Annotated in this window: 48 protein-coding genes and 1 pseudogene (2 of these 49 cut by a window edge); 28 read left to right on the top strand and 21 right to left on the bottom strand. The window is 67.5% G+C overall.

The window, feature by feature from the left end:
• Positions 1–1,140 carry the 3' portion of a M20/M25/M40 family metallo-hydrolase gene (locus tag NRG74_RS05300; protein WP_184287635.1) on the top strand. The gene continues 186 nt to the left of window position 1, outside the view, so only the last 1,140 of its 1,326 coding nucleotides appear in the window; its start codon lies beyond the left edge, outside the window; the stop codon is at positions 1,138–1,140.
• Between the two features lie 54 nt (positions 1,141–1,194).
• Here NRG74_RS05300 and NRG74_RS05305 read toward each other — a convergent pair whose 3' ends face one another.
• A complete protein-coding gene (locus NRG74_RS05305; protein WP_257705920.1) occupies positions 1,195–2,319 on the bottom strand; it encodes an MFS transporter in 1,125 nt (374 codons plus the stop codon).
• 264 nt (positions 2,320–2,583) lie between these two features.
• Between NRG74_RS05305 and NRG74_RS05310 the strand changes: the two genes are divergently transcribed.
• Positions 2,584–3,012 (top strand): DUF2231 domain-containing protein, encoded by a 429-nt coding sequence (locus NRG74_RS05310; protein ID WP_257705921.1) that lies wholly within the window; start codon positions 2,584–2,586, stop codon positions 3,010–3,012.
• Complete coding sequence (locus tag NRG74_RS05315; protein ID WP_257705922.1) at positions 3,009–4,304, top strand: PQQ-dependent sugar dehydrogenase; 1,296 nt, start codon at positions 3,009–3,011, stop codon at positions 4,302–4,304. The genes NRG74_RS05310 and NRG74_RS05315 overlap by 4 nt, the downstream gene beginning before the upstream one ends.
• 45 nt (positions 4,305–4,349) lie before the next feature.
• On the opposite strand, the gene NRG74_RS05320 is transcribed toward NRG74_RS05315, so the two are convergent.
• The 5 genes from NRG74_RS05320 to NRG74_RS05340 form a co-directional block, all read right to left on the bottom strand.
• Complete coding sequence (locus NRG74_RS05320) at positions 4,350–4,658, bottom strand: cytochrome o ubiquinol oxidase subunit IV (RefSeq protein ID WP_160922610.1); 309 nt, start codon at positions 4,656–4,658, stop codon at positions 4,350–4,352.
• Complete coding sequence (locus NRG74_RS05325; RefSeq protein ID WP_187979461.1) at positions 4,655–5,284, bottom strand: cytochrome c oxidase subunit 3; 630 nt, start codon at positions 5,282–5,284, stop codon at positions 4,655–4,657. Before NRG74_RS05325 ends, NRG74_RS05320 begins: the two co-directional genes overlap by 4 nt.
• The gene (locus NRG74_RS05330) at positions 5,281–7,344 is read right to left on the bottom strand and encodes a cbb3-type cytochrome c oxidase subunit I (protein WP_257705923.1); all 2,064 of its coding nucleotides are present in this window, start codon (positions 7,342–7,344) and stop codon (positions 5,281–5,283) included. Before NRG74_RS05330 ends, NRG74_RS05325 begins: the two co-directional genes overlap by 4 nt.
• Positions 7,337–8,278 carry a ubiquinol oxidase subunit II gene (locus NRG74_RS05335; RefSeq protein ID WP_257705924.1) on the bottom strand — a complete coding sequence of 314 codons (942 nt, stop codon included), beginning with the start codon at positions 8,276–8,278 and terminating at the stop codon, positions 7,337–7,339. Before NRG74_RS05335 ends, NRG74_RS05330 begins: the two co-directional genes overlap by 8 nt.
• A gap of 120 nt (positions 8,279–8,398) precedes the next feature.
• Positions 8,399–9,298: a LysR family transcriptional regulator gene (locus NRG74_RS05340; protein ID WP_257705925.1), complete on the bottom strand. Its 900-nt coding sequence runs from the start codon at positions 9,296–9,298 to the stop codon at positions 8,399–8,401.
• 146 nt (positions 9,299–9,444) lie between these two features.
• Between NRG74_RS05340 and NRG74_RS05345 the strand changes: the two genes are divergently transcribed.
• The 4 genes from NRG74_RS05345 (at position 9,445) to NRG74_RS05360 (ending at position 14,649) form a co-directional block, all read left to right on the top strand.
• Positions 9,445–10,524 (top strand): 4-oxalomesaconate tautomerase, encoded by a 1,080-nt coding sequence (locus NRG74_RS05345; protein ID WP_257705926.1) that lies wholly within the window; start codon positions 9,445–9,447, stop codon positions 10,522–10,524.
• A gap of 57 nt (positions 10,525–10,581) precedes the next feature.
• Positions 10,582–11,895: a C4-dicarboxylate transporter DctA gene (gene dctA / locus NRG74_RS05350; RefSeq protein WP_257705927.1), complete on the top strand. Its 1,314-nt coding sequence runs from the start codon at positions 10,582–10,584 to the stop codon at positions 11,893–11,895.
• A gap of 114 nt (positions 11,896–12,009) precedes the next feature.
• Positions 12,010–13,323 (top strand): CitMHS family transporter, encoded by a 1,314-nt coding sequence (locus NRG74_RS05355; protein WP_017641218.1) that lies wholly within the window; start codon positions 12,010–12,012, stop codon positions 13,321–13,323.
• 72 nt (positions 13,324–13,395) lie between these two features.
• Positions 13,396–14,649, top strand: coding sequence for an OprD family porin (locus tag NRG74_RS05360; protein WP_257705928.1), 1,254 nt, complete (start codon positions 13,396–13,398; stop codon positions 14,647–14,649).
• Positions 14,650–14,691: 42 nt separating this feature from the next.
• Here the strand turns inward: NRG74_RS05360 and NRG74_RS05365 are convergent, their stop codons facing one another.
• The gene (locus NRG74_RS05365; RefSeq protein WP_064309507.1) at positions 14,692–15,477 is read right to left on the bottom strand and encodes a substrate-binding domain-containing protein; all 786 of its coding nucleotides are present in this window, start codon (positions 15,475–15,477) and stop codon (positions 14,692–14,694) included.
• A 151-nt stretch (positions 15,478–15,628) separates the two neighbouring features.
• Here NRG74_RS05365 and NRG74_RS05370 point away from each other — a divergent pair, with 151 nt between their 5' ends.
• From NRG74_RS05370 to NRG74_RS05380, 3 genes are all read left to right on the top strand, one after another.
• The gene (locus tag NRG74_RS05370) at positions 15,629–16,306 is read left to right on the top strand and encodes a response regulator transcription factor (RefSeq protein WP_257705929.1); all 678 of its coding nucleotides are present in this window, start codon (positions 15,629–15,631) and stop codon (positions 16,304–16,306) included.
• The gene (locus NRG74_RS05375; RefSeq protein ID WP_257705930.1) at positions 16,284–17,666 is read left to right on the top strand and encodes a sensor histidine kinase; all 1,383 of its coding nucleotides are present in this window, start codon (positions 16,284–16,286) and stop codon (positions 17,664–17,666) included. The genes NRG74_RS05370 and NRG74_RS05375 overlap by 23 nt, the downstream gene beginning before the upstream one ends.
• Before the next feature lie 112 nt (positions 17,667–17,778).
• The gene (locus tag NRG74_RS05380) at positions 17,779–18,948 is read left to right on the top strand and encodes a D-alanyl-D-alanine carboxypeptidase family protein (RefSeq protein WP_257706559.1); all 1,170 of its coding nucleotides are present in this window, start codon (positions 17,779–17,781) and stop codon (positions 18,946–18,948) included.
• A gap of 15 nt (positions 18,949–18,963) precedes the next feature.
• On the opposite strand, the gene NRG74_RS05385 is transcribed toward NRG74_RS05380, so the two are convergent.
• Positions 18,964–19,929, bottom strand: coding sequence for an alpha/beta hydrolase (locus tag NRG74_RS05385; protein ID WP_257705931.1), 966 nt, complete (start codon positions 19,927–19,929; stop codon positions 18,964–18,966).
• A 279-nt stretch (positions 19,930–20,208) separates the two neighbouring features.
• On the opposite strand from NRG74_RS05385, the gene NRG74_RS05390 reads away from it, so the two are divergent.
• Positions 20,209–21,201, top strand: coding sequence for a helix-turn-helix transcriptional regulator (locus NRG74_RS05390; protein WP_257705932.1), 993 nt, complete (start codon positions 20,209–20,211; stop codon positions 21,199–21,201).
• Positions 21,202–21,309: 108 nt separating this feature from the next.
• Complete coding sequence (locus tag NRG74_RS05395) at positions 21,310–22,224, top strand: transporter (RefSeq protein WP_184288642.1); 915 nt, start codon at positions 21,310–21,312, stop codon at positions 22,222–22,224.
• Here NRG74_RS05395 and NRG74_RS05400 read toward each other — a convergent pair.
• Entirely contained in the window at positions 22,221–25,115 is a 2,895-nt protein-coding gene (locus tag NRG74_RS05400) for a PAS domain-containing hybrid sensor histidine kinase/response regulator (protein WP_257705933.1), read from the bottom strand. The two genes, NRG74_RS05395 and NRG74_RS05400, sit on opposite strands and share 4 nt — an antisense overlap.
• Before the next feature lie 393 nt (positions 25,116–25,508).
• Here NRG74_RS05400 and NRG74_RS05405 point away from each other — a divergent pair, with 393 nt between their 5' ends.
• Positions 25,509–26,825: an APC family permease gene (locus tag NRG74_RS05405; RefSeq protein WP_257705934.1), complete on the top strand. Its 1,317-nt coding sequence runs from the start codon at positions 25,509–25,511 to the stop codon at positions 26,823–26,825.
• Here the strand turns inward: NRG74_RS05405 and NRG74_RS05410 are convergent.
• On the bottom strand, positions 26,822–29,908 hold the full coding sequence (locus NRG74_RS05410; RefSeq protein WP_257705935.1) for a hybrid sensor histidine kinase/response regulator: 3,087 nt from the start codon (positions 29,906–29,908) through the stop codon (positions 26,822–26,824). The genes NRG74_RS05405 and NRG74_RS05410 overlap by 4 nt on opposite strands.
• A 225-nt stretch (positions 29,909–30,133) precedes the next feature.
• Here NRG74_RS05410 and NRG74_RS24545 point away from each other — a divergent pair.
• The 3 genes and pseudogenes from NRG74_RS24545 to NRG74_RS05420 all read left to right on the top strand — a co-directional run.
• Positions 30,134–30,850, top strand: a pseudogene (locus NRG74_RS24545) (MCP four helix bundle domain-containing protein); the annotation flags it as partial.
• Between the two features lie 198 nt (positions 30,851–31,048).
• A complete protein-coding gene (locus NRG74_RS24550) occupies positions 31,049–31,753 on the top strand; it encodes a methyl-accepting chemotaxis protein (protein WP_437181180.1) in 705 nt (234 codons plus the stop codon).
• 155 nt (positions 31,754–31,908) lie between these two features.
• On the top strand, positions 31,909–32,217 hold the full coding sequence (locus NRG74_RS05420; protein WP_017641205.1) for a hypothetical protein: 309 nt from the start codon (positions 31,909–31,911) through the stop codon (positions 32,215–32,217).
• On the opposite strand, the gene NRG74_RS05425 is transcribed toward NRG74_RS05420, so the two are convergent.
• The gene (locus NRG74_RS05425; RefSeq protein ID WP_017641204.1) at positions 32,214–33,131 is read right to left on the bottom strand and encodes a GGDEF domain-containing protein; all 918 of its coding nucleotides are present in this window, start codon (positions 33,129–33,131) and stop codon (positions 32,214–32,216) included. The two genes, NRG74_RS05420 and NRG74_RS05425, sit on opposite strands and share 4 nt — an antisense overlap.
• A gap of 270 nt (positions 33,132–33,401) precedes the next feature.
• Between NRG74_RS05425 and NRG74_RS05430 the strand changes: the two genes are divergently transcribed.
• The 3 genes from NRG74_RS05430 to NRG74_RS05440 all read left to right on the top strand — a co-directional run bounded on the left by NRG74_RS05430 (position 33,402) and on the right by NRG74_RS05440 (position 36,549).
• Positions 33,402–34,874: an iron-containing redox enzyme family protein gene (locus tag NRG74_RS05430; protein ID WP_257705937.1), complete on the top strand. Its 1,473-nt coding sequence runs from the start codon at positions 33,402–33,404 to the stop codon at positions 34,872–34,874.
• A gap of 69 nt (positions 34,875–34,943) precedes the next feature.
• On the top strand, positions 34,944–35,906 hold the full coding sequence (locus NRG74_RS05435) for a class I SAM-dependent methyltransferase (protein ID WP_257706560.1): 963 nt from the start codon (positions 34,944–34,946) through the stop codon (positions 35,904–35,906).
• A 64-nt stretch (positions 35,907–35,970) separates the two neighbouring features.
• Positions 35,971–36,549, top strand: a complete 579-nt coding sequence (locus NRG74_RS05440) for a glutathione S-transferase N-terminal domain-containing protein (RefSeq protein ID WP_257705938.1) — start codon at positions 35,971–35,973, stop codon at positions 36,547–36,549.
• Positions 36,550–36,597: 48 nt separating this feature from the next.
• Here the strand turns inward: NRG74_RS05440 and NRG74_RS05445 are convergent, their stop codons facing one another.
• From NRG74_RS05445 to NRG74_RS05465, 5 genes are read right to left on the bottom strand one after another with little or no spacing between them, the layout of a single operon-like run.
• The gene (locus tag NRG74_RS05445; RefSeq protein ID WP_257705939.1) at positions 36,598–37,662 is read right to left on the bottom strand and encodes a 2,3-butanediol dehydrogenase; all 1,065 of its coding nucleotides are present in this window, start codon (positions 37,660–37,662) and stop codon (positions 36,598–36,600) included.
• 12 nt (positions 37,663–37,674) lie between these two features.
• Positions 37,675–38,796, bottom strand: coding sequence for an acetoin dehydrogenase dihydrolipoyllysine-residue acetyltransferase subunit (locus NRG74_RS05450; protein WP_257705940.1), 1,122 nt, complete (start codon positions 38,794–38,796; stop codon positions 37,675–37,677).
• Complete coding sequence (locus tag NRG74_RS05455; protein ID WP_257705941.1) at positions 38,793–39,812, bottom strand: alpha-ketoacid dehydrogenase subunit beta; 1,020 nt, start codon at positions 39,810–39,812, stop codon at positions 38,793–38,795. Before NRG74_RS05455 ends, NRG74_RS05450 begins: the two co-directional genes overlap by 4 nt.
• 25 nt (positions 39,813–39,837) lie before the next feature.
• Positions 39,838–40,815, bottom strand: a complete 978-nt coding sequence (locus NRG74_RS05460) for a thiamine pyrophosphate-dependent dehydrogenase E1 component subunit alpha (protein WP_017641197.1) — start codon at positions 40,813–40,815, stop codon at positions 39,838–39,840.
• 1 nt (position 40,816) lies between these two features.
• Positions 40,817–41,866 carry an ATP-NAD kinase family protein gene (locus tag NRG74_RS05465; protein WP_257705942.1) on the bottom strand — a complete coding sequence of 350 codons (1,050 nt, stop codon included), beginning with the start codon at positions 41,864–41,866 and terminating at the stop codon, positions 40,817–40,819.
• A gap of 365 nt (positions 41,867–42,231) precedes the next feature.
• Between NRG74_RS05465 and NRG74_RS05470 the strand changes: the two genes are divergently transcribed.
• Both NRG74_RS05470 and NRG74_RS05475 read left to right on the top strand, forming a co-directional pair.
• Positions 42,232–44,115 carry a sigma-54-dependent Fis family transcriptional regulator gene (locus NRG74_RS05470; RefSeq protein WP_257705943.1) on the top strand — a complete coding sequence of 628 codons (1,884 nt, stop codon included), beginning with the start codon at positions 42,232–42,234 and terminating at the stop codon, positions 44,113–44,115.
• A gap of 170 nt (positions 44,116–44,285) precedes the next feature.
• Complete coding sequence (locus NRG74_RS05475; protein WP_257705944.1) at positions 44,286–45,257, top strand: SDR family NAD(P)-dependent oxidoreductase; 972 nt, start codon at positions 44,286–44,288, stop codon at positions 45,255–45,257.
• Positions 45,258–45,271: 14 nt separating this feature from the next.
• On the opposite strand, the gene NRG74_RS05480 is transcribed toward NRG74_RS05475, so the two are convergent.
• Positions 45,272–45,730, bottom strand: coding sequence for a substrate-binding domain-containing protein (locus NRG74_RS05480; RefSeq protein ID WP_257705945.1), 459 nt, complete (start codon positions 45,728–45,730; stop codon positions 45,272–45,274).
• Positions 45,731–45,928: 198 nt separating this feature from the next.
• Between NRG74_RS05480 and NRG74_RS05485 the strand changes: the two genes are divergently transcribed.
• On the top strand, positions 45,929–46,210 hold the full coding sequence (locus NRG74_RS05485) for a hypothetical protein (RefSeq protein WP_064309489.1): 282 nt from the start codon (positions 45,929–45,931) through the stop codon (positions 46,208–46,210).
• A 7-nt stretch (positions 46,211–46,217) separates the two neighbouring features.
• Here the strand turns inward: NRG74_RS05485 and NRG74_RS05490 are convergent, their stop codons facing one another.
• From NRG74_RS05490 to NRG74_RS05500, 3 genes are read right to left on the bottom strand one after another with little or no spacing between them, the layout of a single operon-like run.
• Positions 46,218–46,532 carry an AtuA-related protein gene (locus NRG74_RS05490; RefSeq protein ID WP_257705946.1) on the bottom strand — a complete coding sequence of 105 codons (315 nt, stop codon included), beginning with the start codon at positions 46,530–46,532 and terminating at the stop codon, positions 46,218–46,220.
• The gene (locus NRG74_RS05495; RefSeq protein ID WP_257705947.1) at positions 46,529–47,881 is read right to left on the bottom strand and encodes an acyclic terpene utilization AtuA family protein; all 1,353 of its coding nucleotides are present in this window, start codon (positions 47,879–47,881) and stop codon (positions 46,529–46,531) included. Before NRG74_RS05495 ends, NRG74_RS05490 begins: the two co-directional genes overlap by 4 nt.
• Positions 47,882–49,192, bottom strand: a complete 1,311-nt coding sequence (locus NRG74_RS05500) for a CitMHS family transporter (RefSeq protein WP_257705948.1) — start codon at positions 49,190–49,192, stop codon at positions 47,882–47,884.
• A gap of 128 nt (positions 49,193–49,320) precedes the next feature.
• Between NRG74_RS05500 and NRG74_RS05505 the strand changes: the two genes are divergently transcribed.
• Positions 49,321–50,202: a LysR family transcriptional regulator gene (locus tag NRG74_RS05505; protein WP_257705949.1), complete on the top strand. Its 882-nt coding sequence runs from the start codon at positions 49,321–49,323 to the stop codon at positions 50,200–50,202.
• Here the strand turns inward: NRG74_RS05505 and NRG74_RS05510 are convergent.
• Positions 50,199–51,110, bottom strand: a complete 912-nt coding sequence (locus NRG74_RS05510; protein ID WP_257705950.1) for a LysR substrate-binding domain-containing protein — start codon at positions 51,108–51,110, stop codon at positions 50,199–50,201. The two genes, NRG74_RS05505 and NRG74_RS05510, sit on opposite strands and share 4 nt — an antisense overlap.
• Positions 51,111–51,303: 193 nt before the next feature.
• On the opposite strand from NRG74_RS05510, the gene NRG74_RS05515 reads away from it, so the two are divergent.
• From NRG74_RS05515 to NRG74_RS05535, 5 genes are all read left to right on the top strand, one after another.
• Positions 51,304–52,053 (top strand): SDR family NAD(P)-dependent oxidoreductase, encoded by a 750-nt coding sequence (locus tag NRG74_RS05515; protein ID WP_257706561.1) that lies wholly within the window; start codon positions 51,304–51,306, stop codon positions 52,051–52,053.
• Between the two features lie 78 nt (positions 52,054–52,131).
• The gene (locus NRG74_RS05520) at positions 52,132–53,430 is read left to right on the top strand and encodes an MFS transporter (protein ID WP_160922581.1); all 1,299 of its coding nucleotides are present in this window, start codon (positions 52,132–52,134) and stop codon (positions 53,428–53,430) included.
• A gap of 14 nt (positions 53,431–53,444) precedes the next feature.
• Entirely contained in the window at positions 53,445–54,293 is an 849-nt protein-coding gene (locus tag NRG74_RS05525) for a transketolase (RefSeq protein ID WP_257705951.1), read from the top strand.
• On the top strand, positions 54,293–55,288 hold the full coding sequence (locus NRG74_RS05530) for a transketolase family protein (RefSeq protein WP_257705952.1): 996 nt from the start codon (positions 54,293–54,295) through the stop codon (positions 55,286–55,288). Before NRG74_RS05525 ends, NRG74_RS05530 begins: the two co-directional genes overlap by 1 nt.
• A 134-nt stretch (positions 55,289–55,422) precedes the next feature.
• Positions 55,423–56,268 carry the 5' portion of a LysR family transcriptional regulator gene (locus NRG74_RS05535; RefSeq protein ID WP_257705953.1) on the top strand. Its footprint extends 63 nt past the window's final position, so only the first 846 of its 909 coding nucleotides appear in the window; it begins with the start codon at positions 55,423–55,425; its stop codon lies beyond the right edge, outside the window.

Below are 56,268 nucleotides of genomic sequence, written 5' to 3' on the forward strand. Positions count from 1 at the left end.
ACGGAACAGAAGCACATCGCCCAGATTCCCGCGCCGCCGTTCAAGGAAAAGGTGCGCGCCGAGTATTACCTCAAGCGCTTCCAGGAGCTGGGGCTCAAGGACGCCAGCATCGCACCGGAAGGCTATGTGATCGCCACCCGCAAGGGCAGCGGCCAGGGGCCGCAGCTGGTGGTCTCGGCGCACCTGGATACGGTGTTTCCCGAGGGCACTGACCTGACCCTCAAGGAACAGGACGGCAAGACCTATGGCCCCGGCATCGGCGATGACGCCCGGGGCCTGGCGGCGCTGTTGTCGGTGATCGACGCCCTGAACAAGAGCGGCATCGAGACGGTGGGCGACCTGGTTTTCGTCGGCACCGTGGGCGAGGAGGAGCTGGGCAACTTGCGTGGGGTGAAGGCCCTGTTCAAAGATCGCCAGGGCATCGACGGCTTCATCTCGGTGGATGGCATCGACGTGCGGCGGATCGTCAATCGCGGCACCGGCAGCCACCGCTACGAGATGACCTTCAAGGGACCGGGTGGCCACAGCTTCGCCGAGTTCGGGCGACCCAGCGCCATCCACGCCATGGGTCGCGCCATCGCCAAGATCGCCGAGGTGCGGCCGCCCAAGGAGCCCAAGACCACCTTTACCGTGGGCACGGTGCAGGGCGGCACGTCGGTCAACGCCATCGCCGGCGAAGCGCGCCTGACCCTGGACATGAGATCCAACGAAGAGGCCGCGCTGCTGGCCGAAGAGAAGGAGATACTGGCCCTGGTGCAGGACGCGGTGAAGGAGGAGAACAAGCGCTGGGACACCGATCAGATCTCGGTGGACATCAAGCTGATCGGTGATCGTCCGGCCGGTGGCACGGCGGAGGATTCGCCCATGGTGCAGACGGCGCAGCGCGCCATCGCCGCGGTCACCAACGGCGCCAAGGTCACCTTGAGCGGCGGCAGCACCGACTCCAACACCGCCATGTCCCTGGGCGTGCCAGCCATGACCATCAGCGGCGGCGGGGAGGGCGGCAGTGCCCACTCGCTGGCGGAGTGGTACAAGCCGGTGGATGCCTACCAGGGTCCGCAGAACGTGCTGCTGACCAGCCTGACCCTGGTGGGCGTCAAGGGTGTCAGCGAGCCAGTGCTGCAGGCGAAAGGCAAGTAGCGCAAGTCCGCCCTGGCACCCGTCCGCAAGGGCGGGATGCCAGGGCCGGCGGGCTCACTCGCGCGCCGGCTTCACGCCCAGGCACGCCAGGGAGCTGACCAAGATCGCCAGGCCGGACAGCGGGTACAGCAGGGTCGAAGGCACCAGGGGGATGAGCACACCCGCCAGCAGGGGCCCCACGCTGGCGCCCACGTCGCGCCACATGGCGTTGGAGGCCAGCGCCGGCAGTCTGGCCTGACCGGGATGGCGGGCGGCGACCAGGGTCACCACCAGGGGGATCTGCAGGGCGCGCAGGATCAGCACCCCGCCGGCGCCGAGGATCAGCCAGTGGAAGCCGAAGGCGATCAGGAACAGCGCGGTCAGCGTCGAGCAGACCACCAGCATGGGCGCCGCGCCATAGCGATCCGCCGCCCGACCGCCGAGGGGGCTGAGCAGCATGTCGGACACATAACGCAGCGCCATCAGCAAGCCAGCCACCAGTACCGCGTTGCCGCCCAGCACCGCCTGGGAAAAGGCCGACAAGCCAAAGATGAACAGGCCGTCCAGGGTCACGCCTTCGATGAAGGACCAGGTGACGATGCGATCCGGCCAGCGCAGGCGCCGCCCGGGCGCCGGCAATTCGTGACCGGCACGCGGCAGCCCCAGGGCCAACAGTAGCCCGATCAGGCAGAGACCGCTGCTCAGCAACAGCACGGCGCGCGGCCCGTACTGCAGGGTGAGCCAGGCACCCGCGGAGAGGGCGAGCATGGGACCGATGGCGATCAGCGCCCGGGAGGTGCCGGTGCGCCGGGCGGCGCCGGCCGGGTCGGCGGTGGCCAGAACCTGGGTGGACAGGTTGAAGGTGGCGAAACTCAGGCCCCAGGCCAGCCGTAGCCCCAGCAGCGCCCAGAAACCCGAGAGGTTGGCGTTGCCCAGGGCGCAGAGCGCGGCCACCGCGGCGGCCACCACCAGGCTGCTCCGATCGCCGCAGCGGGCATAGAGCTGCACCACATAGCGATAGCCGACGATGCGGATCACCCGGTTGGCGGCCAGCAGGATGCCGGCTTCGATCAGGGTGATGCCGAAGACCGGGGCGTACATGGGCAGGACGAGGTAGAGCAGCACGTCGCTGGGCAGGCAGAAGGCGAGGACGATGGCCGCGCGCCGGGAGGCCTGGTCGACGGACCGGGAAGAGCTCATGCGCAGAAAATTCCTATGGACGAGGTGACGTCCAGCCCTTCGGTCGGCAGCTGGACAGCGGATTGCAGGGACGGTGGTGCCGGACAGACGCGAGGCAGAGGCCGCGGCTGCAACGAGACTGTCATTATCTCTTCTTTTGCAAGAGGTGTCCGCCAAGCGAAACGGCTGAACTAACCCGCCATGCGCGCAATCCTTTTCAGTGCGTCTTGCGCCGCGCAGTGGCTGCCCGGCCCTGCCACGTCCCGTCATGAAAAGGAGTCGTCAGTGACCGTAGCTGCCCACCATTACCATCCTGTCCGGCCCGGCCCGCTGCACGCGCTGCTGCTGGCCGGCTCCGTCCCGCTGTTCATCGGCGGTCTGCTCAGCGATATCGCCTATTACCAGACGATGCAGATCCAGTGGGCCAACTTCGCCGCCTGGCTGATCGCCGGCGCCCTGTTGCTGTCCGGGCTGGCCCTGCTGTTCGCTCTGGGCAACCTCTTTGGCGCCCGTTTCCGGGGTCGCCGACCGGCAGCCTATTTCCTCCTGCTGCTGCTGGCCTGGGTGCTGGGGCTGATCAATGCCTTCGAACATGCCAAGGATGCCTGGGCGGTGATGCCCGCCGGGCTGATCCTCTCGGTGGTGGTCTCGGTGCTGAGCCTGGTGGCGGCCTGGATCGCCCTCTCCAATCTGCGTTCGGAGGTGGTTCGATGAACACGCCAAGAGCCTTGAGCGTCCTTGGTCTGGCCGTGCTGCTGGCCGCCTGCGGCAACGAAGGCGGTGCCGACACCCAGGCGCGCGGACCCGATCCCAAGCTGCCCGAACCCCAGCGCGGCCTCCTGCCGAGCATGAAGATCGCCGAGCCGGCCCCCTGGGGCGATCGCACGCCCACCGTGCCCCAGGGCTACACCATTACCGCCATCGCCACTGACCTGCGCATTCCGCGGCAGATGCTGGTGCTGCCCAATGGCGACATCCTGGTGGCCGAGGGCCGTGGCGGCAACGCGCCGAAGCTGAAGCCCAAGGACGTCATCGCCGGCTACATCAAGGCCCAGGGCAACACCCAGGTGAAGGGTGGCAATCGCTTGACCCTACTGCGCGATGCCGACGGCGATGGCAAATACGAACTCAAGACCGTGTTCGCCGAGAATCTCAACGCGCCCTATGGCCTGGCCTTCGCCAATGGGCGGATCTATGTGGCCAACCAGGACGCCCTGGTCAGCTTTCCCTACCAGGACGGCCAGACCCAGGCCAGCGGCGCGCCGGACAAGCTGGTGGATCTGCCGGCGGCGATCAATCACCACTGGACCAAGTCTCTCGCCGCGAGCGCCGATGGTCGCTACCTCTATGTGGGCATCGGCTCCAACAGCAACGTCGGCGAACGCGGCATGGATGTCGAGGTGGATCGCGCGGTGATCTGGCAGATCGATGCGCAGAGCGGCGCGCACAAGAACTATGCCACTGGGGTGCGCAATCCCACCGCCCTGGCCATCCAGCCCGACAGCGGCCAGCTGTGGGCGGTGGCCAACGAGCGCGACGAGATCGGCCCGGACCTGGTGCCGGACTATCTGACCTCCATCCGCGAGGGCGGCTTCTATGGCTGGCCCTACAGCTACTGGGGGCAGAACGTCGATACCCGCGCCCAGCCGCAGGATCCGGCCAAGGTCGCCGCCGCCATCAAGCCCGACTACAGCCTGGGCTCCCATGTCGCCGCCCTGGGGGTGACCTTTTCCACCGCGGCGGTGGGTGGGCAATTCACCGATGGGGTCTTCGTTGGCGAACACGGCAGCTGGAACCGCGACAAGCCGGTGGGCTACCGCGTGGTCTTCGTGCCCTTCCAGCAGGGCCGCCCGGCCGGCGAGCCCATCGACTTCGCCACCGGGTTCTTTGGCGACGATGGCAAGACCCGCGGCCGACCGGTCGGGGTGGCGGTGGACCAGCGTGGCGGCGTGATCATCGCCGACGACCTGGCCAATACGGTCTGGCGGGTGACGCGCACCCAGTAAGGTGGGTGACGATCCGGTTGCCGTCTTTCGGGGCGGTGACCGGTATTAACCCATGCGGTGGTGCAGATCACCCAGCACGATCAAACTACCCACCACCATCAGCACCAGGATCAGGCTGGTGAACAGCAGCAGATAGAGGTCGTGGCGGTGCGAACGACCCAGGCTGATATGCAGAAAGCAGCGCAGGTGCACCAGGATCTGCAGCAGGCCCAGGCCGAAGATGACGCCCAGGGTGGTCTCGCGTGGCCAGGTCGGGAAGAGCACCAGGCCGATGGGGATCAGGCTCAGCGTCACCGCCAGCACCAGGCCGATCACATAGCTCGCCAGTTCGCGGCGATAGTCGTCACGCTTCATGGCAACAGCCCCTGCAGGTAGACCACCGACAGGATGGCGACCCAGACGATATCGAGAAAATGCCAGAACAGCCCCAGGCGCATCAGCCGGGTCTTTACTGGCGTATCCAGACCGAACACCCTGAGCTGCACCAGCATCACCACCAGCCAAAGGCAGCCACTGGCGACGTGCACCCCGTGCATGCCCACCAGGGCGAAGAAGGCCGAGAGAAAGGCGCTGCGCTGGGGCAGGGCGCCCTTGTCCGCCATGCCGAGGAAGTCGTGCACCTCCAGGCCGAGGAACACCAGCCCCAGGGCCAGTGTCACCAGCAGCCAGGTCACCAGGGGCCGCAGCCGACCCTCGTGGTACTTCATCGCCAGCGACGCCAGGCCGTAGGTGAAGCTGCTGGCCAGCAGCACCAGGGTCTGGACGGTGACACTGCCGATCTCGAAGACGTCCCGGGCCACCGGTCCCCCGGCAGTGGCGTGCTGCAGCGTCGCATAGATCGCGAACAGCAGCGCGAACACCAGGGCGTCGCTCATCAGGAAGATCCAGAAGCCGAACAGCGAGTATTCGGCCTCGGCGTGGGTCGCGTGATCGGTGTGACCGACGTTGAGGCCGGCGTGGTTCATATCACGCGAACTCATGGCCCCATCTCCGCCAGGCCACGATTGCCCGGCCCGGTTTCCTCGTCGCGCGTGACGGGGCGGGTCGCGGCGACCTCATCCAGCCAGGCCTCATGTTCGCGCCGAACGTCCGCCGCCGAGATCAGTCGCTCGGTATCGCGCTGGAAACTGCGGGCGATGACCGCCCCCCAGGCCACCAGCAGCCCCAGTACGGCCATCCAACCGATGTGCCAGACCAGGCCGAAGGCGCAGGCGAAGCCCGCCGCGCCGACGATGACCGGGACGGCACTGTTCTTGGGAAGCACCAGATCGGCATAGGTCCGCGGCCGGTCGTAGGCCAGGCCCTGTTCCTTGAGCCAGGTGAAGGGATCCCGGTCGTTGATCGGCAGCGGCACGGCGAAGTTGTACTCCGGCGGCGGCGCGGCGACCGCCCATTCCAGGGTGCGGCCGTTCCAGGGATCACCCGCCGGCACCCGTGCACTGTCGCGGCGCCGAATGCTCACCACCAGCTGAATCACCAGGCTGCCCAGGGCGGCCAGCAGCACCACCGCGCCGAGTTCGGCGACCCACAGCAGCGGGGCGAAATCGGGGTTGTGGATGGCCTGGCTGCGCCGCGGCAGGCCGGAGACGCCCAGCACATACAGGGGCATGAAGGCGAGGATGAAGCCCAGGCCAAAATTCAGCGCGGCGATGCGCCCCCAGCGCTCGTCGAGGCGGAAGCCGAAGGCCTTGGGAAACCAGAAGTGGTAGCCGGCCAGCATGCCGAACAGCATTCCCGGGATCAGCATGTTGTGGAAGTGGGCGACCAGGTAGACGGTGTTGTGCACCTGGTAGTCCACCGGCGGTGTGGCCAGGGTGATGCCGGTGAGGCCGCCGATCACGAACAGCATGATGAACATCACCGCGTAGATCAACGGCGTGGTCAGGCGGATGCGACCGCGGAACATGGTCGCCATCCAGTCGTAGATCTTCACCCCGGTGGGGATGCCGATGAGCATGGTGGCGATGCCGAAGGCGGCGTTGATCCTAGGTGACTGGCCCATGGTGAAAAAGTGGTGCAGCCACACGGTAAAGGACAGCACGGCGATCACCAGGGTCGCCCAGACCAGCGAGTGATAGCCATAGAGCCGCTTGGTGGAAAAGGTGGCGAACACCTCAGAAAACACCCCGAAGGCCGGCAGGATGAGGATGTACACCTCCGGGTGGCCGAACAGCCAGAACAGGTTGATGTAGTTCATCAGGTTGCCGCCCTGGGTATTGGTGAAGAAGTGGAAGTCCAGGTAGCGGTCCAGAGCCAGGAGCAGGGTGGCCACGGTCAGCGGCGGCATGGCGAAGATCATCAGGATGCTGGTGCACAGCGCTGTCCAGCTGAACAGCGTCATATGGAACAGGCGCATGCCGGGCGCCCGTTCCTTGTAGAGGGTGACGGCGAAGTTGAGGCCGGTCAGGGTGCTGCCCAGGGAGCTCAGGGTCAGGGCCCAGATCCAGTAGTCGGGACCGACGCCGGGCTGGTACTCGGCACCGGTGTAGGGCGGATAGCCGCTCCAGCCACCGGTGGAAAAGCGTCCCAGCACCAGCGAGACCATCACCAGCGCCGCCCCGGCCACGGTCAGCCAGAGGCTGATGGCGTTGAGCAGGGGAAAGCGCACGTCGCGGGCGCCGATCTGCAGCGGCATGACGAAGTTGATCAGCCCGGTGAGGAAGGGCATGGCGACGAAGAACACCATGATGGTGCCATGGGTGCTGAACAGCTGGCCGAAGTGTTCCGGCGGCAGGTAACCGGGCGCGTCGATGGCCAGGGCCTGCTGGGTGCGCATCATCACCCCTTCCACCACGCCGCGGCTGAACATCACCAGGGCCAGCACCACATACATGATGCCGATGCGCTTGTGGTCCAGGCTGGTGAACCACTCCTGCCAGAGATAGCGCCATTTGCCGAGCCAGGTGATCACCCCGGCGGTAGCCAGGGCGCCGAGGATCACCACGCTGGCGCCGCAGGTGGCGACCAGGCTGTAGAAGGGCAGGGCGTCGTAGCCCAGGCGGCCGAATAGCAGATGCCAGAGGGCCGAGGAATCAGTCATGGGTGGCTCCCTGGAAGGTATCGCAGGCGGGTACCGGATCCTGGCGATAGCGTGCCAGCACCCAGGCGAAGAGGGCGGGTTGGGTCAGGCGCAGCTGGGCGGCCTGCTCCAGGGTGCCGGGACGGGCCAGCACCTGGTAATGGGCGCAATCCAGGGCCTCGCGAACCTGGCTCATGTGCTGAGTCCAGGCCTGGAAATCCGCTTCCGCCAGCACCCGGATCGGGAAGTGCTGATCCTGGAAGCCCTCGCCGCTGTACTGGGCATTGCGACCCTCGAACTGGCCGGGCAGGGGAATCTGCACATAGCGCTGAGTCTGCATGCCGGCCATGGCGTAGATCTGGCCCCCCAGGCGCGGCAGCAGCAGGGACTGCATCACCGTATCGCTGGTCAGCCTGAGCTGCACCGGACGACCTGCCGGCAGGACCAGTTCATTGACCGTGGCGATCCCCTGTTCGGGATAGAGGAACAGCCACTTCCAGTCCAGCCCGATCACCTGAACCTCCAGCGGCGTCACGCCGGGTGTCGGTGAGCGATAGGGGTCCAGGCTGTGGGTGCGGGTCCAGACTAGGAAGGCCAGCACCGCGACGATCAGCGCCGGGACGCCCCAGGCGAAGACGTCCAGCAGCCAGGAGAACTCCCAGCGCGGCCGGTAGGCGGCGCGGTCGTTGCCGTGGCGATAGCGCCAGACGATCAGCGGGGTGAGCAGGATCACCGGCAGCACCACCACCAGGGCCAGACCGACGATCCACAGCAGCAGGTCGCGTTCGCCACTGGCGGCGAGGCCGGCCGGGGCGAAAAAGCCGTGTTGCAGCGGCGAACAGCCCGTGAGCGAAGCGGCGAGCAGCAGCCCGGCCAGCGCTCCGACGGCGGAGCGGCGCTTCGAGGTGCTCCCCGGACGAGGAGTAGAAGGACGCGATATTCGCGCTAGGGACATGAGCGGACCCGACCGTAACCAGTTGTTGCAGCCAACAGACCGCCCGAGGGGGCGCGACGTTCACTGGATACTGGCGCTTGGCCGCTTCTGTTCAGGACATGGGCGCCTGCACGGCGCGGACTAGGGCTGTTCGGTCTTCCACTGGCCGAGCAGGATGGCGACGAATTTCTCCGCCGCAGGCGACAGCGAGGCCCCGCGGCGCGAGACCAGGCCCAGGGTACGGGTCACTTCCGGATCGGTGAGCGGCACGCTGACCAGGGTCGGGTGGTCGGCGGCCGGCATGGCCAGGCTGGGCATGGCGGAAACGCCGAGGCCGGCTTCCACCATGCCCAGGGAGGTGGACAGGTGCTGTACCTCATAGAACCACTTGGGGCGGATGCCGCGGGCGGAGAGGGCGTGGTCGAGCAGCACCCGGTTGCCGCTCAGGCGCCCTACGCCGATCAGCCGGTGCTCGACCAGTTCGGCCCAGCTGATCGATGGACGCCCGGCCAATTCATGGTCACGCCGGCAGGCCAGCACGAACTGCTCCTGTACCAGGGGCACGAACTCGATGTCCGGGTGCTGGCCGCTGAGCATGTTGATACCGAAGTCCGCTTCACCACGCAGCACGGCTTCCAGGCCGTCGTTGGCACTGAGGTCCAGCAGTCGGATGCGGATCTTGGGGTAGTGCTCGTTGTACTGGCGGATCACCGAGGGCAGAAAATAGAAGGCTGCGGTGGGGATGCAGGCCAGGGTGACCTGGCCGGTCTGGCGTTCGGCCAGTTCGCGGATGCTGAGGATGGAATCCTCGAAGTCGTCCAGCAGCCGCCGCGCCTTGGGCAGGAAATCGCGGCCGACGCTGGTGAGACCGACGCGACGGGTGGTGCGTTCGAGCAGGGGCGTGCCCAGACCGTCTTCCAGCTTCTTGATGCGTCGACTGAGCGCCGGCTGCGACAGGTGCAGGGCATCGGCAGCCTCATGGAAGCTGCTCAGTTCGGCGATTTTCACGAAAGATCGAATATCTTGCAGCTCATAGTCCATGAACAGCCTCTGATCGAGCATCTCAAGTATTGATTATCTAAGTGGAATAATAGCGACGATATTTGCATTGGATAGATTTATCCACGGCTGCCAATCTTGCCCCTAGAACATCAATAAACGCTATTGATCAACAAGAGAAAGCAGTCATGCAACGTATTCCCTGCGTTCTCATGCGCGGTGGCACCTCCAAGGGCCCCTTCTTCCTCGCCAGCGACCTGCCCAGCGATCCCGTCCAGCGCGACGAGATGCTGATCGACCTCATGGGTGCCGGTCATGAACTGGAAATCGACGGCATTGGTGGAGGTAGCCCCCAGACCAGCAAGGTCGCCATCATCAGCCCGTCCAGTCATCCCGATGCCGACGTGGACTATCTCTTCGTCCAGGTGATGGTCGCCGAGCGCCGCGTCGATACCGCGCCCAACTGCGGCAACATGCTGTGTGCCGTGGGTCCCTTCGCCGTGGAGCAGGGGCTGGTCGCCGCTGAAGACGGCAAGACCCTGGTGCGCATCCGCAACCTCAACACCAACAGCTTCGTCGATTCGCTGGTGCACACGCCGGGCGGCCTGGTGCGCTATGAAGGCGACACCGCCATCGACGGCGTGCCCGGCACCGCCGCGCCGGTGCAGCTGACCTTTCTCGACGCCGTGGGCAGCAAGACCGGCAAGCTGTTTCCCACCGGCCAGGCTACCGATGTCTTCGACGGCGTACCGGTGACCTGCATCGACATGGCCATGCCGATGATGATCGTCGACGCCCGCCACCTGGGCATGACCGGTAGCGAGCGCCCGGCCGAGCTGGACGCCAACACGGCGCTGCTGGCGCGGCTGGAAGCCCTGCGGCTGCAGGCCGGCCGGGCCATGGGCCTGGGCGATGTCAGCGGCAAGGTGATCCCCAAGCCGGTACTGGTCTCTCCGCCCCAGCACGGCGGCACCCTGCAGGTGCGCTACTTCATGCCGCACAGCTGCCACCGCGCCCTGGCCGTCACCGGTTCCATCGGCCTGGCCACCGCCTGCGTCACCGCGGAAACGGTGGTGATGGCGCTGCTCGGCGAGTCGGCGCGTGACCTGACCCACGTCCGCCTGGAGCATCCCAGCGGCGGGATCGACGTCGTGCTGTCGCGCGGCGGCGCTGACGGCACTACCATCCAGGCCTCGGTCGTCCGGACCGCGCGCCGCCTGTTCGCCGGTCACGTGTACGCGCCCACCGCGCGGAGGCTTGCCAGCTAAAGCGATATCCCCCAACCACCAGCGCATCCGCACAACTTCAATAAACGGTGATGCCCCATGAAACTTGCCAAATCGCTGTACTTCCAGATCCTCTGCGCCGTGGTCCTCGGGGTGCTGGTCGGTCACTTCTGGGCGCAACAGGCCGTCGCGCTCAAGCCCCTGGGTGACGCCTTCATCAAGCTGATCAAGATGATGATCGCCCCGGTGGTGTTCTGCACCATCGTCACCGGCATCGCCGGCATGACCGACAAGAGCACCCTGGGGCGGCTGATGGGCAAGACGCTGCTGCTGTTCCTGGTGCTCACCGTCATCAGCCTGTTCATCGGCCTCGGCGCGGTCTATCTGTTCGAGCCTGGCGTGGGCATGAACATCGATCCCGCGACCCTGAGCACCGCCAGCATCGCCCAGTACACGGCGTCGGCGGCCAAGCTCAGCGTGGTGGACTTCTTCATGCACATCATCCCGGACACCTTCATGGGGGCGTTCAACAAGGGTGAGGTGCTGCCGGTGCTGTTCATCGCCGTGCTTTGCGGCTTCGCGCTGTCCGCCATGGGCGAGCGCGGCCGGCCGGTGCTGGATGTGTTGGAGTCGGCGTCGCAGATGGTCTTCCGCATCTTCGGCTACCTGATGCGCTTCGCGCCGGTGGGTGCCTTTGGCGCCCTGGCCTTTACCGTCGGCCAGTACGGCATCACCTCGCTGGGTTCCCTGGCCAAGCTGATCGCCACCCTCTACATCGCCTGCGCCTTCTTCGTCTTCGTGGTGCTGGGCGCGCTGTGCCGCTCGCGCGGCTTCAGCCTGTGGAAGCTGCTGCGCTACTTCCGCGAGGAATTCCTGGTAGTGCTCGGCACCTCGTCCACCGAGCCGGTGCTGCCGCGCATGCTGCAGAAGCTCGAAGGCCTGGGCTGCAAGAAGGGCGTGGTCGGCCTGGTGCTGCCCACCGGCTACTCCTTCAACCTGGATGGCACCGCCATCTACCTGTCGCTGGCCGCGGTCTTCATCGCCCAGGCCTGCAACATCGACCTCACCATCGGCCAGACCCTGACCATGCTGGCGATCATGCTGCTGTCCTCCAAGGGTGCGGCAGGGGTGACCGGCAGCGGCTTCGTCGCCCTGGCCTCGACCCTCACCGTGATCCATGACATCCCCCTGGCCGGTCTGGCCCTGCTCATCGGCATCGATCGCTTCATGTCCGAGGCCCGCGCCCTGACCAGCCTGGCCAGCAACGCCGTGGCCACGGTGGTGATCGCGCTGGGCGAGGACGCCTGCGATCGCGAGCAGCTAATGCGTGCCCTGGCCAGCGGCAAGGGCGAACCCGTGGCGCTGCCCGAGGCCGCCGAGTGGACGGCACCGGACGTTCGTCCCCACGCCTGATCGTTTAAACCCCGCTACCGCTGCAGTCCCACCTCCGCGCCGTCAGCTGGCCGGAGGCGGGGATCGGCTGGCCCGCGTCTGGCCAGACCCACAACAAGAACAAGGGATATGCCTATGCTCGCGCTTCTCGGTCTGATCATGGTGGTGACCTTCACCTACCTGATCATGAGCAAACGTCTGTCGCCCATCGTGGCGCTCACCGTGGTGCCCATCGTCTTCGCCCTCATCGGTGGCTTCGCCCCCACCACCGGCAAGATGATGCTCGACGGCCTGAAGATGGTGGCGCCCTCGGCGGCGCTGCTGCTGTTCGCCATCCTCTTCTTCGGCCTGATGATCGATGCCGGACTGTTCGATCCGCTGATCCGCAAGATCCTCAAGCGGGTCAACGGCGACCCGGTCAAGATCGCCATCGGCACCGCGCTGCTCTCGCTGCTGGTGGCCCTGGACGGCGACGGTACCACCACCTACATGATCACCTGCGCGGCCATGCTGCCGCTGTACAAGCGCATCGGCATGAATCCCATGGTGCTGGCGACCGTCTCCATGCTCTCGCTGAGCATCATGAGCGGCATGAGTCCCTGGGGCGGCCCGGCCACCCGCGCCATCGCCGCGCTGGGGCTGGACGCCACCGCCTATTTCATCCCCATGCTGCCCACGGTGATCGGCGGGGCGGCCTGGGTGGTGTTCACCGCCTTCCTGCTCGGTCGCCGCGAGCGCGCGCGCATCGGCAACGTCGCCCTGGAAAGCGGCGGGGCGGCGGGCGGCAAGTGCTATATCGAGGAGATCCTCGGTGACTCGCCGAACAAGCGCCCCCGCCTGGCCTACGTCAATCTGGTGCTGGTGATCGCGGTGATGACCGCCCTGGTCATGGGCGTGATGCACGCGGCCATCCTCTTCATGATCGGCTTCGTGCTGGCGCTGATGATCAACTACCCGCAGCTGGAGTTGCAGAAGGAGCGCATCCTGGCGCACTCGGGCAACGCCATGACCGTGGTGCTCCTGGTGTTCGCCGCGGGCATCTTCGCCGGCATCTTTTCCGGCACCAAGATGGTCGATGCCCTGGCCCAGACCCTGGTCGACTGGATTCCGCCGGCCTGGGGCCACTGGTTCCCGCTGGTGGTGGCCATCACCAGCATGCCGCTGACCTTCGTGCTGTCCAACGATGCCTATTACTTCGGCGTGGTGCCCATCCTGGCCAATGCCGCCGCGGCCTATGGGATCGATCCGGTGGAGATCGCCCGCGCCTCGGTGCTGGGCCAGCCGGTGCACCTGATGAGTCCGCTGGTGGCCTCCACTCTGCTGCTGGTGGGCATGGTCGACCGCGACATCGGCGATTTCCAGAAGGCCACCGTCAAATGGGCGGTACTGACCTCCCTGGTCATCACCGCCATCGCACTGCTCACCGGCGCCATCTCCTTCTTCGTCTGATCCTCCCGGCGGGCGGGCATGGTCGTGCCCGCCCGCTGCAGTCCCATTCCAAAAACAACAAGAGACTCTCTCATGTCCCAACTCCTCAAGAGTGGCGCGGGTTGCGCCGCCCTGTGCGCCTGTATGCCCTTCGCCGACGCCGCCGGCTTCCTCGAAGACAGCAAGCTCAAGCTGCAACTGCGCAACGTCTACTTCAACGAGAACTTCCGCGACGAACAGGGCCTGAGCGCGCGCGCCGCTGCCACGGCCAAGAGCGAGCGCACCGAGTGGGCCCAGGGGTTCCTGCTGGACTACCGCTCGGGCTTCACCCAGGGCACCCTTGGCTTCGGCCTGGACGCCCTTGGCCTGCTGGGCGTGCGCCTGGACTCCGGGCGCGGGCGTAGTGGTACTGGATTGTGGCCGGTGCACAGCGACGGGCGGGCGGCGGCGGAGGCCAGCGCCTTCGGCGCCACCGCCAAGGCGCGGCTGGGCAAGACGGTGGTCAAGCACGGCACCCTGTTGCCCAAGACCCCGGTGCTGGTCTACAACGATGCCCGCCTGCTGCCCCAGACCTACCAGGGCACCCAGGTCACCAGCGACGACATCCAGGGCCTGACGCTGACCCTGACCCACCTCGATCGCTTCAAGCTGCGCGATTCCACCGACAGCAACGGCCTCTTTCCCGACGGCTACAGCGGCAGCCAGTCCGGCAATTTCAGCTACGGCGGTGCCGAGTACCAGGTGAGCAAGAGCCTGAGGCTCAGCTACTTCCACGGTGAGCTGAACAACTTCTATCGCCAGGATTTCGCCGGTATCCAGCATGACCTGCCGCTCGCCGGCGGGGTGCTGACGGGCGACCTGCGTTACTTCAAGAGTCGCGACACGGGCGCGGCCTACGCGGGCAAGATCGATAACGACATGCTCAGCGGCCAACTGACCTATTCCCACAGCGGCCATACGGTCGGCGCGGGGTTGCAAAAGCTGAGCGGGGATGCCGGCCTGCCTTACATCAGCGGTGCCACCGTCTATTCCTTCAGCAACGTCGGCATCGGCAAGTTCATCGAGGAAGACGAGAAGACCTGGCTGCTCGGCTACGTCTACGACTTCAAGACGCTCGGGCTGCCCGGGCTGACCTTCATGACCCGCTACATCAGCGGCGACAACGGCCGCTCCGGCAGCGAAGGCCTGCACGAGTGGGAACGCGATGTGGAACTGGCCTACATGGTGCCCAAGGGCTCGCTCAAGGGGTTCGGCGTCAAGCTGCGCAACTATGTCTATCGCGCCGACTTCGCCCGTGGCCGGGACAGCAATCGCCTGTACCTGACCTACGACCTGGCGCTCTGGTAGTAGAGGGGAGGAGGGGAGTCGCGAGGGCGACTCCCCTGGGGTTCACTGCGCGGGAATCGGCTTGAGGCCGCTGTCCTGGATGGCCTTGGCGGCGTCCTTCGAGGCCAGGTACTGCAGCAGGGCGCGGGCGGCATCCGGGTGCGTGCTCTTGCTGACCACGGCACCGGAATAGAGGGTCATCTTCTGCGCCTGGTCGGGGATCAGGCCGACGATGTCGATACCCTGCACCGGCTTCAACTCGCTCAGTTGCTGGAAGCCCAGCTGCGCGTCACCGCGGGCGACGACTTCGCCCACCGGCTCGGCGGGGATCATGCGCGCCTTGGCCTTGAAGGCGTCGCTCAGCTGCATGCGCGGGAAGAGGATGTGCGCCAGGTAGACGCCGCTGGCGCTATCGGAATAGGCCACCGACTGGGCGCTTTCCAGGCTCTGCTTGAAAGCCTCCATGGTGGAGATGTCCGGCTTGGGGGCACCCTTGCGTACCGCCATGGCGATGAAGGATTGCCCCAGGTCGACGCGGCTGTCCTTGAGCGCCTGGCCGTTGGCGACCAGCTTGTCCAAGGCCGAACCCACCATCAGCACCACGTCGGCCGGCTCGTTGCGGGCCAGGCGCTGGGGGATGGCCTGGGGCGTGTCGCCCATGGACGGCGCGGCGGCGATGTCCAGTTTCACGCCGGTGGCCTTTTCATAGGCCGGCGCGACCTCGCGGATGGCGCCCATGATCCCGCCCGAACTCAGCACCGTGAGAGTGGTGGCGGGTTGCGCCGCCAGCAGCGGCGTGGAAGCCAGCAGCAGGGCGCCGAGGGCGAGGGTGGGCAAACGTCGAAACATGGTGGTGACTCCAGGGTGAAAAGACCGACGATAGACCGCGGGCAAGGCGGGAGCGCGTTAGTCCGAATGAAGAAAAATTTAATTTACCGGCCTGGTGGTTTTCCCTAGGGTGTCCGGTCCGCCAGACCGGGCGCCAGATCCAGAGGCCGCTATGACCCAGGCTTTGGTCATCGAAGACGACGAGGTGACCGCCCATGCCATCGCCAGCGAATTGCAGGCGCAAGACTATCAGGTGCGCTGGGAACGCACCGGCCGCGACGGCCTGGCCGCGGCCATCGCCGGCGGCCACGACATCATCACCCTCGACCGCATGCTGCCGGATTTCGACGGCCTGACCATCGTCAGCACCCTGCGTGGCCTCGGCATCGCCACCCCGGTGCTGATGCTCAGCGCCCTGTCCGATGTCGACGAGCGCGTCCGCGGTCTGAGATGTGGCGGTGACGACTACCTGACCAAGCCCTTTTCCCTGGTGGAGATGATGGCCCGTCTGGAGGCACTGCTCAGGCGGCCGATGGCCCAGTCCGCCAGTCACCAGCTGCGGGTGGGGGAGCTGACCCTGGACCTGATCGAGAACACCCTGACCCGCGCCGGCGAGGCCATCGCCCTGTTGCCCACCGAATTCAAGATCCTCACCTACCTGATGCGCAACGCCGGCCAACTGGTGACCCGCACCATGCTCTTCGAGCAGGTCTGGGGCTATCACTTCGATCCGGGCACCAACATCATCGACGTGCACATGGGGCGGCTGAGACGCAAGATCGAGCGGGCGGGGCGGCCGCTGGTGCATACCGTCCGCGGAGCTGGCTATGTCCTCGTCGTCCCGGACTAGGGCCGGCAGGCGCTGGCGCTCGGGGAGCAGTCGCCTGCTGGCGCTCTATGCGCTGCTCTTCGTGGCCTGGGGTGCGGTCTTCACCGGGGTGCTCTACTGGCAGATCTCCGGCTATCTGGGCGCCGTGGCGGAGCGCACCCTGCTGCAGCGGGCGCACTACTACGGCAAGGTGGCGGATGCCGACCTGCTGGGCGAGCTGCAGGCCAGCGAGGTCTATTCCATGCCCGGTATCGACGCCTACGGCCTGTTCGAGGCCGATGGTCGCTATGTCGCCGGCAACCTGGTCAAGCTCTTGCGCAACCTGCCGGACGATGGCCAAGTGCACTACCTGCAGCGGGGACTTCGGACCTCCGACGCCCTGGACGAGACGCGCAGCAGCCATGCCTTTCTGCAGCGCCGCGCGGACGGCCGCATCCTGGTGCTGGCCCGCGATGGCGGTTCCATTTCGGCGGTGGGCGGCATCATCGGCCAGGCGCTGTTCTGGGGGCTGTCACTGACCCTGATTCCCGGACTGGTGGGCTGGCACCTGTTGCGGCGGCGCCCGCTGCGGCGAGTGGAACGGTTGCAACGCAGCCTGGAGCGGATCGTCGCCGGTCATCTGGAGGAGCGGCTGCCGCTATCACCGCGGCACGACGAACTGGACATGCTGGCCGATGCGGTCAATACCACCCTGGCCCAGCTGGAGCGCTCGATGCACGAGGTGAAGGGGGTCTGCGACGGCATCGCCCATGATCTGCGCACCCCGCTGACGCGGCTGCGGGCGCGCCTGCACCAGTTGCAGCAGCTGCCGCTGGCCGAACCCCAGGCCGATAGCCTTGGTGAAGCTCTGGCCGAGACCGAAGCCATCATGTCGCGCTTCCAGGGCTTGCTGCGTATCTCCGAGCTGGAGGACACCCGGCGGCGCATGGCCTTCGCGCCCCTCGATCTGGCCGCGCTGCTGCGCCAGGCCCATGATTTCTACGAGCCCCTGGCCCAGGAAAAGGCCCAGACCCTGAGCCTGGAACTGGGTGAGGAACTGCCGGAGGTGCAGGGCGACGCCGAGTTGCTGTTCGAGGCCCTGGTCAATCTCCTGGACAACGCCCTCAAGTTCGCCCCCGAGGGTGGCCAGGTGCGCCTGGTGGCACGCGGGGTCGGCACCGCGGTGCGCATCGAGGTGATCGACGACGGCCCCGGCATTCCCGAAGCCGAGCGGGAGAGCGTGCTGCGGCGACTCTATCGCGGCGATGCCAGTCGCCAACAGCCGGGCTACGGCCTGGGCCTGTCGCTGGTGGCGGCCATCGTCCGCCTGCATGGCTTCAGCCTGAGCATCGAAGCGGCCGAGCCGGTGGGCGCCCGGGTGGTCATCAACAGCGCCGGCTGAGGCGCGGCTTCCTAAATTTTTCTTCACTTTCCTTCATTTGAGACCGGGGCAGGGCGCTCCCAGGATGGCGGGCCCCACTGCCACACCGGATCCGTCGCCCGTGAAACACCCCTTGCTCTGCCTCGGTCTCGCCGCCCTGGGTCTCGCCTGGCTCGGCCAGGTCGAGGCCGCGCCCGCCGCTGCGCCCGCCGCCAATGTGCTCATTCCCTCGCCACCCCAGCTCTCGGCCAAGGCCTGGGTGCTGATGGATGCCACCACCGGCCAGGTGATCGCCGAGGAGGATTCCCACGAGCACCTGCCGCCGGCCAGCCTGACCAAGCTGATGACCGTCTATGTGGCGACCCGCGATATCCAGGCCGGTCAGCTCAAGGCCGACGATCAGGTCACCGTCAGCGAGCACGCTTGGCGTACCGAGGGCTCGCGGATGTTTCTCGATCCGCGCACCCCGGTGTCGGTGCACGATCTCCTGCAGGGCATCGTCATCGATTCGGGCAACGACGCCAGCGTGGCCCTGGCCGAGCACATCGCCGGCAGCAACGAGAGCTTCGCCAGCCTGATGAACGCCACCGCGCAGCGCCTGGGCCTGCACGACAGCCACTTCATGAATCCCACCGGGCTACCCGACCCCGAACACTTCTCCTCGCCCTACGACATGGCGCTGCTGGCGCGGGCCATCATCCAGGACGAGTCGGCCTACTATGAGCTCTATGCCAAGAAGTACTTCACCTGGAACGGTATCCGCCAGCCCAATCGCAATCTGCTGCTCTGGCGCGATCACAGCGTGGATGGTCTCAAGACCGGCCATACCGAGGCGGCTGGCTATTGCATGGTGACCTCGGCACTGCGCGATGGGCGCCGGCTGATCACCGCGGTGTTCGGCTCCAACTCCATCAACAACCGCGCGGCGGATACCCAGAAGCTGCTGACCTACGGCTATCGCTTCTTCGAGAACCAGACCCTGGACCAGGCCGGCGTCGCCCTGGGCACCCCGGCGATCTGGGAAGGCGAGCAGTCGACCCTGCCGGTAGGGGTGACCCAGGACGTGGTGCTGACCCGCCCCAAGGGTCAGCAACCGCCCGAGCGCCGCCTGGTGCTGGACGAGCCGCTGGTGGCGCCCATCGCCCAGGGCGCGGTGGTCGGGCGCCTGGAGCTGGTGGCTGGCGAGCGCATCCTGCAGACCCGGCCGCTGGTAGCCCTAGAGGCGGTGGAGCAGGCCGGCTGGTGGTCACGCTGGCCGGAGCATCTCTACCGGCTGGTGCTGCACTGGTTCGGTCGGGTCTGACATTCGGGGGCGTAATCAGGCCTCCTGCTGCAGACGCTCGCGCAGGAAGGCGTTCATCCGCGCCAGGGTCCAGCGCACACTCGGCAGCACCCCGAGCATCTCGATGAAGCCATGGATCATGCCCGGCAGCTCGTGGTACTCCACGGCGTTGCCGGCGCCGATCAGCACCTGGGCATAGAGACGGGCATCGTCGCGCAGGGCATCGCATTCGGCGCCGAAGATCAGCGCTGGCGGCAGATTGGCGTGGGAGGAGGCATAAAGGGGCGACACCCGCGGATCGCGGGTATCTACGTCCTGCAGGTACATGCCGGAGAAGTAATCCATCATCGGCCGGGTCAGCGGTGGGACCTGGGCGTTCTCGATCCGCGAAGGGTGCTTCCAGGCTTCGGGGGTGTTGTCGACGCCGGGATAGATCAGCACCTGGGCCTTGAGCCTGAGCGGACCCTCGCGCAGGTGCAGCGCGGCCATGGCGGCCAGACCGCCGCCGGCACTGTCGCCGGCCACGGCGACGCGGTCGAGATCGAGGTTGAAGGCGCTGCCGGCCTCGGCCAGCCAGCGCAGGACGGCCAGGACATCATCGGGACTGGCTGGCGCCGGATGTTCCGGGGCGAGGGCATAGTGCACCGCCAGCACCGCGCAGTCGGTGCCCAGGGCGATCTGGCGGCAGAGCGAATCATGGCTGTCCAGGTCGCCGATCACCCAGCCACCGCCGTGCAGATAGACCACCAGCGGGCGCGGTCGAGCGTCTTCCGCATAGGGCCGATAGAGACGCAACGGGATGGGGCCGAGGGGACCTGGCGCGGTGAGCGCCTCCACCCGCGTCACTGGCATCGGCGGCAGGCCGAGGGCGCGATTCAGCTGCACATAGGCGGCGCGCGCCTGCTCCGGGGTGAGGCTGTCCAGCGGCGGCTGCGGGTGGGCGGCCAGCTGCGCCAGCAGGCCGGCGACCTCGGGAGTGAGGCGCGCGAAGACGTCGGGCATGGGGCTTCTCCTGTGGTCCCGGGCGCCAGGATGGACGCCGGGTCGCCGCCAGCCTCGCCGGAGGTCACGGGCGGGTCTATCGATCAGATGAACGATGGCGACCCGCGTTGGACCCCGGTTCGCGCGCGGCCGTTGCGCGGACGCGCGGGTAGCAGAGGGCGGCCTATCCTGCATCTGAACGATAGGCGCGCCGCAGCGGTACGGTAGACTCGGACCCAAGCCAGGCCCCGTCAGGGGGCCGGCATCCTACCCAACGACAATCAAAACAATGGGGGTAGCATGGATCAGTCAGCCGTCGTTTCCTGCAGCGTGCCCAGCGCGGTGGTCGCTCGCTTCAGCCAGGTCGTCCTGGCGCTGCAGGCCCGCCTGCGTGGCGGGGCCATCACCGAATTCCATGCCCAGGCGCTGGAGCAACTGCAGCGCCTGGTCGCCTTCGACAAGGCCTGGTGGGGCAACTCCGCCTGGCGCGACGGCGTCCCCGTGGCGCACAGCACCTTCCTGTTGGGGCTGCCCGGCAGCTATACCCGGGAATGGGATGCCCTCAAGGCCGAGGACCACGCCCTCGGCGACCTGCATCAGGAGCAGGGCCGCTGTCAGCTGTTCGATTGCCGGGACCAGATGGCTGCGCCGGCCCTGGCTGCCCTGGGGCAGCGGTATGGCCTGGCCCATGGCCTGCGCATCGTGCTCACCGACGACCAGACCCGCCTGGGCGTGCACCTCACGCTGTTCCGCGAGGATCCCGCCACGCCTTTCACCGCGCTGGAATGCCAACTGGTGGAATGGCTGATGCCACACCTGCTGCATGCCGAGCGCGAGAGTTGCCTGCGCACCCTGGCGACCCTGAGAGACAGCCAGGGCAGCTTCGACGAAACGGCCCTGGCGGTGTGTGATCGCTATGGCGTGCTGCTGTCCATGGAGCCCGGCTTCGCCGCCCTGCTGGCCGGCGAGTGGGAGGGTTGGCAGGGCAATCGCCTGCCGCCCGCCTGCGATCCTCAGGGCACCTACCAGGGCCGCACCCTGCAGCTCGATGCCCAGCCGCTGGGCGATCTGCTGCTGCTCAAGGCGCGTCGGCGCAGTTCGGCGGAACGCCTCAGCGCCCGAGAACTGGAAGTGGCCCAGTGCTTCGCCCTGGGCCAGACCTACAAGGAAGTCGCCCGCAGCCTGGGCATGGCGCCGGCCACGGTCCGCCATCACCTGAGGCGCATCTACGAGAAGCTCGGCGTCAACCGCAAGGCGCAGATCGCCCAACAGGTCGCCGCCGCGCCGGACTGATCCTCCCCTGATCCCCTATGCCAAGACTGGGCGCCGCCCGTGCCCGGTGAGGCCTCGCTCGCCCGCTCGAATGCCCTGAGGAATCCTGCCATGCCGTCTCTGCCCGGAATGCTGACTCGCGCCGCCGTCCTGTCACTCGCCGCGCTGGCCGCCACCACCCACGCCACCGAAAAGGGCATGCCGACCACCGCGGCCGGGGTGCAGGACTTCGGCGCCGGCTTCATGCCGCCGTCGACGCCCTTCGGTACGGTCGGCCTACGCTTCAGCGACTATCAGGCACGGGTGATCAAGGACAGCCATGGCAAGGACGATGGCAACGATTTCAACATCAACGTCCTGGCCATCGGCCTGGCCTATCTACGCATGACCGACCAGCAGCTGTTCGGTGCGCGCTACGGCTTCGGCGCGGTCTCGGTGTTCTTTCGCATGGACGCCGATCTCGGCATCAACGCCGGCGGCCAGCGCGTGTTCAGCGACAGCGCCGAGCTGTTCCGCCCGGCCGATCTGCAGCTGATTCCGCTGATCCTCGCCTGGGAGCCAGCGCCTGGCGTCGGCATCAACACCCAGCTGTCGATCCAGGCACCTACCGGCGACTACGACAAGGATCGCCTGGTCAGCCCCGGGACCAACCACTGGACGGTCTCGCCGATCCTCAACGCCAGCTATATCAGCCCGAGTGGACTGGAGCTGTCGTCCAGCTTCCAGGTCGACCTCAATGCGCGCAACGCGGCCACCGACTATCGCAGCGGGGTGGAGTATCGCCACGAATTCGCCGTCGGCCAGCATTTCGGCCCCTGGACCGCGGGCCTGGGCGGCTACTACTACCGCCAGCTCAGCGACGACGACGCCCCCGGCCTGACCCGCGGCAACCGTGCCCGGACGCTGGCACTGGGGCCGGCGCTCAGCTTCTTCGACCCCTCCTCGGGATTGCCGGCCATCTGGCTGCACGCCTACAAGGAATTCGAGGCGCGCAACCGGGCAGAGGGCTATACCGTGGCGCTGAAGCTCGGCGCCAGCTTCTAGACCGCACCCATCATCTCGCGCACCCGCGCCGCCAGGGCATCGACGGCGAAGGGCTTGGTGAGGATCTCCATGCCGGGATCCAGATGGCCATTGCCGATGGCGGCGTTCTCGGCATAGCCGGTGATGAACAGCGTCTTGAGCCCCGGGCGTGACTGGCGCCCCGCATCGGCCATCTGCCGCCCGTTCATGCCGCCGGGCAGGCCGACGTCGGTGATCAACAGGTCAAGGTGCACGTCCGATTGCAGAATCTTCAGACCCGTCAGGCTGTCGGCCGCTTCGATCACCGCGTAGCCGAGGTCTTCGAGAATATCCATGACCAGCATCCGCACCGTCGGCTCGTCGTCGACGATCAGCACCGTTTCGCCCTGGCTGGTACCGGCCACGTCCAGGCGGGTGGCCAGGCCTTCGGCGGCCGGTGACTCGCCCAGGTAGCGCGGCAGGTAGATGCACAGGGTGGTGCCCTGGCCGACTTCGGAGTAGAGCCGCACCTGGCCGCCTGACTGACGAGCGAAGCCATAGATCATCGACAGGCCCAGGCCGGTGCCCTGGCCGATGGGCTTGGTGGTGAAGAAGGGTTCGAACACCCGGGCGGCGACCTCGGGCGGTATGCCCACCCCGGTATCGGTCACGCACAGCGACAGGTATTGGCCTTCCGGCAGGTCCTGAGCGCGGGCGATTTCACGATCCATCCAGCGATTGGCGGTTTCGATGGTGATGCGACCGCCCTTGGGCATGGCGTCGCGGGCATTGATGCAGAGATTGAGCAGCGAATTCTCCAACTGGCTGGGGTCCACCAGGGCGGGCCAGAGGCCGGCGGCGCCGACGGTTTCCACCTGGATGCCAGGACCCACGGTGCGCTGGATGAGTTCGGTGAGGCCATCGATCAGCTGGTTGACGTCCACCGGGCGTGGCGCCAGGGTCTGGCGCCGGGAGAAGGCCAGCAGTCGGTGGGTGAGGGCGGCGGCGCGCTTGGCGGCGCCCTGGGCGGCCACCAGATAGCGATCGAGTTCGCGCAGCCGTCCCTGGGCGATGCGCGTCTCCATCAACTCCAAGGCACCGGAGATGCCGGCCAGCAGGTTGTTGAAGTCGTGGGCGAGGCCGCCGGTCAACTGGCCGACCGCCTCCATCTTCTGCGACTGGCGCAGCTTTTCCTCGGCCTGCATCAACTCGGCCGAGCGTTCGGCGACCCGGATCTCCAGGGTCTCGTTGAGGGTCCGCAGGGCGGCCAGGGCCTTGTCCCGCTCGGCTTCGATGGCTCGCCGCTCCTCGACGTCGATGAGCACCCCGGGAAAGTGCAGCGGGGTGCCGTCGGCGGCGTGATCGACCCGGCCATTGGCCTCGATCCAATAGTAGCGGCCATCGGCGCGCCGTACCCGGTACTGGTGGGCGAAGGGACCGCCCTGGGCGATCACGACGTCGATGGCGTGGGCGAGACCGTCCTTGTCGTCGGGATGGACGTTGGTCACCACCTGGGCCAGGCTCAGACCTTCACGACCCAGGCGCGGGTCGAGGCCGAAGACCGTGGCGAAGGCCTCGTCCACGGTGAATCGGTCGGTGGGCAGGTCCCAGTGCCAGGTGCCGATGATGGCGCCAGCGGACAGAGCCAGCTGCACCCGCTCGATGTTTTCCCGCGCCAGGGCCTCGCTGATGCGCAGCCGTTCCTCGGCGTTGCGCCGCTCGGTCACGTCGCTGAAGAGGATGGCGATCTGGCGTTCGTCGGGATCGCCCACCCGCACGGCGCGGACATCGAACCAGCGCTCGAAGGTGTTGGCGTAGTTCTCGAAGGTCGCCGGCTCGCCGGTCTTGGCCACGTGGCCGTAGGTATCGAACCAGAACCGTTCCAGGTTGGGGGCGAATTCGGTCACCCACTTGCCGCGCAGGTTGACCCCGGCCTGGCGTTCGAAGGCCGGGTTGGCCTCCAGGAAGCGGTAGTCGATGGGCTTGTCGTCGGCGTCGAACTTGACCTGGACGATGGCGAAGGCCGAGCCGATGGTCTCGATGATGGCGCGAAAGCGTTCCTCGCTCTTGCGCAGGGCGGTTTCGGCGGTCTGCAATTGGCTCATGTCCAGCATGGCGCCGATCATCCGCGTCGGGCGTCCGTAGCTGTCGCGGATCACCCGACCGCGATCGAACACCAGGGCATAGGAGCCGTCGGCCCGCAGGAAGCGGTACTCGCCGGTCCAGACCGTGCCGTCGCCGTCGATCACCCCGTGGATGGAGGCATCGATCCGCGCGCGGTCGTCCGGGTGGATCTGGCCGAGCCACCAGCTGCCAGTGGGCTCCACGATTTCCGGCAGGTGACCATAGGCCGTGGTCAGGGCTTCGTTCCACAGGACCTGGCCACTGTTGAAGTCCCAATCCCAGATGGCGTCGTTGGTGGCTTCGGCCACCAGGCGATAACGCTCCTGGGTTTCCTTGAGCGCCAGGCCCGCCAGGTGTTCGACGGTGCGATCGCGCAGGATCTTGACGAAGCCCAGGGGCTCCCCGTCTTCGTCGGTGAGGGCCATCATCTCCCCCGAGGCCCAGAAGCGCTGGCCGTCCTGGCGCAGGTGCCAGCGCTCGTCCAGGGCGCTGCCGTCCCTCAGGGCCTTGGCCATCTCGTATTCGGCGCGATGGTTGGCGCGGTCTTCGGGGGTGAAGAAACGTGAGGCTTGCTCGCCGATCATCTCCCGAGCGCTCCAGCCCATGACCTGCTCGGCACCCGGATTCCAATCGGTGATGCGCCCCTGACGGTCGCTGACCACGATGGCGAATTGGGTGGTGCTTTCCAGCACCGCGCGACTACGAGCCTTGCTGGGGCGAGGCGCGGCAGGCTGCAGGGCGGCACGCAGGCGCAGAACTTCGGCTTCGAGCTCTGCGCGGGTCAGCGTGGCCAGGGGTACCTCACTCATCTTGCTGGAAATCCTCGGCGAAAGCGGTCACGGGAGGGTTGGACCGCGAAAAACGCCAGAGTGTGGCGGGCGCGCTTCGGGCAGAAAAGCCTCTGCCGCTGATCGGCAAGCCGACTGGATGAGAGGACGCTCCAGCGCGAGAAAAGCACTGCGCCTTCGAGCGAGACGGCGACCTGGTCCAGTCGCCTGGCCTAGAGCAGGGCAAGCGAGGCGGGCAGGGCAGCGAAACCGGCACGTCTGAGCGACGGCCAGGCCTGCAAGGCGTCCGCAGGTTCGCTGGATGAACGGTCCGCGCCTGGAACCCGGTCGTCGCCCGCGCTCTCTACGGTTGCACGAGACGGACCCGGCAAGGGTTCGCCGCTTTCCCTTCGATCGCTCAAGGAGCACCACCGCATGGCCCAGGAATCTGCAGCCGCACCGGGCGCACTCAAACGCGCCATCACCCTGCCCATGCTGTTGTTCTTCATCCTGGGCGACGTCCTGGGCGCGGGCGTCTATGCCCTGGCGGGCACCATCGCCGGCCGGGTCGGCGGCGCCATCTGGGCCCCCTTGCTGATTGCCCTGCTGTTCGCCCTGCTGACCGCGGCCTCCTATGCCGAGCTGGTCACCAAGTACCCCAAGGCCGGCGGGGCGGCGGTGTTCGCCGAACGGGCCTTCGGGCGGCCCTGGCTATCCTTCCTGGTGGGCTTCTCGATGCTGGCCGCCGGGGTCACCAGCGCCGCGGGATTGGCCGTGGCCTTTGCCGGTGGCTATCTGCAGGCGCTGGTGCCCTGGCCCGCCAGCTGGGTCTGCCTGGGCTTTCTGCTGTTGATAGGCCTGCTCAATGCGCGCGGCATCAAGGAGTCGCTGTCGGTCAATCTGGTGATGACCCTGATCGAGCTGTCAGGTCTGGTGATCGTCATCGCGGCGGCGGCCTGGTTCGTCGCCCAGGGGCAGGGCGAGCCGGCGCGGCTACTGGAAGTGGATGCGCCCTCGGCCACCGTGGCCATTCTCAGTGCTTCGCTATTGGCCTTCTACTCCTTCGTCGGCTTCGAGACCTCGGCCAACCTGGCGGAAGAGGTACGGGACGTCAGCCGGGTCTATCCGCGGGCGTTGTTTGGCGCCCTGGTCATCGCCGGTATCGTCTACATGCTGGTAGGCGCCGGCGCCGCCCTGGTGCTGCCGGTGGCGCAGCTCAAGGCCTCGGGTGCGCCGCTGATGGACGTCCTCGGCGCCTCGGGCCTGGGCGTGCCGACCCGAGTGTTCGCCGTCATCGCGCTCATCGCGGTGGCCAATGGCGCGCTCCTGACCATGATCATGGCCAGCCGTCTGGCCTACGGCATGGCTCGTCAAGGCCTGCTGCCCGCGGTGCTCGGCCGGGTGCTGCCACGGCGGCAGACTCCCGGCATCGCCATCCTCGCCACCACCGCGGTGGCCATCGCCCTGACCTTCACCAGCACCCTGGATGTGCTGGCCGAAACCGTGGTGCTGCTGCTCCTGGTGGTGTTCATCAGCACCAACCTGGCGGTGCTGGTGCTCAAGCGCGACCGGGTCGAGCATCCGCATTTCCGCGTGCACTGGATCTTCCCGGTGCTGGCCCTGGCCTCCTGCGCGCTGCTGATCGCCCAGCAGGGCGCGGCGACCTGGTGGCGCGCCGGGCTGATGCTGCTGGTGGGCGTGGCGCTCTATGGGCTGACGCGGCTGGCCGGCGCGCGCCGGGTAACGGCCTAGGCGCCCACCAGGGCATAGAGGGTCTGCATGTCGGCCGGCTTGGTCAGGTGATGATCGAAGCCGGCCGCCAGGGCCTCGGCCTTGTCCTGGGCCTGGCCCCAGCCGGTCATGGCGATCAGCTTGACGGCCTGACCGGCCGGCGTCTCGCGGATCGCCCGCGCCAGTTGATGACCGGTCAGGCCCGGCATGCCGATATCCGAGATGACGATCTCGGGACCGTAGCTCTGGAACAGGGTCAGGGCCTGCTGGCCATCGTAGGCGACACGCACCTCGTGGCCGTCCAGCTCAAGGAGTTCGGCGATGGTGTCGGCGATGTCGGAGTTGTCGTCTGCGACCAGGATCCGGCGGGTGGCGGGCGCCGCCGAGGCGGTCGCCACGGCCTCCTGCTCTGTGGCCGGGGGCGCCACCGTCAGTGGCAGGTTCACGGTGAAGCGGCTGCCCTGGCCCAGGCCGGCGCTGGTGGCGGCGATGTCGCCGCCCTGCAGCCGTGCCAGCTCGCGGGAAAGGGCCAGGCCGATACCCAGGCCAGGCGAACGCTCCGCCAGGCGTGGATCGATCTGGCCGAACATCTGGAACAGATCGCTCAGGCGTTCCGGGGCGATACCGATGCCGTTGTCGGCAATCTCCACCCATACCTCTTCGTCACCCGTGGAGACGGCGAGCACGATCCGACCGCCCTCCGGGGTGTAGCGGGCGGCATTGCCCAGCAGGTTGACGAAGATCTGCTCCAGGCGCAGCGGGTCGGCGTACAGCCAGAGCGGCGCCTCGGGCAGGTGCAGGTCGAAGCGCTGGTGCTTGTCCTGCATCGGCGCCAGGGTCGCATCGGCCGCTGCCTCGAGTACCGACTGCAGGGTGACGAAGGTATTGTGCAGGGTGATGCGGCCGAAGGTGATGCGCGAGATATCCAGCAGGTCGTTGAGCAGGGCGCCCATGCGCTCCACCTGCCGCTCGATGGTCTGGCAACTGCGCTGTTGCTGTTCGGGCGACGCCTGCGGCGCGGCGATCAGTGCCGCCGCGTGGCGAATGGGCGCCAGGGGATTGCGCAGTTCATGGGCCAGCACGGCGAGGAATTCGTCCTTTTGCCGATCGTTGTCGCGCAGCTGCTGCTCCTGGCGCTTGCGTTCGCTGATGTCCAGAAACCACACCGCGACGTTGCCGTCGAAGGGCGTGGCGCCGATCTGCAGCCAGCAACTGGCGCCCTGGGCATCCGGTCCCTGCAATTCGACGGACCAGGCGACTTCCTCGGCCTGATGGTCCGCGCAGAGCTGCAGGATGCGGGTACTGGCCCAGGGCAGGCGGGCGCTGGCGTCACGGCTGTCGAGACCCAGGGTGGTGGTCCCGATAGGGTTGAGATAGTCCCAGGCGAAAGTGCCTTCGGCAGCGGGCACGGCGATGCCGAAGGAGACCTGCGAGCTTTCCAGCGCCACCCGCAGGCGGCGTTGCGAACGCAAGGCGGCCTCCTGGATACGGGCACGATCGATCACCAGCACCGCCTTGGACGCGCACAGGTCGGCCAGGCGCTGCTCGCGCGGCGTGGGCTCGCGTGCCTCCGGCAGGTGCACGGTGAGGGCGCCCAGGGTGCCGTGCAGGGTGCTGCGCAAGGGCACCGCATGCAGGGCGGAGAAGCCCAGGTGCTGGCCCAGTGCGCCCAGGGCGGCGAACTCAGGTGCGGTCGCCAGCGCCGGCACCACTATGCGGGTGCCGCTGCGTACGGCGGCGGCACAGGCACTTTCCGCCAGCGGCAGGGTGGCCAACTGCGCCTGATCTTCGGCCGAGAAACCGGCCGCGAAATACAGCTGCGGCGGCTTGCCGTCTTCCAGCAGCGAGACGCAGCCCTTGGAGGTCTGATGAAAGCGGCAGAGAACCTGGACGATCTCCTGCAGCTGTTGCGACAGCGAGGGCAATTGCAGCAGGCGATGATTGAGCTGCTGCAGGACCTCCAGATCGGCGACCTGCAGCTGCAACTGTTCCTGACTCAGCTGCAGGCCCCGCAGGTAGTCGTCACGCTCCTCTTCCAGCAACCGGCGGGCGTCGGCTGCTGCCTGCAGCGCTTCGCCCACCTGGCGGATCTCCAGCACGTCGCTGTCGGGCAATACCGGCGGCAGGCGCCTGCCCAGGGCCTGAGCGGCCTCCTGCAGGGCCTGCACCGGACGGTTGATGCGCCGTGACAGCAGCAGGGCTACCGTCCAGGCAAAGGCTACCGACAGCACCAGGCCGCCGCCATAGAGGGCGAAGGAGCGATTGGCGGCCGCGGCCACCTCTTCGGTGGGGATCGCCGTGGTCACCGTCCAGCCGGAATCGGGCAGGCGCACGAAGGCCGTATAGACGTCGTGGCCTTCCCGGGTACGCGAAGTGCCGACGCCTTCTTCGCCCGGCTGCGCCAGGATCTCCGCCAGACCTGGCAGGGCCGGCTCGCCCAGGCTTTCCTCGTGCAGACTGGTACGAGCGATGCGCCGGCCATGGCGATCGAATACCGAACCCACCCAGTCCTTGGGCAGGGCGCGGGTCAGGCGCGCCGCGCGGATGCTCTCCGGCGTCATCACCGCGGTCAGCACGAAGTTCAGTCGACCCTCGCGCAGCACCGGGACCCGGATTGGAAAGGCCAGAAGGCCGGCGGGACCGCGGCCGAGTTGCCCGATCACTGGCCGGCGTTGGGCGAGTACCTGGGCAAAGCTGTCCGGTTCGGCGAGAGGACCGCCGACGGGCCGGTTGACGCTCGATATCCGCCTGACGACCTGGCCGTCCGGCGTGGCGAGCAGCACCGTTCGCCAACCTGGCACCAGCGGCAGGATGCGCTCGACCAGGGTTTCGAAATCGCTCAGGTCGCCCGTCCGCAACAGGGGCGACTCGGCCAGCGCCTGGAGAATGGTCACAGAGCGGCGCAATTCGCTTTCGATGGTGGTCGCGGCTTGGCGACTGGACTCCAGTGCCCGCTGTTCGGCCTCGTGCTGCTGGTGTTGCACGAGCAGCCAGAGTCCCAGGCCGGCTACCAGCGCCAGGGGCACGATTCCGGCGAAGGCGATGGCCAGCAGGCGATTGCGCAAGGGGACCAGACGCGCAGGGCGAAGCTTCGTCGGCGGCATGGGGATTTCGATTGAGGAAAAGTCTCATTCTAGCCTGACTGTGCATGGCATTTTGCCAGGGCGGCGGTTGCTCGTCAGGTTGACACATTCCCCTGGAGCCCGCGTCAGCTCTAGCCTGCAGCTCGTGGGGGGTACGCCGTTGATCGCCGATGGGTGGCTATTCAGCCAGTAACGGTAGCGCCGACCAGAAGGGGTGAATACGCCTTTCCTGCCTGGAGTTGCGCCATGCGTACCCTGAAATTGTCGGCCCGTTCCGCCGTGTGTTTTGCCGCCGTTACCCTGTTGCTGCTGGTACTGGCGGTTACTTCGGCCGTGGGCTTGAATTCCCTGTACCAGGCCGAACAGGATGTCGAGACCAACTGGATGGCCAGCATCGCGCAAACGGCGAAGATGGATAGCCTGGTACTCAGGTTGCGTCTGGAAACCCTGCGCATGGTGGCGTCGGAAGACGAGCAGATGAAGCAGACCGCCGCGGCGACCATCGCCCAGGCGCGGGGCCAGTTGCAGCAGGAGGTAGCGGCGTACCAGGCCCTGGTCGCCTCGCCTGAAGAGCAACGATTGGCCGACGCCGTGTCCGCTGGCGTCAAGGCCTACGATGCGCGTCTCGACGAGATCATCGTCATCGCCCGGACGCGTCCGGCCAGCGAGGGAACCGCCTTCACCAATGCCAATATCCGTCCGCTGACCAACGATCTGCAAGAGAAGATCGTGGCCCTGGGTACCTTCAACGAACGCGGCGCCAAGCAGGCCGGCGAACTGGCCAGCCAGACCTACAGCCGCAACCTCTGGCTGCTCGGGGTGATTGCCGCCATCGCCATCGTGCTCACCGTGGTGCTGGCTGTGCTCTATACCCGCAGCATCCTGCAGCCGCTGCGCCAGGTGCTGGCCATCAACCGGCGCATCGCCGAGGGCGATCTGCGCGTCGAGGCGCAGGCGACCGGCCGCGACGAGATGGCCGAGCTGATGCGCGCCACGGTGCAGATGCAGCAGACCCTGCGCGACACCGTCAGCCACATTGGCGAGGCCTCGACGCAGCTGGCGTCCGCCGCCGAAGAGATGAATGCCGTGACCGACGAGGCCAGCCGTGGCCTGCAGCGCCAGAATGGCGAGGTGGAGCAGGCCGCCGCCGCGGTCAACGAAATGACCGCCGCCGTCGAGGAAGTGGCGCGCAACGCCGCCTCGGCCTCGACGTCCGCGCAGCAGTCGGAGCGCTCGACCGGTCTGGGCGCGGCCCGGGTCACCGAGACCGTCAATGCCATCCACTCCCTGACTGACACCGTGTCCCACACCAGCGAACAGATCGTCGCCCTGGCCGGACAGGCCCAGGGCATCGCTACCGTGGTCGATGTGATCCGCGGCATCGCCGAGCAGACCAACCTCCTGGCGTTGAACGCCGCCATCGAGGCCGCCCGCGCCGGTGAACAGGGCCGCGGCTTCGCCGTGGTCGCCGACGAGGTGCGCGCCCTGGCCCACCGGACCCAGGAATCCACCCGTGAAATCGAGCAGATGATCGGCGGCATCCAGAGCGGTTCGGAAGGCGCCGTGCAGGCCATGCAGCGCAGCCGTGACGAGGCCACCGCGACCCTGAAGATCGCCAACGAAGCCGGCGCCGCCCTGGAGGAAATCGCCCGCTCCATCACCGAGATCAACGAGCGCAACTTCCTCATCGCCACGGCATCGGAAGAGCAGGCCCAGGTCGCCCGGTCGGTGGACCAGAACCTGGTCAGCATCCGCGATCTGTCGATCCAGACCTCGGCCGGTGCCCACCAGACCGCTGCGGCGGCCCATGAGGTCTCGCGCCTGGCGGTGGACATGAATCGTCTGGTTGGCCGCTTCTCGGTCTGATCCGGACGCAAAGGTCAGGAAAGGCCCTGCCGAGAGCTCCTCGGTGGGGCCTTTTCGTTTCCAGGCTGCTGGCGGGCAGGGGTTGCGGGACCAACGGACGGGAACCCATCCGGGGTGCGCCAGGGTCTGCAGCCAATACCCCAGGAGAGACGGCCATGTACCTCGTCCAGTTGCTGCTACCCCTCAACGACAATGACGGCCAGCGCCTGCCAGGGGCGCTGTTTCAGGAGGTGCGCCAGGTGTTGGTCGAGCGCTTCGGCGGCCTGACCGCCTTCAGCCGCGCCCCGGTCGAAGGTCTGTGCCAGGACGAGGCGGACCGGGTCGAGGACGATGAGTTGCTGGTCTACGAAGTGATGACCGAGACCCTGGATCGAGCCTGGTGGGACGGCTATCGCCGCCAGCTGGAAACGGCCTTCCGCCAGCGCGAAATCCTGATTCGCGCCCAGCCCACGGAACGACTCTAGGCCTCGGCCAGTACGACCCGCGCACGTCCAGCCCGCTTGGCCTGGTAGAGGGCGGCGTCCGCCCGACGGATCAGCTCATGGACGTTGAGCGTGCCATCGGCGCAGTGGGCGATGCCGATGGATGAGGTGGTACTCAGGGTGACGCCCTGGATGTGCCAGGGTTCCTGCAGGGCGCGGCACAGGCGCTCAGCCATGGCCAGGGCGGCAGTGGGCGTGGTATCGCACAGGTAGACGATGAATTCGTCACCCCCGATACGGCCGAGCAGATCCTCCCGCCGCAGGCAGGCGCTGACCCGGGCGACGAAGGCCACCAGGAGCAGATCGCCGAACTCGTGGCCGAATTCGTCGTTGATGGCCTTGAAGCGGTCGAGATCCAGGTAGAAGAGGGCACAGGGGCCGCTGGCGTCGCTGGCTCTGTGGCGTGCGATCTGGTCGAGAATGCTGCGCCGATTGGCGACCCCGGTCAGGGCATCCAGATAGGCCAGGGACTTGTAGCGACTCTCGCTTTCCTGCAAGGCGGTCTCTGCCAATTTGCGTTCGGTGACATTGCGGCTGACGATGGTCAGCAGCCGGCGTTCGCCTCGTGCGTCGAAGTGCGGGGTCTTGACCACTTCCCAGGTATTGATACGTCCATCCGGACCCATGAAGGACTTTTCGACCAGCGTAGGCGCGGCGTTCTGCCAAGCGAGTTCGTCGGTCTGGATGTTGTAGACGAACGCCTCGGCAAAGGCGGGAAAGCGTTCGATCAATTCGGCATCGGTGACGCCGACGTAGTCGAAGCCGACCATGGCATAGGCTTCGAGCACAATACGGTTGACGAACAGCCAACGACCCTGGCCGTCCTTGGCGACGATGAACTCCTGGATCGAGTCGAGGAGGGCGCGAAGATCGACAGCGGAATCGACAGGGGACATGGGCAGGGCCTGGAAGTCGAACGAATTGTCGGGTTATCGGCCTGGCGCGGCGGGAACTGAGGTCTGTCGTCCGGTCACCTGTCGCCGTGTTGTCGGTGAGAGGAGGCAGGTAAGGCGATCGGGGCGTTCGCCGACGAATGGCAGACCGGGCAGGCGCAGGCGTTTGACGGCTTCAAGCGAGACGGCTAGCCCGTATGCCCGAGCCGCTCGGAACCAAGCTGTGGCCTGCAGGCCGAATAGGGTATTCATCAGCTGCCAGATGTGCCCTCTATGCAGACCACTACAAGAGCCGTGACCGGCCAGCACCCTGGGGCGACTCCCGTCGCCTTGGAACCCGCCAAGACGCTCTATCGCGAACTGCTGGTGGAGAATCCCAGCGGTGGTGCGCGGGAGCGGGCGCGGCACTATCTCGATGACCAACTGCAGGCCGTGAGTGCCATGCAGGCCGACCTCCCGGCGGATCCCGCGGCACTGGAAACCTGGGTGTTGGAGAACAACGAACGGGTCGGCGCCCGGTACCAGGACTATCTGGCGAACCGCAAGGCTGGCGCGCCGCGACGCTATTTTGGCAGCAAGGCCCATGCGCTGTACTTCCTGCGTGGCGTGGCGCCCACCAAGCTGGTGGATGGTGCATGGCTCTATGGCACGCTCGCCCACTGGGACGACTTGCGCTATCGCGCGGCTATCCAGATCTACCTGGAGGAACTGGGTGACGGTCAGCCCGATAAGAATCATGTGGTGCTCTATCGCAAGCTGCTGGCCAGCCATGGCTGTGAAGATTTCTCGCAATTGAGCGACGATCACTATGTCCAGGGCGCCATCCAGTTGGCGCTGGCCTATAACGCCGATCACTACCTGCCCGAGGTGCTGGGTTTCAACCTCGGTTACGAGCAGCTGCCGCTGCACCTGCTGATCACCTCCTACGAGCTCAACGAACTGGGTATCGATCCCTATTACTTCACCTTGCATGTGACCGTCGACAATGCCGGCACCGGTCATGCGCGCAAGGCGCTGCAAGCCGTGCATGACGCCATGCCCGCCGAAGGCCGCGCTGCCTTCTACCAGCGCGTGGTGCAGGGCTACCTGCTCAATGAACTGGGCGCCAGCACCACCTCGGTGATCGGCGGCTTCGAGCTGGAGCAGGCGGTGATCGAGGTACTGGCGGAAAAGAGCACCGTTGGCCGCTATGTGCATTCGGACTATTGCCGCATCGGTGGCCGTAGCGTCAGCGACTGGTTGACCGATCCCGCGCAGATTCCCGAGTTCCTCCAGGTGATGCAGGAGCAGGGCTGGATCAAGCGTCATGAAGACCCGACCAACAGTCGCTTCTGGCGCCTGATCCAGGGTGAGCGCGCCGAGATGTTCGGCGTCTTCACCGCCTACGAGCAGCAGCTGATTCACGACTGGATCGCCGGTGACTTCGTGCACAGCGGCGCCCGGCAGCAGGCGGCCGCCGAGCGGGTGTCCGTCTTGCCGCGCCGCGAGGTGAGCTTTCGCGCTCGCCAGCGTCAGCAGGAGCGTCTGTGTCCAGCGCTGGAAGCCGAGCAGGGCACGGCGGCCAATGCGAGCAAGGCCCAGGCGAGCGACTTCGATAGCGATGAGGTCGCATTGGAGCAGCGTCTGGCCAGCCAACCCAGCCGCGCGGCCGCCATGGCATTACTGGTGGAGCAGCTGTCACCGGCGCGCCACCACAGCCGTGCCGGTCTGCTGGCGACACGACTGTTCGCCTCCCTGTTGGGCTGATCCCTATTCAAGGACCCGCAAGGGTCCTTTTCATTTCGACTGTCATTGAAGGAACCACCCGTGACGGCCATGGAACATCCCGAACGCATCGCGACCAGCCCTGACGCGGTCGCTGCCCTGAAACTGCTGATCGAGACGCTGCGCGCAGCGGACTATCACTTCATCACGCCCACCCCCGCCTCTCACGCGCGGGTCAATGCCCGGCCAGGCAACGCCTGGGCGCGGGATCTGCAGGGCATTTTCGGCTGGAGCCGGCCGTTTTCCCCCGAGCTGTTGCCCGGCTCTGTAATCGACACCCTGGCGGCAGCCGAGCTGCTGACCGCGGTGCCGGGCGGCTGGCGCAGTCGGGTGCGGGTATCGAGCCTGGGTGACCAGCTGTTCGTGCATTCCGCCTATCCCACCGAGGACGCCGATGCGGTGTTCTTCGGCCCCGACACCTATCGCTATGCCAATGCCCTGGAAGCCCAGCTGCGCTTCGAGACCGGTGACGTCCGCCGCGCCGTGGACATCGGCAGCGGGGCCGGTCCCGGCGCCATCCTGGTCGCCCTGGCGCGGCCCGATGCCGAGGTGCTGGCGGTGGACATCAACGAGCGTGCCCTGGCGCTGACCCGGGTCAACGCCGAGCTGGCCGGGGCCGACAATGTCAGCGCGCGCTACAGCAACCTGCTGAACGATGTAGCGGGCGACTTCGATTTCATCCTGTCCAATCCCCCTTATCTGGTCGATCCCGGCGAGCGCGCCTATCGCCATGGTGGCGGTCCCCTCGGGGCTGGCCTGTCGCTGGCCATCCTGGACACGGCGCTGCAGCGCCTGGCGCCGGGCGGCACCCTGCTGCTCTATACCGGCGTCGCCATGGTCGATAACCGTGATCCCTTCCTCGAAGAAGTCCGCACCCGCCTGGACGGCCAGGACGTGGCCTGGCGCTATCGCGAACTGGATCCGGATGTCTTCGGTGAAGAGCTGGAGACAGGGGTCTATGCCCATACCGATCGCATCGCCGCGGTCGTGCTGACGGTGACGCGGCCGCACTGAGGGTGCACGGCAGCGGCTACACTGGCGGGTGCCTCTATCGCCCGCCCGTGTCCCGGAGTCCGCCATGCAACTGCTGCTGAACCAGACCTCACCCTACGCCCGCGCCGCGCGCGTCACCGCCCTCGAAGCTGGCTTCGGCGAGCGTCTTGAGCTGGTGTGGAGCGATCCCTGGAACGACGATCCGACCTTGCTGGCCGCCCATCCCGGCAACAAGGTCCCGGTACTGATCACCGACCAGGGCATCGCCCTCAGCGAGACCCTGCTGATCTGCCTCCATCTGCATCTGTTGGCCGGCGGCAGTCCGCTTTCCGCCAAGCGCCTGCAACTGGCCGGCCTGGGCCAGGGCCTGATCGACGCGGCCTTTGGCACGGTGATCGCCCGTAAGCATGGCGGTGCGGCCCAGGATGAGTCGGTGCTAGGCGCCCGCCGGCTGGCGGCCATCGACCGGCTGCTGGTGCGCTTGGACGAGGCTTCCACACTGGATGCAGAGGACTTCGATTTCAGCCACTACCTGGTGGCGGTCGGCCTCGACTACCTGAGCTTTCGGCTGCCGGAAATCGGCTGGTCCGCGCACTCGCAGCTGGTGGCCTTTCACCAGCGGCTCCTGGCGCGTCCCAGCTTTGCCGCGACGGCTTTCCAGTAAGGCAAAAAAGCCCCACGCGGCGGCCCCCGCCGACCGCGTGGTAAAGCCCTAGAGCTCGATCAGGATCTTCAGCTGGGTCCCGGCCTTGTCCAGCAAGGCTTCGAAGCCCTGTTCCACCACGTCGTCCAGCGCGATGTGGCGGGTCACGACCTTCTCCGCCGGTAGCTGGCCGCTGGCGATCAGCGCTGCTACCTGGGGCCACATCAGCGTCGAGTAGCACCAGGAGCCGCGCAGGTCGACGTCCTTGTAGGTCAGGGTGAAGCCATCCAACGCCGGCGGCTTGCCCTGCATCCCCACCTGGACCACCACACCCTGGCGCCGGACCGCTTCCAGGCACAGCCCCAGCGGTGCCTCGGCGCCCACGCATTCGAAGGCCACATCCACCCCCACGCCCCCGGCGGTGCGGGCACGCACCTCGCGCAGCACATCGGTGCTGCCGGGATTCAGGGTGATGAGCCCCTCCACCAGGCGGTGGGCCATCTCCAGCCGGTTGTCGTTGAGGTCCACCAGGAAGATCCGGGTGGCCCCGGCCGCGCGGGCGGCCATGACCTGCAGCTGGCCGATGGGCCCGGCGCCGGCCACCAGCACGCTGTCGCCGGGCTTCACGCCACCCCGGTGGGTGGCGTAGACGGTCACCGCCGTGGGCTCGATCAGCGCCGCGTGCTCGGTGCTGAGATCGTCCGGCATGGGGATGGCGTTGTAGTCCTCCACGAGGGAGTACTCGGCCATGCCGCCCCAGGGATGGGACAGGCCGATGATGGCCAGCTGTTCGCTGAGTTGATACTGGCCGCGGCGGCCGTAGTAGTCGTCGCGTGGCGACACCATGGGCTGGATGGAGACTCGATCACCGGGTTTCACCGCTGTCACCTGGCTGCCCACGGCCTCCACCACACCGGAATACTCGTGGCCGAGGATCTGCGGCACCTGGCCGCCGGTGTAGCTGTGCGGCGCGGTGGGAATGAAGATGGGACCGCCAAGGTACTCGTGCAGATCGGTACCGCAGATCCCGCAGAACTGGTTTTTCACCAGGACCTGGGTAGGGCCCGGCTCTCCGGGAGCCGGGACGTCTTCCACCCGGATATCGCGGGCGGCATGGAAACGGGCTGCTTTCATCGTGAGGCTCCTCTAGCGTTCGCAGCGGGGCAGGAAGGCCTGGATCAGGGCATTGACCCGGTCCGCGGCCTCCATCTGCACCATATGGCCCTGGCCCTCCAGGATCTCGACCTGAACGGTTTCCGGCAGGCCTTGGGCATGCTGGACCGGAATGATGGCGTCGGCCTTGCCCCAGATCACCAGGGCGGGCAGATCGCCTTCGAGTACCTGGCGCAGCACCTGGGCCTGCTGGCCATTGGGGAAGAGGGTGCCAGCCAGTCGATTCAGGGCCTGGTCCACCCCTTCCAGGCGCTTGTACTTGAGCAGGTCTTCCAGCAGTGGTCGGGTGACCAGGCCGGGATCACTGAACAGCAGGCTGACCGGTCCCTTGAGCTGGTTGCGACTGGTGGCGGCGACGAAGCCTTCCAGGTAGGCGCCATTGATGTCCTGGCCCAGCCCGGCGCTGCCGATCAGCACCAGGCCGGCAACCCGCTGCGGCGCCGTCTGCGCCAGCTGCAGGGCGACGGCGCCGCCCATTGAGTGGCCGACGAGCACGGCGCGGGGGATGTCCAGATGGTCGAGCAGAGCCAGCACCGCAGCGCCTAGCTCGGCAAGGTCCCCGGTGGCCAGGCCCTTGCCGGACTGACCATGGCCCGGCAGGTCCAGGGCGATCACCCGGCGTTCGGCGGCCAGGGCCTCGTGGTTGAACAGCCAGTTGTCCAGATCGCCGGAGAAGCCGTGGATCAGCACCAGCGGCAGGCCACCTTCGCCGCGTTCCAGATAGCGCAGCGGCCGCCCGTCGAGCTCGATGCGCTGCGCCTGGGGACCGGCGTCGGCGGCGTCTTCGCCACCGGGTACGAAGTCTTCCTGGAAGCGCGCGATCACCGCCTCGATCTCGGCGTCGCTGGCTTCGCCTTCCACCACGATGGCCAGCAGGGCGCCTACCGCCAGGGTCTCGTCCTCCCGCGCCAGGCAGCGGCGCAGGGTGCCGGAGAAGGGCGCCTCCACGCTGCTGCTGATCTTGTCGGTCTCGACGTCGAGCACCTCGTCGCCCTTGGTGATGCTGTCGCCTTCGGCCTTGAGCCAGGCGTTGACCCGGCCTTCGCTCATGGACAGGCCCCATTTGGGCATGGTCAGGGTATGGATCTGGCTCATGCGGCCTGCCTCCCTTGGGTGATCTTCAGTACGGCGCGCTCGATCTTGGCCGCGTCGGGGATGTAGAGGTCTTCCAGGGCATCGGAGAAGGGCACCGGGGTGTGCGGCGCCGTGACCAGCTGTACCGGGGCGCGCAGGTCGTCGAAGGCGTGCTCGGCAAGCAGGGCGGCGATGTCGGTGGCCACCGAGCAGCGCGGATTGGCCTCGTCGATGACCACCGCGCGGCCGGTCTTCTCCACGCTTTCCAGGATGCTGTCGCGATCCAGCGGGCTGGTGGTGCGCAGGTCCAGCACCTCGCAGGAAACGCCCTGGCGCGCCAGGTTGGCGGCGGCCTCCATGGCCAGGTGCACCATCCGGCCATAGGTGATGAGGCTGACGTCGTCGCCTTCACGCAGGAAGCTGGCCTCGCCGAAGGGGATGGCGTAGGACTCCTCGGGCACCTCGCCCTGCATCCCGTAGAGCAGCTTGTGCTCGCAGAAGATCACCGGGTCGTTGTCGCGGATGGCCTGGATCAGCAGGCCCTTGGCATCGTAGGGGGTGGCCGGGCAGACCACCTTGAGGCCGGGGATATGCGTCCACCAGGAGGTGAGCATCTGCGAATGCTGGGCCGCGGCGCGGAGACCCGCGCCGACCATGGTGCGCAGCACCAGCGGGGTGATCGCCTTGCCGCCGAACATGTAGCGGAATTTGGCCGCCTGGTTGAGGATCTGGTCCAGGCAGCAGCCGGCGAAGTCGACGAACATCAGTTCGCACACCGGCCGGGTGCCACGGGCGGCGGCGCCTACCGCGGCGCCGACGTAGCCGAGCTCCGACAGCGGGGTGTCCAGCACCCGCCCGGGAAACTTGTGGTAGAGGCCCTTGGTGACCCCCAGTACGCCGCCCCAGGCGTCTTGCTCGCCGGGCGCCCCGGCGCCCCCGGCGTTGTCTTCGCCCATGAGGAAGACGGTGGGGTCACGGCGCATCTCCTGTTCCAAGGCTTCGTTGATGGCTTGCTGGTAGCTGATCTTTCTGGCCATGGTGGCGCTCCTTGTTGTTTTCCGATCAGGCGTAGGTGACGTAGACGTCGGTGAGCAGGTCTTCCGGGCCAGGCTTGGGATCGGCCTTGGCCTTGCGCACGGCGTCTTCGATGAGCTGTTCCACCTCCTGGTCGATGCTGTCGAGCAGGGCGGGCTGGAGTTGGCCGGAGCGCGTCACCCGCTCGCGGAATTGCATCAGGCAGTCGCGTTGCTCCCGGGCCTGCTTGACTTCGTTGGGATCGCGATAGGTCTGGGCATCACCTTCGAAGTGGCCGAAGTAGCGGGTGAACTTCACCTCGATCAGCGAGGGGCCTTCGCCGGCCCGGGCGCGGGCCACGGCGGCCGCGGCGGCTTCATGGACGGCAAAGAAGTCGAAGCCGTCCACCGTCACCCCGGGCATGCCGAAGCCGGCGGCGCGATCGGCGATGTGGTCGCAGGCCACCGACCAGTTGGCGGCGGTGGCCTCGGCGTAGCCGTTGTTCTCGGCGACGAAGATGCACGGCAGATTCCACACCGAAGCCAGGTTCATCGCCTCGAACACCGCACCCTCGTTGGAGCCGCCGTCGCCGAAGAAGGCCACGGCAACGGCGTCGCTGCCCTTGAGCTTGGCCGCCAGGGCGGCGCCGGCGGCCAGGGGCGCGCCAGCCCCGACGATGCCGTTGGCACCGAGCATGCCCTTTTCCAGGTCGGCGATGTGCATGGAGCCGCCCTTGCCCTGGCAGACCCCGGTCTTCTTGCCGTAGATCTCGGCCATCATGCCGTAGACGTCCACGCCCTTGGCGATGCAGTGGCCGTGGCCGCGGTGGGTGGAGGCGATGCTGTCCTCGTGGCCCAGGTGGGCCATGACGCCGGCGGCCGAGGCCTCCTCGCCGGCATAGAGGTGGACGAAGCCGGGAATCTCGCCGGTGGCGAATTCCACGTGCAGCCGCTCTTCGAAGGCGCGGATGGTGCGCATCACCCGGTAGGCATGGCTCAGATTTTCGACGCTGGGGTTCTCGCTCATCTTATTGTTCTCCAGGATTGCCGAGGGGCGACGCGGGCAGGCGGCGGACCAGCAGGCGCTGCTGCGCCGCCAGTTCCAATACCCGCTCCACGTCGATGCTCAGGGGGCCGTCGAGGTCCAGCGTCACCTGCGGACGCTCCTCGGGGCCGAATTCGATTTCCCGCTCGCCGTCCAGCGCCAGGGTGCCAGTGGCCAGCGACAGCGCCCGGGGTTCGCCGGGCAGCAGCAGGCCACTGGCGGCGATGCCGGCCTGGGCCAGCACGCCGGGGGCGAGGGGAACGGTCAGTTGCGCCGGGGCCTCCGGCTCCAGTTGCACCCAGCCGCCATGGGGAGCGCTGCGCGCGACGGGGTGCCAGAGACCGCAGAGGGCCGACAGGCCGATGGCCCAGGGCTCGGCGAAGGTGGTGAAGACTTCCGCGAGATCCTCCACCCGGGTCACCGCGCGGGCACCGATATAGGTCTGGCGACAGACCGCCACGTCCACCAGCGCCCAGTCGCGAATGCCGCGCTCGGGCACTTCCACCCGCAGCCGCTTGTTGCGCCGCAGCGCCAGTGCCGGGTCGACCCGGCCGGCCGCGACCAGGCCGCCGGCCAGTCCCGCGCTGGTGGCCTCACGCAATTCCGGAAAGGCGTTGTTGGTGCCGGTGGAGAGGGTCAGCAGCGGCAGGTCGCCCACCTCGGCAGCCACCGCCTTGTGGGTGCCGTCGCCGCCGAGCACGGCAATCACCGCCGCGCCCTGGGCCAGCATTAGCCGCGCGGCGCGCCGGGTGTCGTCCACGGTCTGGGTCAGCGGCAGGTTGAGAAACCTAAGCTCCGGCCAGCGCTGCTCGCGGGCCTGGCGACTGCCGCTGGCCTTGAGCACGGCGGCGGCGATGCCGGTCATGTCCGGCGGCAAGAGCACTCGCTCCACGCCGGTGGCGCCAAAGGCCGCCAGCAGGCGCATCACCACCCCGGCCTTGTCGGTGCTGGAGGTCAGGGCAGCGTTACCGATCAGCCGGCGCAGGTCACGGCCGGAAGCGGGGCTGGGCAGGATGCCGACGGTTACGGGCATGGCTGAGCTCCGAGGCCGGGGCCAGCGGTCAGGGCAGGCGTACGGTGATGCCAGGGTGCGCTCATGGGTCTGGCCCTCTTGTCGTTGTGATGGGAGCGTCGCAGAGCCCTGAGCAAGGCCGGTGCCAAGCCGCGATGAATCCGCTGCAGTGCAGGCAGGGCGCGGGTTTGGAAGGAGGCGGCAGGTAGTGGGAGGAGCGCCTCCACGCGCCGGGGCGTCTCACGACTGCGACGGGATGGCGAGACGCTGAGACGATTCGTCTCACGGTGTCGCGGACTTGAAGGCAGCGTCCTGGGAGCGCTAAATGAAGGCCAGAACAATGACCGGCCTTCCATGCCATGACCGGAATTCAGGGAGAGACGTCCATGTTGTCTACCCAGGCCCGCTATCACGCCCGCGCCATCGACCAGGCCCTGCGCGCGCCCTTGCGCGCGGCCAGTCCGCCCGGGCGCATCCTCGATTCCTGGCGCCGTTCCTTCGAGCAATATCAGCTCGACCCGGGCTCTCTGCGGGGGCCGCGCATCCTCTCGCGCTACGAATTGCGCCAGCACCAGCAGGCGGCGGAAGACTTCCTGCGCGTCGCCGATGGCGAGCTGGGCGCCCTGCATGCGCGGGTCGAGGCAGCCGACTATTGCGTGCTGCTGGCCGATGCCCAGGGCCATACCCTGGACTACCGGGTCAGCGACCGGCTCGATGAAGAATGCCGCCGCGCCGGACTCTACCTGGGCACCTGCTGGTCCGAGCAGGAGGAGGGCACCTGCGGCGTGGCAGCGGTGCTGACCGACCGCGCGCCAGTGACGGTGCACAAGGCCGATCACTTCCGCGTGGCCTTCACCGGCCTGACCTGTACCGCCGCGCCGGTATTCGCCCCGGGTGGCGAGTTGCTCGGGGTGCTGGACGTCTCGGCGCCACGCTCGCCAGATGACCGTCGCAGCCAGTTGCTGATCCAGCAGTTCACCCGCGACAGCGCCCAGCGCATCGAGAATGCCTATTTCATGCACAGCGCCCGGGGCGACTGGGTGCTCTGCGGCCATGCCCAGGCCAGCTACCTGGACACCCAGCCGGAATTCCTGCTGGCCTGGGACGCGAGTGGCCGCCTGACCGGCCTGAACCGGCCGGCCCGGCAACTCTGCCTCACTCAGCTGGGCTACCTGCCGCAGCGTCTCGACGAGTTGTTCGGTCGCGATGCCTCGGCGCGGTTGCAGGAGGACGACGGCGAGCCCCTGCGCCTGGGTGAGGCGCATTTTCACGCCCGGGTACGGGCGCCGCGGCAGCGTCTTGGGGTGGTGATCCCGCTGGTTCGCGAGCCGCGTACGGCGGATCCCGAGGAGGAGCCCCGGGTCAGCCAGGCGCTCGCGACCGCCCTGCGGCTCTATCGCCATGGCCTGCCGATCCTGGTGACCGGCGAGACCGGCACCGGCAAGGAGGTGTTTGCCCGCGGCCTGCACCAGGGTGGCGATCGTGCCGGGCGGCCCTTCGTCGCCCTCAATTGCGCGGCGCTGCCGGAAAGCCTGATCGAGAGCGAATTGTTCGGCCATGCCGCGGGGGCCTTTACCGGCGCCCAGCGCCAGGGTCGCGATGGTCTGATCGTGGCGGCCGATGGCGGCACCCTGTTTCTCGACGAGATCGGCGACATGCCCCTGGCGCTGCAGACCCGGCTGCTGCGGGTGTTGGCCGAGGGCGAGGTGCTGCCGGTGGGCAGCGCCCAGGCGCGGCGGGTCGATGTGCGGCTGGTCTGCGCCACCCACCGCGACCTCCAGGCGCAGGTCGCCGCCGGGCTGTTTCGCGAAGACCTGCTCTATCGCCTCAATGGTGCCGTCTTCCAGTTGCCACCGCTGCGTGAGCGGGCCGACCGTCTGGCCCTGGCGCGGCGCCTGCTGGCGGAGGAGCGCGGTAGCGGCGCCGTCCCGGAGTTGGCGCCCCAGGTGCAGGAAGCCATCCTCGCCCACGACTGGCCGGGCAACGTGCGCGAGCTGCGCAATGCGCTGCGTTATGCCTGCGCCCTGTGCGATGGCGCTCTGATCACCCTCGATCACCTGCCGGCCAGTCTGGGGCCGGGCATGCCGCTGTCCACGGAGCCACGGCCCCAGGTCGATAGCCCTGAACGGCGATCGATCCTCGCCGCGCTGGTGCGGCACCGTTGGAAGGCCGTTCCCGCTGCCCGAGCGCTGGGTATGTCCCGGGCCACCCTCTATCGACGGCTCAAGCTGCACGGCATTGCCATGCCGCACCGCCAGCCCGAAGACTGACGTCTTCCGCCGAACGGTCGTGGCCGCTGGCAGCTGCCCTGGCACGGCGATCTCAGCGATCGAGCGAGGCGGTCACCATCGGCGCGCCAGGCTCCGGTCGTCCCAAGCGGGACGTCAGTGCGGCCGCCCACGGGTCACACCTCAGACACAGACTGCGAGGAAGACCCCCGATGCGTACCCTGCCACTGTTGCTCGCCCTACCTGCCGCCCTGGCCCTGCTGAACCGCACCTCGTCCCGGCGTACGTCGCGGCCCGATCGCCAGCAACTGAATGGCCGGACCATCGTCGTCACCGGTGCCTCCAGTGGCGTCGGCCGCGGCGTGGCCCTGGCGCTGGCCCGGCACGGAGCCAATCTGGTGCTGGCGGCGCGGCGGACCGAAGCCCTGGAAGCCCTGGCGGTGGAGGTGCAGGCGCTGGGCGTCGCGGCCTTGGTGGTGCCGACCGACGTCGCCGACGTGGCGCAGATGACGGCGCTGGCCGAACAGGCCGAGCAGCGCTTCGGTCGCATCGACGGCTGGATCAACAATGCCGGCGTGGTAGCGGTGGGCCGCTTCGAGGAGATCCCGCTGGAGGATCACCTGCGCCTGCTGGATACCAATGTGAAGGGGGTGGTAATCGGCAGCCATCTGGCCCTGCAGCGCTTCCGCCGCCAGGGCTATGGTCGGCTGGTCAACGTAGCCTCGGTTGACGGCGAGATTCCCCATGCCTATCAGGCCTCCTATTCGGCATCCAAGGCTGCGGTGCTCAGCCTCGGCCGGGTCCTGCAGCAGGAACTGCGTCGCGGGCGGCAGCCCAACATCCAGTTATCGACGGTGCTGCCCTGGGCGCTGGATACCCCGATCTGGGGACATGCGGCCACCTATACCGGCCATCGTCCCGATCTGCCGACCAAGGACACACCGGACAAGGCGGTACAGGCCATCGTCAAGGCGCTGCTGCAGCCGCAAAAGGAGATCACCGTGGGCTACAAGGCGAAGATGGCCTACTGGGGCCATCGTCTGGCGCCGGAGCTCAACGAACGCTTCACGGCCGCCGCGGTGCAGCGCGCCGAGATCGACTGGAATCCGGTCAAGGCCGATACCTCGGGCAACCTGCAGCAGCCCGATCAGGCTGGACGGACGATCCGGGGGTCGAATTTCTGAGGGGGGTGTCTGAGCTAGTGCCAGGATGCGTTCAGAGCCCCGGCCTTTGTCTCGGGACCCACGATGGTCAGCTCACCCTGGGGCGTAAGGGCGGTCTGCAGCGCCCTGGCCAGGGCAGGCTGGGTGCAGAGCAGGGCGGTCGGGGCAATGCCGATCAGTGTGGCGGCAAGCTCCGGCCAGCAGGCGGGAGCCGCTGGATCGAGCTCCAGCCGGGGCAGTAGCGCCAGCCCCTCCGCCAGCATGACCTGGCAATGCGCCTGCAATTCGGCGTCGGCTTCGGCGGCTGGCCGTTGCGGGGCGGTCACCAGCAGGATCCGACGATGGCCGAGCGTCAGTAGATGCTGGGTGGCGAGGGCGATACGCTGGCCGTGCGCTTCGGCGGCGCGACCGCGGGTCGACGTGGCAACCAGCGCCACGCGTGCCGAGGGAGTGACTCGAGGAGTACGCGGGTGGGGGGCGGGGCGGGTATCCATGGATAGGCCTCTGCCACGAGGTGGCGGTCAAGAGGCCCAGGGTGCCGGATGCGGATGGCAGCTTCATGACAAACCGCAGCCGCTTTCTTACCGCGGTATCCGCCAGTGACCTTGGCATCGTGAGTCGACGTAGACGCCTTGCGTTCTCTATCGAGGCGGCTAGCCTGAAGTGGGTGACGTTCCTTCGGGAGCCTGTAGATGAACAGGTTGCATGAACGCTTGGCCAAACTCGATCCGCCCGTGCGCCACGAGCTGGAGCGGCGCAACGATGGCCTGCTGATCACCCTCATCGAGCCTGATCACAATGTGCGGGTCTCGCGGCTGCTCAAGGCGGACGACATGCGCGAGGTCGAGCAGGTGAATCTGATCCTGCTGCACGCCATCAACGAACTCAGGCGCAAGGGCGCCCAGGTGCCCCTCGACAAGGACACCGTCCTGCTGACGCGCTTGCCCGGTGCTGGCGTCGGCACCCCCGGTTGAGTCGCACCTAGTCCTCCAGCTCCAGATCCAGCAACGCCGCGCCCAGGCCCTTGCCATGGGCATCCAGGGCCAGCGAGCGGGTGACGCCACCGCGCAAGGCGCCTGGCAGCACGAAGTTCAGCGCGCCCAGGGCGGGTAGCTCGTAGCGGCGAACGGGCGCGGCATCGGTCGGGCGACTGTCGGCGAACCAGGCCGCGACCCGTTCCGCGGTGAGCACCTCGCACAGGCGGTCGAAATCTTCCCGGCGATAGGCGATCACCGCCATGTTCGAGGTGTCCCCCTTGTCGCCGGTACGGACGTGGGCGATCTCGCGTAGTTTCATGGCAGCGTCTCCAGCTCCAGGGTAGGGGTGACGGCCGCACGCGGCCAGAGCAGCGAAGCCACGGCGATCACCTCGCGGACCGCCTTGGTCGCACCGCCGCCACCCGCCGGGCCATTGGTATAGAGGGTTTCCACCTCGTTGCCGATCTGCACTGCCGCCGCGCGGGTGGCGCAGCGGCCAACGACCCGCAGCCGTACCTCCCAAGGTTCGCCGGTCGCCCGGGCAGCGAGCGTCTCTCCATGGAGAGCGTCGCAGCCGATCAGCTCACAGCGCAGCTCTTCGACCGGTACGCCGCAGAGATGCAAACGCTCACGTACCACGGCAGCGGCCAACCGGGCGCGGGCGACGGCACCGGGACCCGCGTAGGAGAGCTGGCCCTCGCCGTGCCAGCCGTCACGGTAGCCCACCGACACCTTGAGCTGGTCCGGTCGCGCGGTGCCGCGAGCGCCGCTCACGACGACCCGATCCGGACCCGCTTGCTGCAGGGCGACGCCGGAAAAGTCGGCGGTCACGTCCGGGGTCAGGTAGGCCGCTGGGTCGTGTACTTCGTAGAGGAGTTGTTCGGTGCAGGTTGCTGGGGTCACGCAGCCGCCGGAGCCAGTGACCTTGGTAAGGGTGGCGTGGCCATCCGCATCCACCTCGGCCAGGGGAAAGCCCAGGCGAGCGAGGTCGGGCACGTCCTTGTAGCCGGGATCGGCGAAGTAGCCGCCGGTGACCTGCCCGGCGCATTCCAGTAGGTGACCGACCAGGGTGCCGCGTCCGCGCCGCTCCCAGTCCTCCGCCGCCCAGCCGAACTCATGCACCAGCGGCGCCAAAAACAAGGAAGGGTCTGCCACCCGGCCGGTGACGATGACATCGGCGTCGGCTTCCAGGGCCTGGACGATGCCGTCCACTCCCAGGTAGGCGTTGGCCGAGATCACCCGGTCGCCCAGTTCGGCCAGGGTCTGGCCATTGTCCAGCAGGGCGTCGGCGGGCAGCTGGGCCAGCACATCGTCGCCGGCCACCGCGGCGATCTTCAGCCCTGTGACGCCCAGCTCCCGGGCCAGGGCGGCGACCTTGCGCGCCGCGGCGGTCGGGTTGGCGGCGCCCATGTTGGTGATCACCCGCAGGCGCGGACGGTCCGCCTGGCGCAGCAGTGGCAGGATGCGCCGCATCCGCGCCTCCAGCAGCGGATCGAAGCCGGCCTCGGGATCGGCAAGTCGCGCCTGTTGCGCCAGGGCGATGGTGCGTTCGGCCAGGCATTCGAACACCAGGTAGTCGAGGCGGCCATGCTCGGCCAGCTCCACGGCGGGCTCGATGCGATCACCGGAATAGCCGGCGCCGCAGCCGATGCGAAGAAGACGGGTCATCTAGAAGACTCCCAGGAGCAGGGCGGTCAGGGTCATCAGGACCGAGGCCGCGAACAGGAAGGGGATGGTGAAGCGCTGGTGATCGGCGAGATCCAGCTTGCACAGGCCCACCAGCAGGAAGGTCGCCGGGGTCAGGGGGCTGACCGGGAAGCCGGTGGTGTGCACCCCGAGCAGCGAGGCCTGGGCCACCTGCACCGGGTCGACACCCAGGTTGCGGCCGACCTCGGCGATCACCGGCATGACGCCGAAGTAGAAGGAATCCGGATCGAACAGCAGGCTCAGCGGCATGGACAGGAAGCCCACCACCGCCGGGATCAGCTGGCCATGCCCGGCCGGGATGCCGGCCACCGCTACCTGGGCCATGGCCTTGAGCATGCCGCTGCCCTGCATGATGCCGGTGAAGACGCCGGCGGCGAAGAGGATGCTGGCCATGGTCAGGGCGGTCTTGGCGTGGGCATCGATGCGCGCCTTCTGGGCGTCCACCGAGGGGTAGTTCAGGCACAGCGCGGCCACGGTGCCGAGCATGAACATCACCACCGGATCGACCCAGCCGGCGATCATCACGCCCATCACCACCAGGGTCAGCAGCAGGTTGATCCAGAAGCGCTCTGGGCGACGCAGGGCACGCTCGGCCTCGCTGAGTACCCGCTCCGGTGCGGCACCGGCCCCCTCGGCATTCAGCCAGGGCGCCTGGCCGGCCAGGGTCAGGCGCTTCTCCTCGCGGCGGCCGAGCCACCAGGCACTGGCGAAGACGAAGGCCAGACCCACCAGCTGCACCGGGATCAGCGGCTGGAACAGATCGGCCACCGGCACGTGCAGGGCGGCGGAGGAGCGCAGCACTGGGCCCGTCCAGGGCAGGAAGTTGACCCCGGCGGCCATGGCGGCCACGCAGGCCAGGATGCGCCGGTCCAGCCCGAGGCGGGTATAGAGCGGCAGCATGGCGGGGATGGTCACCAGGAAGGTCACCGCGCCGGAGCCGTCCAGGTGCACTAGCAGGGCGAGCAGGGCGCTGCCGCAGACGATGCGCGTCGGCCGGGTCCCGACGGTGCGCAGGATGCGGTCGATGATGGGATCGAGCATCCCGGCGTCGGTCATGATGCCGAAGAACAGGATGGCGAAGACGAACATGCCGATCACCGGGGCGACGCCCTTGATCCCGGCGATGATGAAGGCGCTGGTGCCCAGGCCGAAGCCACCGATTAGGGCGGCAACGATGGGGATGACGATGAGGGCGACCAGGGGTGAAACGCGTTTGCTCATGACCGCGACGAGCAACGCGAGAATGGTGACGACACCGAGCAGGGCGAGCATGGCGGACTCCTTGGACCGTGGCACGGCAAGCAGGCACACGGGAGGTTTTGTTGTTGTGCCCGCAGTATTCGAAGACGGCCGACGTCCTGTAAATTGGAATCTTCCGAAGCAGTGTTCAGAAAAACAAAATGAAGAATCTGCTCCAGCACGTGCAGGCCTTTCTCGCTGTGGCCCGTCATGGTTCCTTCGCCCGCGCGGCGGAGGAGTTGCACCTGTCTCCTCCGGCGCTCACCGTGCAGATCCAGCAACTCGAAGCGTGGCTGGAGGTTCAGCTGCTGGAGCGCACCCCGCGAAGGGTCCAGCTGACCACCGCGGGTGAAGAACTGCGCGGCCCCCTGGAACGGGTCCTGGTGGACCTGGGCGATGTCCAGACCCACGCCCGGGACCTGGCGGGCCTGCGTCGCGGACGCATCACCCTGGCCGCCTTGCCATCCTTCTTCATGGGCCCCTTTCCCGAATTGCTGAAGACCTTCCAGGCCCGTCATCCGGCCATCGAGGTCCGCCTGCAGGATGTGGTGGCCGGTAGAGTCGAGGCGCTGGTCCGGGAAGGACAGGTGGATCTGGGCATCGGCGTCCGTCCACGGGCCGTAGGGCTGGACTTCCAGCCGCTGTATGTCGATCACCTGCAGCTGTTCGTGCCCCGCGACCATCCCTGGGCGGGCCGCGCCGAAATCACCCTGGGCGAACTCGACGCCGTACCCTTGCTGCTCACCGGTCGCGACAGCAGCGTGCGCGAGTGCCTGGACTTCGCCTTCGCCGCCGCCGGCCTGCGCCTGGTGGCGGCGCTGGAAGCCAACTACATGAGCACCCTGCTGGCCCTGGTGGCGGCCGGCCAGGGCCTGGCCCTGCTGCCGGAATCGGCGGGCGGCGAGGCCCCGGTGGTGGCCCTGCCGGTCCGCGGCGAGAGCCTGGCCCGGCCGCTGGGCATCCTTACCCCCAGCGGCCGCAGCCTTACGCCGGCGGCTCAGGCGTTCGTCGCGCTGCTCCGGGAGCGGCTGCAGGCAGACTAATACTCGAAGGGCTGGCCCAGCTCCTGTTGCAGCCAGTCGAGAAAGCGCCGCACCCGGGCGTAGCGCGAGTGCGCCCGGGGAAACACCAGGTGGTGCGCGGCCACCGGCAGGTCGTCGTCCTGGGGCAAGACCCGCACCAGATCGCCGCGGTCCAGATAGTCCGCCGCCAGCACCGTGCTCTCCAGGGCGAAGCCCAGACCATGGCGGGCGGCTTCCAGGGTCATGTAGGAGCGATCGAAACTCAGGGTGTAGGGGCGTTCCGGCAGCGCCAGACCCTGCTGGGCGAACCAGTTGGGCCACTTCATCAGGGTGGCCTCGGACAGGATCAGTTCGCTGTGCAGCAGATCCGCCGGCGACTGGATCGGGCGTTTTTCCAGCAGCTGCGGCGCGGCCAGGACCGCCAGGCGCTCGCGCTGCAGGGTGCGGATCTCCAGGTTCGGCCAGCTGGGCAGGCCGTGGCGGATGTCGATGTCGACCTTGTCGCGGCTGAAGTGCAGGGATTCGTAGGAGCAGGAGAGATTGATCTGTAGGTCGGGATGGCTCTGGCGGAACTGTTCCAGCCGTGGCATCAGCCAGAGCAGGCCGAAGCTCGGCGCGGAGTGCAGGCGCAGGCATTCCAGGCCGGCATCGCTGGCCGCACGATCCGTGGCCATGGCCAATCGGTGCAGTACCTCGCTGACCTCTTCCAGGTATTGCTCCCCGGCCGGGGTCAGGGTCATGCCGCGCGCACCGCGGACGAAGAGCGCGCGACCCACCAGAGCCTCCAGCTTGGCCAACTGATGGCTGACCGCCGAGGGCGTCAGCGCCAGTTGCTCGGCAGCCCGGGCGACGTTGGCGAAGCGGGCGGTCTGCTCGAAGGCTTGAAGGGCTTTCAGGGGTGGCAGGGAAAGCGTCTTGCCTGAATCCATGGGTCGCGGTCCTGTAGGCGTTTCACGTCCGATTTTCGGCTGGCCAGGCGGGGCTGCCAAGCCGTAGGCATGAATTTTATTCAGCACGGTCTGACGCAGGCTGCGTTGCTGGGGCCCTGGGGCAGGGGCACTCTGGCCCTCAGCGACAGCCCTCCACAACAACAAGAAGGATAGCGTCATGCCCCTGCATTCCCTGCTGCTGCAAGACAAGATCGCCCTCGTCACCGGCGCCGCCTCGGCGCGCGGCATCGGTCGCGCCACGGCCCAGGCCTTCGCCGCCCAGGGCGCGCGGGTCATCATCCTCGACCTCGATGCCAGTGCCGCGCGGGATGCCGCCGCCAGCCTCGGCGAAGGTCACCTGGGCCTGGCGGCCAACGTGGCCGACGAAGCCCAGGTCAGGGCCGCGGTCGACCAGGCGCTCGCCCAGTACGGTCGCCTCGACGTGCTGGTCAACAATGCCGGTATCACCCAGCCGGTGAAGACTCTGGAGATCGGCCGCGCCGACTACGACCGCATCCTCGACGTCAATCTGCGCGGCACCCTGCTGATGTCCCAGGCGGTGATTCCGGCCATGCGCGAGCAGGGTGGTGGCAGCATCGTCTGCCTGTCCTCGGTGTCCGCCCAGCGCGGCGGTGGCATCTTCGGCGGACCGCACTACAGTGCCGCCAAGGCCGGGGTGCTGGGCCTGACCAGGGCGATGGCGCGGGAATTCGGGCCGGATGGCATCCGCGTGAATGCCCTGACCCCCGGCCTGATCCAGACCGACATCACCGGCGGGCTGATGCACGACGAACGCCGCCAGTCGATCATCGACGGCATCCCGCTGGGCCGCCTCGGCGAGCCCCAAGACGTGGCCAATGCCGCGCTGTTCCTGGCCAGCGATCTTTCCGGCTACCTGACCGGCGTCACCCTGGACGTCAACGGCGGCATGCTGATCCACTGATCGCCCCCTCGTGTTCAACGCTCTGCATCGAAAAGGGTGCCCGCGGCTGCGGCGCCCATAACAACAAGAGATCAGACCATGACTACGCTCACTCTGGCAGCGGCCACCTCGGCGCGCGCCAATGCCTATCGCAAGACCGCCTGGCGGCTGATGCCCTTCCTGATGCTGTGCTACTTCTGCGCCTATCTGGACCGGGTCAACGTCGGCTTCGCCAAGCTGCAGATGATGAACGACCTGGCGCTGAGCGAAGCCGTCTACGGCCTCGGCGCCGGCATGTTTTTCATTGGCTATTTCCTCTGCGAGGTGCCCAGCAACATCATCCTGCACAAGGTCGGCGCCCGCCGCTGGATCGCCCGCATCATGATCACCTGGGGCATCCTTTCCGGGATGTTCGCCTTCGTCGAGACGGCCTGGCAGTTCTACCTGCTGCGCTTCCTGCTCGGCGTGGCCGAGGCCGGCCTGGCGCCGGGCCTGCTGCTCTATCTCACCTACTGGTTTCCCTCCTACCGCCGCGCCCGCATGACGGTGCTCTGGTTCGTCGCCATTCCCTTGTCGGGCATGATCGGCGGACCGCTGTCGGGCTGGATCATGAATCAGTTCGCCGGCGTCCACGGCTGGGCCGGCTGGCAGTGGATGTTCGTCATCGAGGCCATTCCCACGGTAGTGGTGGGGCTGATGGTGCTCGGCTATCTCAAGGACGGCGTGCACCAGGCGACCTGGCTGGACGATGAGGAAAAGGCGCTGATCCAGAAGGAACTGGCCGAGGACAACCAGCACAAGACCGAGCACGCCAGCGTGCGCGACTTCATCCGTGATCGCCGGCTGTGGCTCCTGGCCGCCATCTACTTCTGCGTGGTCATGGGCCAGTACGCCATCACCTTCTGGCTGCCGACTCTGGTGCGCAACTCCGGGGTCGCCGATCCGCTGCACATCGGCCTGCTCACCAGCCTGCCCTATATGTGCGCCATCGTTGCCATGCTGCTGGCCGGGCGCAGCGGGGACAAGCATCGCGAGCGCCGCTGGCACCTGGTGATTCCCATGCTATTGGGCGCCTGCGGCCTCAGCCTCGCCGCGGTCTTCGGCCACAACGTCACCCTGTCGATCCTCAGCCTGTGCCTGGCCGCGGCCGGCATCCTCTCCGCGTCCTCGCTGTTCTGGATGTTGCCCACCACGCTGCTGGGCGGGGTCACCGCCGCCGCTGGCATCGCCGCGGTGAACAGCTTCGCCAACCTGGCCGGCTTCTGCTCGCCCTACCTGATCGGCTGGATCACCACCAGCACCGGTTCCAGCGCCATCGGCATGTTCCTCATCACCGGGGTGCTGGTGATAGGCGCCACGCTGGTCCTGCGCATTCCCGCCGCCCTGGTCAATCGCTAATCGAGGTACAGATCATGACCGCTTCTTCGCCACAACGCGCACCGCTCTCGCTGGCCGAGCGCGCCCACAACATCCGCCGCCACGCCCTGCGCATGGGCCAGATCCAAGGCCAGGGTTACGTCGGCCAGGCCCTAGGCGTCGCCGATGTCCTGGCCGTCGCCTACTTCCATGCCCTGAGCTACCAGCCGCAGGAGCCCGAATGGGAAGGGCGCGATCGCTTCTACCTGTCCATCGGCCACTATGCCATCGCCCTCTATGCCGCCTTGATCGAGGCCGGGATCGTGCCGCTCGAGGAACTGGAGACCTATGGCTGCGACGACAGCCGCCTGCCCATGTCGGGCATGGCCGCCTACACCCCAGGCATGGAGATCACCGGCGGTTCCCTCGGCCAGGGCCTGGGCATCGCCGTGGGCGCCTGCCTCGGCCTCAAGCGCAAGCAATCGAAATCCTTCGTCTACAACCTGCTGTCCGATGGCGAACTCAACGAAGGCGCCACCTGGGAAGCGGCAATGTCGGCCTCTCACTGGCAACTGGACAATCTCATCGCCCTGGTGGACGTGAACAACCAGCAGGCCGACGGCCACTGCCGCGAGATCCTGGCCTTCGAGCCCCTGGCCGAGCGCTGGCAGGCCTTCGGCTGGTTCGTCCAGCGCGTCGATGGCAATGACCGCGAGGCGCTGGTCGCGGCCTTCGACCGGGCCCGCCAGCACCCCGGCGGGCAGCCCCGGATCATTCTCTGCGATACCCGCATGGGCAAGGGCGTGCCCTTCCTGGAAACCCGCGACAAGACTCACTTCATCCGCGTCGAGGCGCACGAATGGGCCGTGGCCCTCGACGCCCTGGATGCCGGGAGGGACTTCTGATGACTACCACCGCCACCAAGCCACGCCTGACCACCTCGGCGATGATCGCCAGCATCGCCGCCGAGGGCCAGCCGACCCGACCAGCCCCCTTCGGCCATGCCCTGGCGGCCCTGGCCGAACAGCGCCCGGACATCGTCGGCCTCACCGCCGACCTGGCCAAGTACACCGACCTGCACATCTTCGCCAAAGCCCACCCCGAGCGCTTCTACCAGATGGGCATGGCCGAGCAGCTGCTGATGAGCGCCGCCGCCGGCATGGCCCGCGAAGGCTGCGTGCCCTTCGCCACCACCTATGCGGTGTTCGCCTCGCGCCGCGCCTACGACTTCATCTGCATGGCCATCGCCGAGGAGAATCTCAACGTCAAGATCGTCTGCGGCCTACCGGGGCTGACCACTGGCTACGGCCCCAGCCACCAGGCCACCGACGACCTGGCGATCTTTCGCGCCATGCCCAACCTCATGGTGATCGACCCCTGCGACGCCCTGGAGATCGAGCAGGCGGTGCCGGCCATCGCCGCCCACCAGGGGCCGGTCTACATGCGTCTCTTGCGTGGCAACGTACCTCTGGTGCTGGACCGCTACGACTACCGGTTCCAGCTCGGCAAGGCTCAGGTGGTGCGCCCCGGTTGTGACGTGCTGGTGGTGTCCACCGGCCTGATGACCATGCGCGCCCTGGAGGCCGCGGAGGCCCTGACCGCGGATGGCGTGGACGTCTCGGTGCTGCACGTGCCGACCATCAAGCCCCTGGACGAGGCGACGATCCTGGCGGAAGCGCGCAAGCCGGGACGGCTGGTGGTGGCGGCGGAGAACCACTCGGTGATCGGCGGACTGGGCGAGGCGGTGGCGACCACCCTGCTGCGCAACGGCGTGACGCCTACCTTCCGCCAGATCGCGCTGCCTGACGCCTTCCTCGACGCCGGGGCGCTACCGACCTTGCACGACCGCTACGGCATCTCCACCACGGCGGTCTGCCAGCAGATCAAGGGTTGGTTGTAGGGTCGGAAGAGGGCGCCTGGTTATCCTAGGGGTTTCACCGATGGAACCGGGCGCCGCCAGGGCGATTCGAAGACTCGACGCCGCCCCCCCATCAGGGCAAGGTGGGCAGCTGTCTTCCTCGCCCGCTGGCCGTCATGTCCGATACCGATGAAATCACCCTGCGCAAGCTGGAGATCTTTCTGGCTTTCATGCGCAGTCGCAACCTGGCGCGGGCTGCCGCCGAGCTGGGCACCAGCCATGTCAGCGTGCATCGCGCCATCCACTCCCTGGAAAACGCCCTGCGCTGCCCACTATTCAAGCACGAGGGGCGTACCCTGACGCCGCTGGATGGCGCCTTCGTGCTGGAAGCGCGGGCCGAGCGACTGATGCAGGACCTGGCCGAGACGGTACGGCTCACGCGCCAGGCGGCGGGCTTTTCGGCGGAGCGCTTTCGCCTGGGGGCGCTGTACTCGCTGACGGTCAAGACCGTGCCCCAGCTGATCATGGGCCTCAAGCTCAGGCGCAGCGAACTCAACATCGACCTGGTGCTGGGTTCCAATGCCGACCTCGCCGAGCAACTGCACGATTTCAAGCTGGACGCCATGCTCGTGGCCTTGGACGACGCCGTGGTGGATGCCGACTGCGAGAGCGTCGAGCTGTTCAGCGACGACATCTTCCTCGCCGCGCCCAGTGATTCGCCCTTTGCCAACCAGGCCGAGGTGGACCTGCGCGACCTGGCCGGGGTGCCCTTCGTGACCCTGACCCAGGGTTTCGCCACCTTTCGCGATGGTCGCCAGGTGTTCGCCCAGGCCGGCTTCGAGCCGGAGGTGATCATGCAGGTCAACGACATCTTCTCGCTGATGAGCATGGTCAGCTCCGGGGTGGGCTACGCGCTGCTGCCGGGGCGGGTCGAGGCGGTCTACCAGAACCGCCTCAAGCTGCTGCCCCTGGCCCCGCGCTATCGCCTCCAGCAGCGCATTGGCGCGGTGTTCCTGCGCAGC

Source organism: Pseudomonas oryzihabitans (assembly GCF_024652905.1).
In the GTDB taxonomy this organism is placed as follows: Bacteria; Pseudomonadota; Gammaproteobacteria; order Pseudomonadales; family Pseudomonadaceae; genus Chryseomonas; species Chryseomonas benzopyrenica.

Coding starts and splice junctions, on each gene's coding strand:
- NRG74_RS05460 (WP_017641197.1), bottom strand. CDS start 40,815: ATGAGCGAGAACCCCAGCGTCGAAAATCTGAGCCATGCCTACCGGGTG.
- NRG74_RS05510 (WP_257705950.1), bottom strand. CDS start 51,110: ATGGATTCAGGCAAGACGCTTTCCCTGCCACCCCTGAAAGCCCTTCAA.
- NRG74_RS05505 (WP_257705949.1), top strand. CDS start 49,321: ATGAAGAATCTGCTCCAGCACGTGCAGGCCTTTCTCGCTGTGGCCCGT.
- NRG74_RS05450 (WP_257705940.1), bottom strand. CDS start 38,796: ATGAGCCAGATCCATACCCTGACCATGCCCAAATGGGGCCTGTCCATG.
- NRG74_RS05425 (WP_017641204.1), bottom strand. CDS start 33,131: ATGTCCCCTGTCGATTCCGCTGTCGATCTTCGCGCCCTCCTCGACTCG.
- NRG74_RS05390 (WP_257705932.1), top strand. CDS start 20,209: ATGGATCAGTCAGCCGTCGTTTCCTGCAGCGTGCCCAGCGCGGTGGTC.
- NRG74_RS05315 (WP_257705922.1), top strand. CDS start 3,009: ATGAACACGCCAAGAGCCTTGAGCGTCCTTGGTCTGGCCGTGCTGCTG.
- NRG74_RS05365 (WP_064309507.1), bottom strand. CDS start 15,477: ATGTTTCGACGTTTGCCCACCCTCGCCCTCGGCGCCCTGCTGCTGGCT.
- NRG74_RS05330 (WP_257705923.1), bottom strand. CDS start 7,344: ATGACTGATTCCTCGGCCCTCTGGCATCTGCTATTCGGCCGCCTGGGC.
- dctA (WP_257705927.1), top strand. CDS start 10,582: ATGAAACTTGCCAAATCGCTGTACTTCCAGATCCTCTGCGCCGTGGTC.
- NRG74_RS05470 (WP_257705943.1), top strand. CDS start 42,232: ATGTTGTCTACCCAGGCCCGCTATCACGCCCGCGCCATCGACCAGGCC.
- NRG74_RS05530 (WP_257705952.1), top strand. CDS start 54,293: ATGACTACCACCGCCACCAAGCCACGCCTGACCACCTCGGCGATGATC.
- NRG74_RS05465 (WP_257705942.1), bottom strand. CDS start 41,866: ATGCCCGTAACCGTCGGCATCCTGCCCAGCCCCGCTTCCGGCCGTGAC.
- NRG74_RS05355 (WP_017641218.1), top strand. CDS start 12,010: ATGCTCGCGCTTCTCGGTCTGATCATGGTGGTGACCTTCACCTACCTG.
- NRG74_RS05305 (WP_257705920.1), bottom strand. CDS start 2,319: ATGAGCTCTTCCCGGTCCGTCGACCAGGCCTCCCGGCGCGCGGCCATC.
- NRG74_RS05370 (WP_257705929.1), top strand. CDS start 15,629: ATGACCCAGGCTTTGGTCATCGAAGACGACGAGGTGACCGCCCATGCC.
- NRG74_RS05410 (WP_257705935.1), bottom strand. CDS start 29,908: ATGCCGCCGACGAAGCTTCGCCCTGCGCGTCTGGTCCCCTTGCGCAAT.
- NRG74_RS05345 (WP_257705926.1), top strand. CDS start 9,445: ATGCAACGTATTCCCTGCGTTCTCATGCGCGGTGGCACCTCCAAGGGC.
- NRG74_RS05325 (WP_187979461.1), bottom strand. CDS start 5,284: ATGAGTTCGCGTGATATGAACCACGCCGGCCTCAACGTCGGTCACACC.
- NRG74_RS05445 (WP_257705939.1), bottom strand. CDS start 37,662: ATGAAAGCAGCCCGTTTCCATGCCGCCCGCGATATCCGGGTGGAAGAC.
- NRG74_RS05395 (WP_184288642.1), top strand. CDS start 21,310: ATGCTGACTCGCGCCGCCGTCCTGTCACTCGCCGCGCTGGCCGCCACC.
- NRG74_RS05475 (WP_257705944.1), top strand. CDS start 44,286: ATGCGTACCCTGCCACTGTTGCTCGCCCTACCTGCCGCCCTGGCCCTG.
- NRG74_RS24550 (WP_437181180.1), top strand. CDS start 31,049: ATGACCGCCGCCGTCGAGGAAGTGGCGCGCAACGCCGCCTCGGCCTCG.
- NRG74_RS05375 (WP_257705930.1), top strand. CDS start 16,284: ATGTCCTCGTCGTCCCGGACTAGGGCCGGCAGGCGCTGGCGCTCGGGG.
- NRG74_RS05360 (WP_257705928.1), top strand. CDS start 13,396: ATGTCCCAACTCCTCAAGAGTGGCGCGGGTTGCGCCGCCCTGTGCGCC.
- NRG74_RS05420 (WP_017641205.1), top strand. CDS start 31,909: ATGTACCTCGTCCAGTTGCTGCTACCCCTCAACGACAATGACGGCCAG.
- NRG74_RS05400 (WP_257705933.1), bottom strand. CDS start 25,115: ATGAGTGAGGTACCCCTGGCCACGCTGACCCGCGCAGAGCTCGAAGCC.
- NRG74_RS05480 (WP_257705945.1), bottom strand. CDS start 45,730: ATGGATACCCGCCCCGCCCCCCACCCGCGTACTCCTCGAGTCACTCCC.
- NRG74_RS05495 (WP_257705947.1), bottom strand. CDS start 47,881: ATGACCCGTCTTCTTCGCATCGGCTGCGGCGCCGGCTATTCCGGTGAT.
- NRG74_RS05405 (WP_257705934.1), top strand. CDS start 25,509: ATGGCCCAGGAATCTGCAGCCGCACCGGGCGCACTCAAACGCGCCATC.
- NRG74_RS05485 (WP_064309489.1), top strand. CDS start 45,929: ATGAACAGGTTGCATGAACGCTTGGCCAAACTCGATCCGCCCGTGCGC.
- NRG74_RS05520 (WP_160922581.1), top strand. CDS start 52,132: ATGACTACGCTCACTCTGGCAGCGGCCACCTCGGCGCGCGCCAATGCC.
- NRG74_RS05430 (WP_257705937.1), top strand. CDS start 33,402: ATGCAGACCACTACAAGAGCCGTGACCGGCCAGCACCCTGGGGCGACT.
- NRG74_RS05385 (WP_257705931.1), bottom strand. CDS start 19,929: ATGCCCGACGTCTTCGCGCGCCTCACTCCCGAGGTCGCCGGCCTGCTG.
- NRG74_RS05335 (WP_257705924.1), bottom strand. CDS start 8,278: ATGTCCCTAGCGCGAATATCGCGTCCTTCTACTCCTCGTCCGGGGAGC.
- NRG74_RS05340 (WP_257705925.1), bottom strand. CDS start 9,298: ATGGACTATGAGCTGCAAGATATTCGATCTTTCGTGAAAATCGCCGAA.
- NRG74_RS05440 (WP_257705938.1), top strand. CDS start 35,971: ATGCAACTGCTGCTGAACCAGACCTCACCCTACGCCCGCGCCGCGCGC.
- NRG74_RS05455 (WP_257705941.1), bottom strand. CDS start 39,812: ATGGCCAGAAAGATCAGCTACCAGCAAGCCATCAACGAAGCCTTGGAA.
- NRG74_RS05490 (WP_257705946.1), bottom strand. CDS start 46,532: ATGAAACTACGCGAGATCGCCCACGTCCGTACCGGCGACAAGGGGGAC.
- NRG74_RS05320 (WP_160922610.1), bottom strand. CDS start 4,658: ATGAAGCGTGACGACTATCGCCGCGAACTGGCGAGCTATGTGATCGGC.
- NRG74_RS05500 (WP_257705948.1), bottom strand. CDS start 49,192: ATGCTCGCCCTGCTCGGTGTCGTCACCATTCTCGCGTTGCTCGTCGCG.
- NRG74_RS05435 (WP_257706560.1), top strand. CDS start 34,944: ATGGAACATCCCGAACGCATCGCGACCAGCCCTGACGCGGTCGCTGCC.
- NRG74_RS05525 (WP_257705951.1), top strand. CDS start 53,445: ATGACCGCTTCTTCGCCACAACGCGCACCGCTCTCGCTGGCCGAGCGC.